The organism is Rheinheimera soli (assembly GCF_031457405.1).
Taxonomy (GTDB): Bacteria; Pseudomonadota; Gammaproteobacteria; order Enterobacterales; family Alteromonadaceae; genus Pararheinheimera; species Pararheinheimera soli_A.
The window spans coordinates 1-57,671 of the sequence record NZ_JAVDWR010000007.1 but is presented as its reverse complement, the minus strand read 5'-3'; the positions used below and the strand labels follow the sequence as shown (position 1 = coordinate 57,671).

Below are 57,671 nucleotides of genomic sequence, written 5' to 3'. Positions count from 1 at the left end.
GGTAGTTACACAGATTTGCCCGGTAGATCTTCTGTTTCAACGTTTAGGGCGTTTACATCGTCACCAAAGATCATCGCGCCCGGTTGGGTTTGTAAAACCTAAAGCGACGGTGTTGCTTCCCCGCGCGGAAGGCTACGGCATCATTGGCAAAATTTATAGCCATACCCGCGTAATGTGGCGCACACAACAAGCTATTGAAGCACTTGGCGAGCAACCACTGGTATTTCCCGAAGCTTACAGAAGTTGGATAGAGCCCATTTACTGTGATGACGTAACAGCACCGGAGCCAGATTGGGTTAGTCAGGGTATGGAAATGTTCGAAAATGAAGATTTCACAAAAAAGATTAAAGCCCGACAAATGCGGCAATGGGCAGAAAATATCAGCCTGTATGACAGTGAAGTAAATGAACGGGCTGTTACCCGTGATGGATCAATGAGTATCCCGCTAATTCCTTTTGTGGGTACAGTTGCTGGCAGGCAGTTACTGGATGGTCATATTCACGAACAACTTGGTGAGTATCAGCAACAAGAAACTCTAGCATTGAATCAGATAAATGTGCCGAATAGCTGGAAAGGTAAAATTAAAGTGCTGCCAGATGAATACGGGCGCTACTGGATAGAAGGTAGGTTACATAACGGGGGGTGGCGTTGTAATTCTGAAACGTTTCAGTATGGCGTTGAGGTGGGGATGGTATATACCAGCCCCACCTAATCCCAAAAGTTTTTGGGAACATCGATGTTTGCCTGCATTCGAATTCAAAATGGAGGTTTATCCCCGTACTCACGGGGAGCAGTGGAGAGTATACAGTCTGATTTGTTTAAATCAAAGTTTTTACGTATTCATAATGGCTTGATCTATTTTATATCCGCCCCTATACTGCCTAACATATGAACGATGTGAGGTTGGTATAATGACGAATTTTGCAAAGTATTTGAGGGTTGTTGTTCGAACGGTGAATGATATTACACCTCAAGGCATTATTTTTATTGCACTTTTAGTCATGTTGGTGCTGGCTTTAAAGATATAAGTTTAAAGGAGATTGTTGTATGGATTTATTGCAGAGTAAATGGATACCTGTTCGCCCGCTAAATGGCGGCGCCCCACAAGCTATTACGCTGGAACAACTGTTATGCAGCAATGAGCACTGGTTACTTAGCCTGCCACGTGACGATATGGAACTGGCGGCATTACAGTTACTGATCTGTCTGGTACAGGTTAGCTGGATACCTGAAGATGAACATGCGCTGCAAGGTTATGTAACCAAACCGCTAACTATAGATGCTTTCAGGCAGGGTATTGCCAATTGGCGAGATACCTTTTGTCTGGATCACCCTGAATACCCGTTTATGCAGGTTAAAGGCGTTGATGCCAAAGAGCCGACAGGTATGGATAAGTTATTAGCGGGATTAACAGGCGCGACCAACTGTACTTTTATCAATGAACCGGGGCAGGGTGATGCGTTATGTGGCGGTTGCACCGCGATAGCGTTATTTAACCAGGCAAACAATGCCCCCAGTTTTGGCGGTGGCTTCAAAAGTGGTCTGCGTGGAGGCTCACCAGTAACAACGCTGGTACAGGCGGTGGATGCGCGTTTTACTGATTTACGTACGACAATTTGGCTGAATGTACTAACACGCCCGAGCCTTGTGACGTTGATGTGCGATGAATTGCAATTGTCGCAACTGCCGACCTGGCAGCAACCTATAGTCGCGGGCGCTTCAATAGCGGCGGCCAATATCGGTTTAGTGCGTGGATTGTTTTGGCAGCCAGACCATATTGAACTGTGTCCGGCTATAGTTGCAGGCCAATGCTCAGGCTGTGGTCAGCATGCAGATAAACGTTATAGCGGCTTTTTTAAAGCCAAGTTTAATTTCACTGTCAATGGCACCTGGCCACACCCGCATTCGCCACGTTTATTTCAGGTTAAAAAAGGCGAGACACAGGAGAAGTTCCTTGCTTTTACCACTTCAGCACCTTCATGGACACAACTCAGCCGCGTATTAGTAAGGTTACAACCGGAAAAAGGCGATGCGCAGTTGCCTGCAGCTGTGGTTACTCAATGCGCCAAAATTTTCCGACATGCAAAAACACAGTTGATTGTAGGTGGATACCGCAATAATCAGGCATCTATTCTGGAGCGCCGCCACGAAGTAATGGCTATAAATCAAGGGTGGCAGAATTCCCCCGAGATTATCGAAGCCGTAGTGCAAATTGGCCTTAACTATAAAACGGCCTTAAGAAAAGCCCTTTATACCTTCGTTGAGGGTATTAAAACCTCTGAAATTAAAGGTGCTGGTATTGCAGTACATGAAGTGGCTGAGCGGCAATATTACCGGCAGAGTGAATTACTTATTCCCGACTTACTGGCAACGCTCAACTTTGCTGAGCCAATAGCGAAAATTGATGCATTACGTATTCAATTACATCAGTTATGTACTGAGCTATTTGAGCAAGTAACTGCGCCTTATCACCACCATCCTAAACTCGTGAGGGCAGTTGCAGTGGCAAGACAAAGTTTGCGCAAACATCTTTCTGATTTAAAACAACTGCAAGGAGGCCAAAATGCCGCTTGATGCATTAGCGCTCTACCACGCCTGGAATGCACTGGACAATGCTGCCAGTGCTCAGCTAAGACGTGTCTCAGAGCCAGATGAGTTAAAAGATATTCCCGCTTTTTATCGTTTGGTACAACCTTTTGGTTGGCCTGAACCAAAAATGCAGCGTGCTTTGTTGCGGATGGTGTTTTGTTTAAGCGCTGGCAAAAACGTTATTCAACATACGGATAAATCTGAAAAGCACCCGAACGGTATTAGCCTGGGCAAAGCATTAGCCGAGAGCGGAAAAATTAATGAGCGGCGTGTTTATCAGTTACTGCGGGCGGAATGGCCGAATGACATGGTTCAGTTACGCAGGTTATTAACACATGCAGAACCTAAATTGTACTGGCCTTTGCTAGCAGAGCAACTGGCATGGTGGAACCAGCAGTCCCGTCGTGAGTTGTTAGAAAATTTTGTACTTGCCTTACCATCAAAGAAAAACACATAAGGATATTTGATTATGAACAACTTTATTAATTTTCATGTGCTTATTTCTCATAGTCCAGCATGTTTAAACCGGGACGATATGAATATGCAAAAGGATGCTGTATTTGGTGGTAAACGCCGGGTGCGTATTTCAAGCCAAAGCCTGAAAAGAGCATTTCGCAAAAGCGACTATTATGCTGCAAACATTGGTGATGCCAGTATTCGAACCATTAATTTATCAGCGTTACGTGAGCAACTGCAGCAAGCATTAGGTAATAAATACAGTGTTGAACTAATGGATCGTACATTGACCCTGCTGACTGGAAAAACGTTAGATAGTAGTGAAAAAACAACAGGAGATGCCGTTACTCCCTGGGTTGTTGGTGAGTTTGACTGGTTTTGCGACAAAGTATCTAAGGCTGATGCTGAGGGAATAGATGAAAAAAAGCTAACGAAAGAACTGAAAAATGATTTGGCAGCTATGCGTGAAAGTTTGCAACAAGGCGTTGATGTAGCGTTAAGTGGTCGAATGGCTACTAGCGGCATGTTGAGTGAGTTAGGGAAAGTAGATGGCGCTATGTCTATTGCACATGCCATCACGACGCATACAGTTGATTCCGATATTGATTGGTTTACAGCAGTAGATGATCTGCAGGAACTTGGATCTGCCCATCTGGGGACGCAAGAATTTTCGGCGGGTGTGTTTTATCGCTATGCCAGTTTAAATTTGGCGCAACTGCAAGAAAATTTGGGGGGAGTTGACCGCAGTAAAGCGCTGGAAGTTGCAGCACACCTGGCGCACCTGTTGGCCACTGAAACACCGAATGCCAAGCAACGTACCTTTGCTGCCTTTAACCCTGCAGATTTAGTGATGGTGAATTTTTCAGATGTGCCGGTATCTTTGGCCAATGCTTTTGAAGCACCGGTAAAAGCAAAACAAGAAGGCTACCTGAAACCTTCCGTTGAAGCATTTACTGCTTATTGGGATCGGGTAGCGAAAGGGTATGGTCTATCAGGTGCAGCAGCTCAATTCTCATTAGTCGACGTTTCGACACCAGACGAAGTGAAAACAAAAGCATCACTAAATGAGTTAAAAAGTTGGATTAAAAATAATGGCGAGGGCTAATAAAAATGAAGCCTTATCTGATATTGCGCTTGTCTGGCCCGATGCAGGCATGGGGCCAACCGACATTTGAAGGCACACGGCCAACGGGAAGTTTTCCTACCCGCAGTGGCTTGCTGGGGTTAATGGGGGCTTGTTTAGGGATACGACGAAACGACAAAACAGCACTGCAAAATCTTGCTGACAGTGTGCGTTTTGCAGTGCGTTGCGATAGCCACGCTGTTGAAGGTCGGGAAATACCTACAGTGAAATTGACCGACTATCACACTGTGCAACATGCTAGGGAGGATTATCGTGGTTTAAAAAGCCACGATACCATTCAAACCTGGCGGGAATATCTGTGCGATGCTCATTTCACAGTAGTGGTTTGGTGTACTGAAAATAGTGTTTATACATTGCAGAAGTTAACTAACGCGGTGCAAAAGCCTTATTTCACGCCTTACCTCGGACGCCGCAGCTGCCCTATTACTTGCCCGCTGTATTTAGCAAACTGTGAAGCTACTGATCCTAAACAAGCGTTAGCTCAGTTTGAAGGTCGGGGAGTCATTTATAGTGAAGAAGCTATCAGTGCGGACAATCGGCGCTACCGGGTACGGGATGAGCCTATTGTTGCATTACCGCGTCAATTTGCTGCCAGAGATTGGTTTGTGCTCCAGGGAGGTGCATGATGTTTTTGAGTAAAGTATGGATTGATTGGAATTGGGTTAAAGATCCTTATCAGTTGCACAGAGCGTTGTGGCAACTTTTTCCTGATAGCCAGTCTGATGAACGGGATTTTCAGTTTCGTGTGGAAGATGTGCAGCGGGGAAAGGGGGCTTTTGCGTTACTTTTATCTGCTAAACAACCCATTACTGCTCCCGTGGCTGAGGTGATTGCAAGCAAATTGATGCCTCAGAGTATACCTGTAGGAGCAAGGTTACGTTTTCGACTGCGGGCAAACCCGATAAAAACTATAAAAGACGATAAACGACTTGATAAAAAGGGCGCGCCAAAGAGCGTCCGGGTGCCATTAATTAATGAACAAGAGCAATTGCTATGGTTAGTAAGAAAACTTGCGGGAGTTGCTGAGCTGGAAACTGCTCTCGTAATGCCTGAGCCTGCTCTATATTTTCACAAACAGGACATGGACGGAAAAATCCAGACTGTATGTTTTGAAGGCGTGTTGAAAGTGCTTGATGAAGCGGCCTTAATTACATTACTCAAGCAAGGGATTGGGCCTGCCAAGGCCATGGGCTGTGGATTATTATCTTTGGCTGCGGCCTGATGTTACTGCGGGGGGTTAGAAAACATTATTTTTGGAGGGTAAGCAATGGCAGCAAAACTGGAGGTTTTGGAACAGCAGATTGCAACTTATGCCAGGGAAGGTATTGAATACATTTGTATTACTGATATGGCTCGTTATAAGAACCCAGAACGAACCGATATAATTATTGGTAACTGGTTACGCAACCGCAATACCATAGAATTTTTAGGCATTTGGGAGCAACTGAATAACCCCAATTTTAACCCCATCGAATTCGATGGGTTTAAAGCCTTGGCTGGCTTAAATAGTTTCACCCTAACAGCCAAGCAGTGGATTGAGAAAACTGGTGCTGTCGGGTTGATTTCCAAAGCCGGGCGTTACGGTGGTACCTACGCGCAAAAGGATATTGCTTTTGAGTTTGCCAGTTGGATTTCGGTCGAATTTAAGTTGTATTTGATCAAAGAGTTTCAACGTTTAAAAGAGCAGGAGTTTCAGCAGCTTGGCTGGGATATTCGACGTAATCTGGCCAAGATGAATTACCTGATCCATACCGATGCAATCAAAGAGCATCTGATCCCAGACTCGCTTACTCCGGCACAAATAAATCATATTTATGCCAGTGAGGCTGATCTACTGAATATGGCTTTGTTTGGGGTAACGGCAGCTCAGTGGCGACTGCAGAATGTCGAAGAAAAAGGCAATATGCGTGATCATGCCAATGTGCATCAACTGGTGTGCTTAGCTAATTTGGAAGCGATGAACGCACACTTTATCCAGAAAGGCATACCGTCGCAGCAACGTTTGGTGAAGCTTAACCAGCTTGCTATTCAGCAAATGACAATTCTGAGCAGGCAACAGACTGCTTTAGCATCGCATTTACCAGCAGACCCAGATTAAAGCATAAGGATATCAGATGTCATTTATCCCGTTAAAACCCATCCCAATTAAAGACCGAAATTCTATGATTTTTATTGGCATGGGCCGAATCGACGTAAAAGATGGCGCTTTTGTTGTTGTGGATGAAGTAAATGGCGAGCGTATGCATATTCCGGTTGGTTCTATTGCTTGCTTAATGCTCGAGCCAGGCACCCGAATTTCTCACGCTGCGGTAAAGCTGGCTGCGGAGGTAGGGACATTAATTACCTGGGTGGGTGAAGGTGGCGTCCGGTTTTATGCGTCAGGTCAGCCAGGTGGTGCTCGTTCAGACAAGTTGTTGTATCAGGCCAAATTGGCGTTAGACGAACAATTAAGGCTGAAAGTTGTGCGAAAAATGTTTGAGTTGCGTTTCGGAGAAGAAGCGCCAGCCCGCCGTAGTGTGGATCAATTGCGGGGCATTGAGGGGGCCAGGGTACGGCAAACTTATAGTTTGTTGGCTAAACAGTATGGTTTGAAATGGAATGGTCGCAAATATGATCCTAAAGACTGGGACGCGGGAGATTTGCCAAACCAGTGTTTGAGTGCTGCAACAGCCTGTTTATACGGGATCACTGAAGCAGCTGTACTGGCTGCAGGTTATGCGCCAGCCATCGGATTTATTCATACGGGAAAACCTTTGAGTTTTGTGTACGATATAGCTGATGTGATCAAGTTTGACACAGTGGTACCGCTGGCCTTTCGGATTGCAGCTAAAGGCCCATTGGCCCCGGACAAAGAAGTGCGATTGGCCTGTCGTGAGTTGTTCAGAACAGACAAAACCTTAAAACGTTTAATTCCACTCATTGAAGAGATCCTGGCGGCAGGAGAAGTTTTGCCACCAGAACCATACCCTGATGCCCAGCCTCCGGCTTTACCTGAACCCGTATCCATAGGTGATAGTGGACACAGGAGCAGCTAAATGAGTTTCTGTATGATTGTTACTGAAGCTGTACCTCCGAGGTTAAGAGGGCGTTTAGCCGTATGGTTGTTGGAAGTGAGGGCAGGGGTTTATGTGGGAGATGTCAGCCAAAGAGTCAGAGAAATGCTATGGCAGCAAGTTGATGCCATGGCAGAAAATGGGAATGTAGTGATGGCGTGGGCAACCAATACAGAGTCGGGTTTTGATTTTGTCACTTTTGGCGATAATCGTCGTCAGCCAATAGATTTTGATGGTTTACGTTTAGTGAAATTTTTACCCGAAAACTTGTAGTTTTTTAATAACCTCAGCTCTTTAAAAATACGGAAAAATTTGGTAGAAAATTGCACAAGCTTTTTTCTTTTAGAAATCAGCTATATACTCTTAGTCTGTTCCCCGTAAGCACGGGGCTAAACCGTAACTGGCCGTCACTCAACTGAGACAATAAATCTGTTCCCCGTAAGCACGGGGCTAAACCGTTTCACGTATGCGTTTGACATAATTTATTGTCCTGTTCCCCGTAAGCACGGGGCTAAACCGTCAGTAATTGACATGATAGAAACCAGAAACTTCTGTTCCCCGTAAGCACGGGGCTAAACCGCGAGTTTGGCACTGAGTTAACCCCCTGCTCTTCTGTTCCCCGTAAGCACGGGGCTAAACCGCCACAGTGGACTCTATAGCCGACTGGTGGCAGCTGTTCCCCGTAAGCACGGGGCTAAACCGTTTGAAATTAGGGGCAACTTGCTCAGGTAGCCCTGTTCCCCGTAAGCACGGGGCTAAACCGCGTATAGTGCAAAAACAGCACTTCTAATACATCTGTTCCCCGTAAGCACGGGGCTAAACCGCATTTTTTGTATTTTAGCCGACTCATCCGAACCTGTTCCCCGTAAGCACGGGGCTAAACCGCCCTGCAGTTGAAATCACCAGTGTGGTTTTGGCTGTTCCCCGTAAGCACGGGGCTAAACCGCGCTCAAGCTGAAGGTAGTGTTTTGGGGCGTCCTGTTCCCCGTAAGCACGGGGCTAAACCGCAGGAAAGGCAAGCCTACCAAATTTCACAGATCTGTTCCCCGTAAGCACGGGGCTAAACCGCGTGATGTTGGCTGTAGCTGTAATTAGTGTCCCTGTTCCCCGTAAGCACGGGGCTAAACCGATATCCCAGCGCTTTTTTCTGGCGTTGCGGCACTGTTCCCCGTAAGCACGGGGCTAAACCGCCAATCAGGCCGGGACCAAAGTTTATGACAGTCTGTTCCCCGTAAGCACGGGGCTAAACCGTGCTGGCAATAATAGGTTCGATTTGCCACTGCCTGTTCCCCGTAAGCACGGGGCTAAACCGGGATGACAGCGCACTTACAATGCTGAAGCCAACTGTTCCCCGTAAGCACGGGGCTAAACCGCAATTAAAACCTGTCAGGAAGTGCGGTTTATACTGTTCCCCGTAAGCACGGGGCTAAACCGCGGACAGGTTGGCAGTTGCCGGAGGCCGGAAACTGTTCCCCGTAAGCACGGGGCTAAACCGTTAAAATTGCAGTTGAACAGTTAAGCAGGAAACTGTTCCCCGTAAGCACGGGGCTAAACCGTGCAATTGGCGCGCTCAAGGGGGTCGCAGATACTGTTCCCCGTAAGCACGGGGCTAAACCGCGAGACAGCTGCAAGCCAAGGGCATCAAGCGACTGTTCCCCGTAAGCACGGGGCTAAACCGTCGGCGGTTCCAATGAGCTTGTCTATCTGCTCCTGTTCCCCGTAAGCACGGGGCTAAACCGGTCAGGAATTAACTATCGGCGCATCTGGTCGACTGTTCCCCGTAAGCACGGGGCTAAACCGCCTCTATTACATCAAAAGATGCGTTTATAGCCCTGTTCCCCGTAAGCACGGGGCTAAACCGACTCGTGATCAGTTACTTGACTTGCGGTTTTTCTGTTCCCCGTAAGCACGGGGCTAAACCGGGGGTTACTGAACTCAGCGGTAAATTTGAAAACTGTTCCCCGTAAGCACGGGGCTAAACCGCGTTCTACTCATGTATTCGTGATAAGGCTGAGCTGTTCCCCGTAAGCACGGGGCTAAACCGAATCCTTAGAGGCATTAATGTTGGCTAATGAGCTGTTCCCCGTAAGCACGGGGCTAAACCGACCTTTATCTGTAGTGACAAACCCTTCCGTTTCTGTTCCCCGTAAGCACGGGGCTAAACCGCATGGCAAATGGTTAAGCGCTGGAATCAACAGCTGTTCCCCGTAAGCACGGGGCTAAACCGTAAACTCTTGTAGCCGGATAACCTAAATTTACCTGTTCCCCGTAAGCACGGGGCTAAACCGGATAAACAGAGCGTTCACTGACAGGCCGCAAACTGTTCCCCGTAAGCACGGGGCTAAACCGCATCCACGCACCAGCAGCAACCATCAAAGTAACTGTTCCCCGTAAGCACGGGGCTAAACCGCACATCGACATCACCAAAAACCACGCTGTCGGCTGTTCCCCGTAAGCACGGGGCTAAACCGCTCGTTTTATTGCAATGCTGCTGTCTATAGGTCTGTTCCCCGTAAGCACGGGGCTAAACCGGCTGTGGGGTGGTTTCTACTGGAATGGATCTACTGTTCCCCGTAAGCACGGGGCTAAACCGAATTTCCCGCTGATGTTGACTATGGGCGTTATCTGTTCCCCGTAAGCACGGGGCTAAACCGGTGATTTCACCATCGGCCAGTGTGACGCCAAACTGTTCCCCGTAAGCACGGGGCTAAACCGAAAATTGAAAACAGAGGTGGCACCTTGGAGGGCTGTTCCCCGTAAGCACGGGGCTAAACCGCAACTACAAAATGCAGTTGATAAAAATGATATCTGTTCCCCGTAAGCACGGGGCTAAACCGACACCATTGATTACTACCAGTCAGTGGTTGATCTGTTCCCCGTAAGCACGGGGCTAAACCGCGCTTCTAGTTCATGCCCAATAACAGCTTCTGCTGTTCCCCGTAAGCACGGGGCTAAACCGTCAATACCCTGTTGCCAACCAGCACTCTTTAACTGTTCCCCGTAAGCACGGGGCTAAACCGCAAGTTAGGTAGACTGTTAACCACAGACTGCTCTGTTCCCCGTAAGCACGGGGCTAAACCGCATAGGCAGTAACCAAGAAATAAACCAGATTACTGTTCCCCGTAAGCACGGGGCTAAACCGCACTTGGAAAGAGGGTGATCCTAAAATAAAAGCTGTTCCCCGTAAGCACGGGGCTAAACCGGATCATAACTCCAAAAGATCTATATTTAGCAGCTGTTCCCCGTAAGCACGGGGCTAAACCGTGTGCCGTGGTAATCAACTACTGGCACATCGCCCTGTTCCCCGTAAGCACGGGGCTAAACCGGGCAAACGGTAGGCGTTAGCCTTAACAATAAACTGTTCCCCGTAAGCACGGGGCTAAACCGCAATACCTATTGCCCGGATCTAGCGGCAACGTCTGTTCCCCGTAAGCACGGGGCTAAACCGGGCACTCCGAATATTAAATTAGCTGAGCGTTTCTGTTCCCCGTAAGCACGGGGCTAAACCGGGCACTCCGAATATTAAATTAGCTGAGCGTTTCTGTTCCCCGTAAGCACGGGGCTAAACCGGCCTGCATCTATACGAGATTTAATTGCCTGCACTGTTCCCCGTAAGCACGGGGCTAAACCGGTCTTTCACAGCAACTCGGCCAGCAACTTAATCTGTTCCCCGTAAGCACGGGGCTAAACCGTTCGCATCAAAAGCGACCTAATTTTACAGCGGCTGTTCCCCGTAAGCACGGGGCTAAACCGCAGGTGTGCCCACACTGCGGTAACTACTAAAACTGTTCCCCGTAAGCACGGGGCTAAACCGATATGCTTCAGCCTCTACCATATCGTCAGGAACTGTTCCCCGTAAGCACGGGGCTAAACCGCATTCAAAGCTAACTTTTTCTACTGAGTTCCACTGTTCCCCGTAAGCACGGGGCTAAACCGTTTGCCAGAAGTAGCTGGGCAGAATTGGGCATCTGTTCCCCGTAAGCACGGGGCTAAACCGTAGAGGCATCTTGTGTTTTACCCTGTTCTTGCCTGTTCCCCGTAAGCACGGGGCTAAACCGGACGGGATTAGCCGCACGGCGAGCATTGGCTTCTGTTCCCCGTAAGCACGGGGCTAAACCGAAATCCTGACGTACATGATCCGCTTTCCAAAGCTGTTCCCCGTAAGCACGGGGCTAAACCGAACTGCTTGATTCCGGCATCAGCTTTGCCGCTCTGTTCCCCGTAAGCACGGGGCTAAACCTGATGCAGCACTGAGCCTGAAAGCAGCAGCTGCCTGTTCCCCGTAAGCACGGGGCTAAACCGGCTGGAGTTAAATACGGCTTGTTCCTGGGCAACTGTTCCCCGTAAGCACGGGGCTAAACCGTCCCGGCTCAGTGACTGAGTTAAGCTGATCCGCTGTTCCCCGTAAGCACGGGGCTAAACCGAAACAGATTTAGCCATTCTGTCCAGTCGATTTCTGTTCCCCGTAAGCACGGGGCTAAACCGCTGACGCGCATCAGTAGCGAGTCTGTGACCGACTGTTCCCCGTAAGCACGGGGCTAAACCGAGCATTAAAACGATACTCATAAGAATTTTGAACTGTTCCCCGTAAGCACGGGGCTAAACCGAACACCTTACGGCCGCAGAAAGTTGATTGAGCCTGTTCCCCGTAAGCACGGGGCTAAACCGCAACACCCTATGGTGGCACGTATAATTTCAATCTGTTCCCCGTAAGCACGGGGCTAAACCGGTTATCGCGACCTGTCACAAGCAGAAATAGACCTGTTCCCCGTAAGCACGGGGGCTAAACCGCGTTACAAGATAAGTTTTACCAAGTACTGGCTATCTTATCCGGTTGTTCCTTGGTTTTTAGTCCAAAGTCAGATGAAGCTTTTAGGTAAACAGTACCATCTCATTTCAGAGTGAGATAACTATGTGATACTGAAATAAATTTAGGCGATGGGCAAACAACATATCGAAATAGATGAGAATACTAAGCAACTGATGGTGGGAGTTGAACCTCACATACACGGCGTTTACGCGACGTCTGCTTTACCAGTTAAGAGTACATCAGTTGCCTGAAAAGCATAGCACAGTAGTTGATAAACAATGAATTCATTGTTTCCTGTCGCCTGTTCACGGCAGTCAGATTCATGTTGCTGTGCCCTTAGATAATTGATGCAATGTATTCGGCCATTGCTCTCTATGTGATGGTGCAGATATTGTTGTAGTGGATAGCAATGACTAAACGCGAATCAGGGCGTTGAAATAAACCTCTTTACGAAGAGTGCCGCGATCGCCGGATTTATTTAAATCCGGCTACTACATTACCTTTCAGTGTTTAAAACACAGCCTGGCCGTAGAAGGTGCCTGTAGCGCAGAGGCTGACATTTTCCCAGGTGTTGTCTGAGTACAGAATTCGGGTGACGCAGGCTGTGGCTTCTGAAAAACCGAAGTTTTCCGGGCCATAAGGATAAGTTACGCTGCAGTGATTCTGGCTGCCACAACTCCAACTGCCCTGAGGTTCAGCGCCGTAACTCCATTTCACTTCAGCTACTGGTTTATCGGCCACTAAACGGAAGTACACGCCAGGTTGTGAATTGATCTGGCTGGAGCAGAAGTGTGCAGTATAAGTTTGTTGAGTAGGCGTACCACTGATCACACATTCCACATGAGCAGCGTAAAGATTGTGACTGACAGACAATGCCAGCAGCGCAAGCATAGCGAAGATCGTTTTCATCTCAATTTTCCTTATTTGAATTGAATAGTCCTGTTTGGACCTTTACAAGGTAACTCGATGTTTAATTTTTGTAAATAGTATCTGTTATAGGTGCGGGGTTAAGTTGTTCCTGGCCGCTATATAAAAAAAACGCGGCCAGGTTATGGATTCAGCTTGCTACATTAGCAGCACTCATAAACACTGTAATCACAGCTCTTGCGTTAGCCAGTTGGAATGGAAAAGCCGCGATGTGCCGCAGCGCTGTCAGGCAATGTCTGCCAGCATAAAACGAAGGGAAAACACCAAGGAGTTGTTGATGAGCTATAGCAATAAATTAAGACTGATGGAGATTCTGGCCAGGCTGCCGTTGTTTAAAGATCTGCAACCCGCTGACCGGGAGCTGGTGTTACAAATGCCAAAAGCTTTTGAAGTCTGCAGTCAGGGTAAGGCGTTGATTAAAGAAGGGGGGTACGAGCCGTTTTTTTATATTATTTTATCGGGACAAGCCCTGGTGTATCACCGGCAGCATAAAATAGGGCAGTTGCTGCCCAGCCAGTTTGTTGGGGAAGTCGGTTTTATTTGCAATGAACCCCGCAGTGCCACTGTGATAGCACAAACCGATATGGTGCTGATGAAAATAGACAGCGATAGTTTTCAGAGTTTGCCTGACAGAGTTCGCTCTGCTATTAAAGACAAAATTATTTTTGGTTTAACCCAAAGAGTAGCGCAGTTAAGTGAACGCCTGATTGAATTGGACGGGGTATTGCCAGCGCCACGATTACCCTCCATTGATGAAGAGATCCAACTAAGCAATGAGAGTTAAACGGCATAAAAAGCCAGTTTAAGCTGTTTGTGTGATGGGAACTGCAAGCGCTATACTGCCGGAAGAGTGAAAAAATGGAGTAATTAGTTATTAATTTTCATGGATTTGAACTGCATTTACCTACCTTGATGCTGCTAACCTTGCTGGTTAATCTGATGATTGGCTGTTATCTGGCTATGGTGTATAAACTGCGGCGCCATGATAAAAGTTTTTTAGTCTGGTCCGTCGCCTGTTTTGTTTTTGTGGCTGGCGGTTGTGCTGCGGGTGCCAGAGCTTATCTAGACCAGCCGCTGCTGACTTATCTGCTGGCAGATTTATTACTTTTATTGTCGCCGGCTTTAGTAGTGACAGGTTTGGTGTTGTTTTTGCGGGGGCAGCTCAGCGCTCGTTCCAGGCAACAAGCGGCTTTGTTGCTCACTTTATACCTGCTGCCGTTAAGCATGTTGTATCAGGTCAATAATGCCTCAACTGCGTTAACCTCTTTAAGCATCGCTGTGGTATTTATTTATGCTGTGGTGCTGCTGAAAAAAGCCCGTTTAACACCGGGTTTTCCGGCCTCTGTGCTGCAATTGTTTTTTGCGTTGCACTCCGGGTTAATGCTGCTGCAGTTCCTGTTGGTGATGCCTTTCATTGGTGAAGAATCCAGAGTGTTAGCTTTACCCAGCCTGCAGTGGGTTTTGCTTGGGCATGTATTGTTAACCACCAGTACTGGTTTTATGTTGCCACTTTTGTCCTTTTCTCATACCGAAAATCAACTGTTGCGGCTGACTGAGCTGGATGATTTAACTCAGTTGCTGAACCGTCGTGAATTTTTAAAAAGAGCCAACCTGACCTTGTTAAACAGCAGACGCCAACAGCACAGTGTAGTGGTGCTGATGATTGATCTGGACCACTTTAAGTTAATCAACGACAGATGGGGTCATGCGATTGGCGATCTGGCGCTGAAAAAAGTAGCAGATTTACTCAAAGTTGGATTGCGGACTTCTGATTTAATAGGCCGGTTGGGTGGTGAAGAATTTGCAGTACTGATGCCCAATACCAGTGCCGGACAAGCGGCTTTTATTGGTCAGCGCTTATGTGAACGTATTGCGCATCACGCCTGGGAAATCGACGCCAGGCCGGTGAAACTGACTGTGAGTGTGGGTGGCGCTACTTGTGTGGATGCACTGCGTGATTTGACCGAATTGCTAAAAGACGCTGATGATGCTTTGTATCAGGCCAAGGCTTCCGGGAGGAATAAAATAATTTTCCAGTCAGGACCTTCCATTACTTCATTGTGATGGAATCTGCCCATCAGCCTTATAAAATACGTTCTAAACAGAATACTTAACAAATTTAATTAGATAAATTTTCGGAGAATAAAAATGAACTATAAGCTGACGTTTCTGGCTTGCCTGTTATCAACAAATGTTTTAGCTGGTGAACTAACCAAAAACGCTACAGTGCTGGAAGTTGCAAATCATGCGACTGGAGGTAATGGTAAAAATTTTGCACTAAAAATTGAAGGTGGAACTGGGCCATGCAGCGGTTGGGTTTATTTTATGGAAGATAAAGCACCTTCGCCAGCGACATACAATCAAGCTTTTTCCATAGCCTTAGCTGCGCTGGCTGCGGATAAAAAAGTTCGGATACACAACTATACTGATGATAACTGCACTGGAGCCACTTTTATTGCTATCAGCAGATAGAGTGGTTTAGTCACTATGTTGGTTTGCCTGGGCACTTCATTTTATATAGTGAGAAAATTTTAAAAACGGCCAGCAGGCCGTTTTTAAAATTAATCATCAAGGACAAGGAAAACAGCGACATTGGCTTACTCAGCCAGGCTGCCCCATAAGTCGTATTCGTCCGCTTCTTCAATCACTACGTCGACCAAATCGCCTGGTTTTAAAGAAGTTTCGCCATTTAAATACACAGCACCGTCAATTTCAGGAGCGTCAGCGAAGCTGCGGCCAATGGCGCCTTCTTCGTCCACTTCGTCAATTAACACTTTAATAGTGCGGCCAATTTTAGCCTGTAAACGAGCGGCGCTGATGCGCTGCTGAGTTTCCATAAAACGATGATAACGCTCATCTTTGACTTCTTCTGCAATTTGATCGGGCAAGTCGTTGGCTTTAGCGCCTTCGACCGGGCTGTATTTAAAGCAGCCTACGCGGTCTAACTGAGCTTCTTCCAGCCAGTTTAATAATTCCTGAAACTCTTCTTCTGTCTCGCCAGGGAAGCCAACGATAAAAGTAGAACGTATCGTCAGTTCAGGGCAGATTTCACGCCATTTTTTGATGCGCTCTAAGACGCGGTCAGACTGACCAGGGCGTTTCATCAGCTTTAAAATACGCGGGCTGGCATGCTGGAATGGAATATCCAGGTATGGCAATAACTTACCTTGCGCCATTAATGGAATTACATCGTCCACATGCGGGTACGGATAGACATAATGCAAGCGAACCCAAATGCCTAAATCGGCTAAGGCTTCACACAAAGACAACATAGAGGTTTTGACCGGCTGACCATTCCAGAAGCCTGTACGGTGTTTTACATCCACACCATAAGCGCTGGTGTCCTGAGAAATAATCAGCAGCTCTTTGACGCCGGCTTTTTGTAAGCGGCCAGCTTCATCCAGCACTTCGCCAATAGGGCGGCTGACTAAATCACCACGCATAGAAGGAATAATGCAGAAAGTACAACGGTGGTTACAGCCTTCAGAAATTTTTAAGTAGGCGTAATGCTTAGGTGTTAATTTAATGCCATGATCCGGTACTAATTGCATAAAAGGGTCGTATTTTGGCTTAGGCACAAATTCATGCACCTGCTTTAATACGTTTTCATAAGCATGTGGGCCTGTGATACCCAATACATTTGGGTGTACTTCACGGATTTCATCTTCACGGGCACCTAAACAGCCTGTGACTATCACTTTGCCGTTTTCAGCCAAAGCTTCGCCTATGGTGTCTAAAGATTCCTGTACTGCGCTGTCGATAAAACCACAGGTGTTGACTATCACCAAAGCTGCATCGTCATAGCTTGGAACTATTTGATAACCTTCAGTTTTTAACTGAGTCAGAATGCGCTCTGAGTCCACCAGGTTTTTTGGGCAACCTAAACTTACAAACCCGATTTTTGCGCCTGCGCCATTGGCTTGCGCCTGTGCTGTCAGACTTTTCACTGGTGTTTCCAGTGTGGTGGTTTGTGATGGGTCAAAGGTTTCGACTGTCATGTAAATCCTGCAAAGTAAAAGGGCCGGAAAAAAAGTGCGCGGATTATACCTGAATCGACCGGAAGAAACAGTGCTTGCTGTATAAAAAACACTCAATAAGAGGGCGTAATCTTCGGCTAAAGCAACAGGATCAGCAGAAAGTGATTAAACAGATGCGTTATGCGGCCAACTGCACTGTAACTTTATTGATCCTGACCAATACTCTTGGCGTAGCTGTTTCACTTCACCTTTCTTTTTACAGGAGTTCCTATGATCAAAGCTTATGCAGCATTAAAACCTCACTCGCCTTTAGCTGTGATGGAGTTCGACCCTGGCTCTTTAGGGCGGCAGGATGTTGAAATTGATGTGGATTATTGTGGTATTTGCCACTCTGATTTATCCATGATCAATAACGAATGGGGCATGTCGTCTTATCCTTTAGTGGCTGGTCATGAAGTAGTGGGGCGCATTGCAGCTGCAGGTGCCGATGTCAGTCATTTAAAAGTTGGGCAGGTGGTTGGGCTGGGCTGGCATTCGGGGTATTGTCAGGTGTGTAGCAGTTGTGGCAGTGGTGATCACAATTTATGCGCTTCAGCACAAGGCACTATAGTGGGTCGTCATGGTGGTTTTGCTGACAAAGTTCGGGCTAATGCAGCCAGTGTGGTGGCATTGCCTGAAGGCATGGATGCAAAAACCGCAGGCCCTTTGTTTTGTGGTGGTATTACTGTGTTTAACCCTATGCTGCAGTTTGATGTCAAAGCGACCGACAAAGTGGCTGTGATAGGCATAGGTGGTTTAGGCCATATAGCGCTGCAATTTTTACGGGCTTTTGGTTGTGAAGTCACAGCTTTTACCTCCAGCGAAAGCAAAACCGCCGAAGCCAAAGAGTTAGGCGCCCATCATTGTATTAATTCCAGAGATGCAGATGCCATAGCTGCAGCAGCAGGGCGTTTTGATTTTATTTTAACCACAGTGAATGTGAAATTAGACTGGAACTTATACCTTTCCACACTCAAACCTAAAGGCCGCTTGCATTTTGTCGGTGCCACTTTAGAGCCTTTGGATCTGAACGTATTCAGCCTGATTATGGCGCAACGTTCAGTGTCTGGTTCACCTGTTGGCAGCCCTGCAACTATTAAAAAGATGTTGGATTTTGCTGTGCAGCATGACATTAAGCCAGTGGTTGAGACTTTTAAGTTTGATCAGATCAACGAGGCTATAGCTCACTTAGAAAGCGGCAAAGCCCGATATCGCATTGTGCTGGAAAGGTAAATGTATCAGGCCAAACACCGGCAGATATACAGAGAGGCATAAAGTCCGGGGTCAGAGTTAAAAAACTCTGACCCCGGCGGCTTAACCCTTGCGGCTACGAACCAGATACACCAAAGCGATCAGCAGCAGGGCAGTTTGTACCAGCACACCCTGAGTATTAGGATAAAAACCTAACCAACTGATGCTAGGTAAGTTCAACTGGCTCACCGCTAAAGTACCAGCTTCCTGCAAAGCTGCTATGCCTTTACCTGCCATCACTATAGCCAGAACCAGCATCAATAGTGCTGTGCTGCCAAAGAAGGTTTTCAGAGGCAACTTCAGTGCGAATTTAAACATAGCCACAGCTACAATTGCTAACAACACCAGAGCCGAAGCTATGCCAGCTATAAAGCTTTGTTGTGCCTGCTCGCCGCCCTGTAACCACAACGCCTGATAAAACAGAATGGTTTCAAAGGCTTCACGGTAGACCGCTAAAAACACCACCAGACCTAAGCCAGCATAAGCACCACCTGATACTGCGTTTTGTACTTTATGCTGAATAAAATGGCTCCATTCTTTGGCGCTGGTTTTGCTGTGCATCCAAAAGCCCATATAAAACAGAATAACGGCTGCGACCAGTGCTGTGTAGCCTTCTGTCAGCTCACGGGATGCGCCAGATATATCAATGACATAGCTTGCAATAAACCAGGTAACAGCCCCTAAAACCAAAGCGCTGATCCAGCCAATATGTACAGTGTGCCGCAGCGCTGCTTTGTCGGTTTTTACCGCGACGCTATAAATAGCGGCTACGACCAACAAGGCTTCTAAACCTTCACGTAGTAAAATCAACAGTGCGGCTAAAAACACATTCACGCCACTTAATTGAGTGTCTGACAGTTCAGTCTGAGCTTGCTTTAATAAGGTTTGGATTTCAGCGATACGAGGTGCAACCACAGCTTTTTGTGTTGGATCTTTCAGTAACTGACGCAGCCCCATCATGCTGTGTTCTATCTGATCACGAAGTGGGGCGTTGATTGTGCCTAAAGGGTTTTCTACCAGTTCAAAACCATCCAGATAAGCTGATACGGCCTGATCGTAAGCAGCTTGTGGGTTTTGGCTGTATAGATCCGCAGATAGTTGTAATTTTTGCTGCGCTATCACTATTGGATTTTTACTTTTCGCCTGAAAAAAACGCTCCGGGTGACTGCGAAACTCGCTCATCAGGGCTGCACCAAAGTCAGGGTAAAGCTGAATCAAATCTTTAGGTGTCGCGGTTAATAAGTCTTTTACCGCTGAGCTTTCAATCAGTGCATCCGGCACTGTGCTGGTATCCAGATCGTTACTGGCTATATGACCAACATAAAAGGCCAGATCCCAGCGGCTTTGTTCATCTAAAAAAGCAAAGGAAGCCATGCCCGTATCAGCGACCCCTAAGCTGATGGTATTAAATAAGCCATAAGCACTGCGGGCCTGATAACGTTCCACTTCATGGAAATTGGTGGGGGCAGGGTCCAGTTGTGCGCCGGCCGGGCCATCGCCTTTAGCTGTAGCGCCATGACAGCTGGCACAATTGGCAGCAAATAAGGCTTCACCTCGTTTGATATCCGGACTTTGTTTTGGCAGCGGAATAGAAGGCATAGCGGCAATAACAGCCTGACGCATAGTTGCGGTTAAGGCCTGAATATCTTTTTCTGCCGCTTTAGTGGCGATCAGTTGTTTTAATTGGGCGGATTGCTGCTGCAAAGCAGTTGATGCTGTGGAGACTTCTTCGGCTATTAACGACGAGAACTCCTGCATTTCGCCATATTCAGCTTCACTGACAATTTTGCCATCGACCACAGCAGCATTGTAATCAGCACCTATGTATTCAATGTATTGGATTAATTTATCTGAAGCAACAGCAGGTAAAGCCAGCAGGCTGACTAAGGCAATAACACTACGAAAGGCCATCATGTATTCACTTAATTTATGTAATAAGAATAGTTCTCATTATATTGATTACCAATAGTGAAACCTAGCGCCTTTAGTCTTTTACACCAAAGTTTGCGATAGAAAAACAGCAAGCCGAAGCTTGCTGTCAGAAATCACCGGAAAAAACAGGGCACTGCATAAGCGCAGGCCCTTAACTCCATCCAGGTAGAAGAAAACTTAGAATTTCACTGAATAACGCAAAGTCCAGTGACGGCCTAACCAGTCGTGTACTGAGCTGGCGTAACCATTAGTGGGCGATGAGGCATAAGGTGGCTCTTTGTCTGTCAGGTTACGGATACTCAGTAATACGCTCTGATTATCTGTAATGTCATAGCCCAGACTGGCGTTATAAGTCAGCCATGAGTCGACAGTTTCATTGTCAAACTTAAAGTCACCATCACCTAAGGAACTGATGTAATGCGCGCCAAGGCTGGCATTCCAGTTCTGTAAGCGCCATTCAGTGCCGGCATCTGCGACAAATTCAGGGCGGGCTATTTCAGCAGCACCACTGAGTTTGCCTAACAAATCTTCAGCCGGACTATCTGCAGTGATTTTACGCTCATAAGATAAAGTGCGGGTACCAGCTACAGTGAACTTAAAATCACCTGCATTGCTGGTGGCCAGTTTGTAGTTCAGTTTAAAGTCGACCCCGTCTGTTTTCTGGCTGCCTACGTTAAAGAAGCCTGTGCGTAAGAAGGTTAAATCGTTACCTGCATCAATCACACAACCAAATTCACCGTTCAGATCGGCTTCGTCATCAACCACAGGCGCAGAACCTGCAATACAGGCGCGTAAGGTGGTGTTGGCGTCTACATCAACTATATCCTCATGGGTGTAACGCCAGTAATCGATAGTCAGCTGTAAATCATCGGTCAGGTTCCAGGATGCGCCAATATTGATGGCTTCTGAACTTTCTGCATCCAGATTTTTATTACCTAAGGTTTCCTGATCAAATTCCAGTTCACCTGCAGTAGCACCAAAGTCGCCGCACAGTGCATCAAATGGCTGACCTGTACCACAATCTATGTAGTTGGCTGTTAACGAAGTACCAGCACCTAATTGTGATAAAGAAGGTGCACGGAACCCTGTACTCCAGGAACTGCGTAAGATCAAATCTTCAGTGGCACGGTAACGTAATGACAGCTTCGGATTGACGGCACCACCAAAATCGCTGTAGTGGTCGTAACGTAAAGCTGCAATAGCATCCAGTTTCTCAGTCAGCGGGATATTAAACTCACTATAAAATGCATACTGAGTGCGATCGGCAGCTGCATCACTGGCACCTAACGCAAATATTCCGCCGCTTTGTGCCACTTCAGCCGGGTTGTCGGAAATTTCTTCACCACGGAATTCACCACCAAATACAGCGCTGATATCGTCAAACAACGTACCCGAGAAGTTGAAATCGACTGAGTAAACATCTGATTCACCTATACGTGGCGCAATTTCACGTAAACCAGCAATCACAGAGGTTGAGTTGTCACGGCCGAGGTTAAAAGGGTTAAAGCTGCCGTTGGCGAGGGCACCAGCAACTTTGTCTCTGCCCATGTAACCTGAAACGTGGGTAATTTCATTGTCTGTTTTGCCGTAGCTTGCCGCGGTCTCCCATGACCAGTCGCCCATCTCGCCGCGTAAGCCTGCCAATAATCTGTAGCTTTGGCTGTCATAGTCCTGAATACGACGCTCTGGAAAACGAGAGCGGATACGGATTTGATTTACTGCGCCATTTTGTGCATCTATATCTCTGGCCCATTGAGGCACAGAAGCTGAGTTTCCTGCGACCCGCACATCAAAAGCTGCGGCTGAGTCGTAGGCTGAACCTGTGTTTTGTTGCAGCATAGCTTCAGCAAAAAACTCGCGGTCATTGCCTAAACGGTAAATGTGATTTAGCGTTGCGCCTACAGCTTTACTGTCCGGCTGGATTGCGCGCTCGTTGACATAATCGTACTGACAGCGAGTACCACCATTGCTGGTTGCAGTGCCACACCAGGGCTCGGCGTAATCTCTGCCGTCTATGGTGACGCGGGTATTGGACTTAAAAGTTACGTCGATAGGGCGGTCTGCGTTAAACAGTGCGTCCTTATCAAAGTAGTCGATGACCACTGTGGTATTGCTGTTGGCGGTGCTGAAACCACCTGTATAGGTCAGGTTGTATTTACGGAAATCGCTGCTTGCTGTGTCATCACCGTAAGAGGCTGTAAGTTCCTGACCTTCATAGTCTTTACGCAGAATAAAGTTAATAACACCAGCGATGGCGTCTGAGCCATACACGGATGAAGCGCCGTCAGTCAGAATTTCAACCCGTTCCAGTGCTGACATTGGAATAGCATTGACGTTCACAAAAGAGTCAAAGCCATTGGTGAATGAATCTACTGCGACACGACGGCCGTTCACCAGAACCAGAGTGGAGCTTGAACCTAAACCCCGTAAACTGACACCTGCAGCACCTGCCGGTGTGCCGTCATTGCCCGCAACACCACCGTTTTCAGTGAAGGTTCCAGCGCTCGAGGCCTGAGGTAAATCCCGCAAAAAGGCGCTGACACTGTCATAGCCTTTTCTCGCTAAATCATCCCGGCTGAATATTTGCAGCGGGTTGGCGCCTTCCATGTCCACACCCTTAAGACGTGAACCCGTAACTTCAATTTTTTCTATGTTTGCTTCTTTATTTTGCTCTGTTGCTTCAGCCTGTTGTGCATTGGCTTGTGATATGCCAAACAGCGCACACAAGGTTGCTAATCCAATTTTGCTGAGCTTCATTTTTTTATGTTGTGACATGTTGCTTCCTCTGGTGTTGATGTTGCCTGATGGCAATCTGTTTTTTTCAAATAAAAAAAGGGCGTGCCAGAGCAAGAAGCGCAGCAAATCAGACAGCGACAGCAGAAAACAGACGGATCAAGGCCTGAAAAATGCTGTCAGCATGCAAATAAGTAGGGTGTTAGTGATGGCTGAAAAACCGGGGCCAAACGAACACACTTCTGGCTATGGCAGAAGTTGTTCTAATTATTGAACCACTCGGAAAGGTAATAGGTAGAGCAGTAGTAGCTGTTTGGGTTAGCAGCACAACGTTGCATTTTACTCTCCTATTGATCAAGTGGCTTTTGGATGCCTCAAAATTGTCTGATCCTGCTATTGATGTCAAGCGCTTTTTTTAACCAATCTGCAAGCAACAGTTTTTGCACCTTTATAGGGCTAAATTTGCGGTTAATATGTTGGACTCTTGTAAAATTTTGGTGATCTTTGCCTCTCATCTGACCAGATTGGTGTTTTTATCTGTTGCTTGCTTGACAGTGTTTTTTTTCAAACGTACATTTCAAACAAGTGTTTTAATTTAGTCAGGGCTATGGTTAATAAAACAACAACTCAGGACAAAATTCTGGATGCCGCAGAGCAGCTTTTTGCTTCTACCGGTTTTGCCGATACCTCACTTCGGCAAATTACCGGTATGGCACAAGTGAATCTGGCGGCTGTGAACTATCATTTTGGTTCAAAAAAAGAGCTGATCCAGTCGGTATTGCAACGCTATTTGTCGGTGTTAATGCCACGATTGGATCAGGAGTTCAGCCAGTTACTGGCCTGTCAGAAACAAAATGATTTAACAGCAGTGCTGTCGGTGTTTATCAAACCTTTGCTGGAATTAAATAAAGTTCAGCATCACGGCACCCGGATGTTTTTACAGCTGCTGGGCCGGGGTTATACCGATGTACAGGGCCACTTGCGCTGGTTTTTTAATCATCACTATGGCCGTACTCTGGATAAATTTGTGTTGCTGGTACAGCAGGCTTGCCCTGATTTACCAGCCAGTGAAATCTTCTGGCGTTTGCATTTTTCCCTCGGCACTGTGGTGTTTACCATGGCATCCAATCAGGCTTTACAGGAAATTGCAGCGGCAGATTTTAATGAAAATGTAGAAATAGAAGGCGTGATCCACAGGCTGATCCCTTATTTAGCCGCTGGTATAGCGTTACCTTTAACTTTATCCGGTCAAACTCACTAATCTTTTTGGAAAGGACCTTTATATGTCAATTTTGATCCTGCTGCTGGTGGTGTTGATTGTTGTGCTCGGTGTAGCCGACATTCGACGTAACCTTATTACCAAACCTGTGTTTGGTATTTTTAAGAAAATTTTACCGCCACTGTCTGACACTGAACGCGAAGCGATGGAAGCGGGCGATGTGTGGTGGGATGGTGACTTATTCCAGGGTAAACCAGACTGGAAAAAGCTGCACGCTATTCCAAAAGCACAATTGTCTGCAGAAGAGCAGGCCTTTATGGACAATGAAGTAGACACCTTGCTGAAGATGCTGGATGACTACAAAATTGTGCAGGAACAACGTGATTTACCGCCTGAAGTCTGGCAGTACATCAAGGACAACGGCTTTTTTGCGATGATTATTCCAAAAAGCTACGGTGGCCGTGAATTCTCAGCTATTGCTAACTCAACTATTGTGTCCCGCATCGCCACCCGCAGCTTAACTGCTGCTGTAACCGTGATGGTGCCTAACTCTTTAGGCCCGGGCGAGCTTTTAATGCATTACGGTACCCAAGAGCAAAAAGACCGCTGGTTACCAGGCTTAGCTGCAGGTAAAGAAGTGCCTTGTTTTGCCTTAACAGGCCCTGAAGCAGGTTCGGATGCCGGTGGTATTCCGGATACTGGTGTGATTTGTAAAGGCCAGTTTGAAGGTCAGGAAGTACTGGGTATCCGCCTGAACTGGGATAAGCGTTATATCACGCTGGCACCAGTGGCGACTGTATTAGGTCTGGCGTTTAAGCTGTATGACCCTGAAAACCTGTTAGGCGAAAGAACTGAACTGGGTATCACTTGTGCTTTGATCCCAACCAGCCATGAAGGTGTTGAAATTGGCGATCGTCATTTCCCAATGAATATGGCCTTTATGAATGGTACAACTTACGGTAAAGACGTATTTATTCCTATTGACTGGATCATCGGTGGCCCGGATTACGCAGGTCGCGGCTGGCGTATGCTGGTGGAATGTTTGTCAGCAGGCCGTGGTATTTCTCTGCCTGCTCTGGCGACAGCCACAGGCCATTTAGCTACCCGTATGACAGGTGCGTACTCTTATGTGCGTCAGCAGTTTGGTATGGCCATTGGCAAGTTTGAAGGGGTGCAGGAAAGTTTAGGCCGTATTGGTGCTTATACCTACAGCTTAGAAGCGATGCGGGTGATGACTGCCGGTGCTATCGACTTAAACCTGAGTCCTTCAGTAGTGACTGCTATTGCCAAGTACCATATGACGGAAATGTCCCGTACTTTGTTAAACGACGCTTTTGATATTCACTCAGGCCGCGCTATTCAGGTCGGTCCAAAAAACTATCTGGCGCACGGTTATATGGGTATTCCTATTTCTATTACTGTAGAAGGTGCCAATATCTTAACCCGTAACCTGATGATTTTTGGTCAGGGTGCAACCCGTTGTCATCCATATGTATTGCAGGAATTAGAAGCTGCAGCTAATCCAAACGCTGAAGAGGGTTTACAGCAATTCGACAGCCTGCTGATCAAACACATTGGTTTTGCCTTAGGTAATACTTTCGGTGCTTTGTGGCAGGGTTTAACTTTAGGTTGCTTTAACTCCAGCCCTGTGTCTGGCGAAACTGCTAAATACTACAAACAGTTAAGCCGTATGAGCCGTGCTTTGGCCTTAAGTGCTGATTTTTCCATGCTGATGTTAGGTGGTGATTTAAAACGTAAAGAAATGCTGTCGGCCCGTTTAGGCGACGTGTTAAGCCACTTGTATATCGCCTCTGCTGTACTTAAGTTTTATGAAGACAATGGCCGTCAGGTGGCAGACTTACCTTTTGTGCGTTACTCCATCGAACGTAACCTGTTTGAAATTGGTAAAGCTTTTTCTGGTTTTTTCCAGAACTTCCCAAGCGCAGTAGTTGCCCGTTTATTAAAAACGCTGGTGTTCCCTTTTGGTATTGGTTACAAAATGCCAGCCGATGCGGTGACTCAGGACATTTCTGATGCTCTGTTAAAACCTGGTGTTATTCGTGACCGTTTAACTCACTTGTGTTTTATTGGTGAAGGCGATGAAGACCCAACAGGCTTAATGGAATCGGCCTTTATTGCAGTGCATCAGGCTCAGCCAATCATGAAGAAGATTTACGCCGCACAAAAACAAGGCACAGTGCCACGTAAAATTCCAATGGAGCAGCTGATTGCCAAAGCCTTGGAAATCAATGTGATTAATGCAGATGAAGCGAAGCAACTGGTACGCATGAACGAATTACGTTTCAGCTCTATCAGTGTCGACAGCTTTAAGCCTGGTGTGTTGTCCAAACACTCTTTATAAGCTGTTGCTTTAGCTAAAAAGCCAGTCGCAAATGACTGGCTTTTTTGTTTTAAAAAAACGTATCCACCTCTTCCAGCAAGTTATAGTTCTCGTCGACCAGCCACAAAGTTCGCCACTTATCAAAAGTTAAGCAGGGATGTGAAGTGCTCAAAAGCAGGATGTCGCCAATCTGTGGCAGAATCGTTTCGTCATAAGACCAGAACGCATGTTGGTCCATCACTTTGATGGTTTCACAGTGCTGTAGTTGATTGGTCAGCAACTCGCCATGCCGATACAAAGCTACGGCTTGAGGCAAACCTGCATCAAAAGCCGCGTCTCTTTTACCAAAACCTAAAACGGCAAGGCCAGGTTCTGGCAAGGACTGCACATAAACCGCCAGTTCCAGCGCATTTTGTAAGTCCTCTCCAAGTGAGCAGGCAAGAGTGCTGCGTGCCAGTACCTGCTTTTGCGCTTGCTGATAAATTCCCTGGTCGTGACTGATATAACAACCCGGCCTTAACACCAGTTTGATTTGTTCTGGCAAAGCCGCTGCGCTAAGCTCTGCGGCCACTACGTCATACCAGACTGAACCTGCACCGCTGATGAGTTGTGTGGCATGTTGCAGCAACTGGTGTTTTATAAAGTGGTGCATCAGCTGTACGGCTTGCCTGACCAAATGCCGGACACCCTGTTCTGGTTCAGGCCCTTTAATGACGCCTTCATAAAATTCGATACCCGCCAGTTGCACTGCAGCTAAGGTGTTGATTTGATGCGCCAACGCCATCACGTCTTTTTCTGTACGGCAACCACAACGACCACCTTGTACACCAAGCTCGATCAGCAGTGCTAAATCCAACTGCAGCGGCTGGAAAAAATCCGACAGCGCTTGCACCTGAGCCGGATGGTCGACACAGACAAAGACATTCGTGCCTTGTTGCAGCAGCTTTGCTACTACCGCCATATTGGCCTTACCCACCAATTGATTGGCAAGAATAATATGGCGGGCTCCTGCATTGGCCGCAATTTGCGCCTGATAGGCGGTCGCCACTGTTAAACCCCACGCACCAGCAGCAAGCTGCTGCTGAAACAACCAGGGCGTCATGCTGGTTTTACCATGAGGGGCCAGTAGTACTTTGCTTTGATTGGCAAAGCTTTGCATCCAGTTCAGGTTATGGCGGATGGCTTGCTGTTTCAGCACTGCAGCAGGCAGACAAATATCCTGTTGCACTAGATTTAGCCCCTTTGATTGAGGCAAGGGATTGGCTGATTTATGCTTGATACTTTGGTACTTCATAACATTCACCTGTAAGTTATGTAATTTTTTCACTATAGCATTGCGGGTAAATTACTGTAATAGCGCCATATTGATATTTACTTTCATTTTAATTTGGTACAAAGTAACTTTATTGATCGGCGTTGTGTTACTTGTAATCTTGTTACATAGTAACTGTTTTTCCAGAACGAAAGCCTCTGAATTAAAGTGGTCAGGATAAAAATATGAGTTATGAAATTGATGTGTTATCGCGGATCTCTGAACGTTTTGTTGAGATGAGTGAGTCTGAGCAGCGGGTGGCTCAGCTGATCCTCGACAATGTAAAAGCTGCCACTGAAATGAGTATTGCAAAATTATCTGAGCAGGCTGGTGTCAGCCAGGCCACAGTCACCCGTTTCGCCCGCACAGTGGATTGCAAGGATGTGCGGCAGCTCAAAGTGAAACTGGCGCAGTCTTTAGCTGTGGGGCAACGTTTCGTCGAAGAAACCCCGGATCTGGATGGTATTCAGGGCGTATACGAAGCTATTAAAAACACTCTGGATTTAAGCCGTAAATTGCTGGTAGAAGCAGACATTAAACTGGCCGTCAGTTACTTACAAAACGCCAGAATGATTTTTTGTATCGGTATGGGCGGTGGCTCGTCCATTGGTTCACAAGAGCTGCAATACCGTTTATTCCGTTTTGGTATGCCGGTCTGCAGTTATCAGGATGGTTTATTAACTCGCATGGTGGCAGCTGCTGTCGAGCCACAGGATGTGATGGTGGCGATTTCACTGACAGGCAACACAGGTGAAATTATTGATTCAGCCGCTATTGCCCGCCAGTACGGTGCCAAGGTGATCGCTATCACTAAACCGGGTTCTGCTTTGGCGAACAACGCCGACATAGTACTGGGCTTGCAGGCGCCGGAAACCGATTTCATCTACAAACCCTCAGCCTCACGTTACGCCATGCTGGCCATTATTGATGTGCTGGCCACTGAAGTCGCCAAGCTGAATAAACGTAAATCACGGGACAAATTACGCCGGGTGAAATTGTCGCTCGACAGCAGCCGTGGTGGTGACGAACGTCAGCCTTTAGGTGATTAACTGCAGGATAAAAGATGAGTATTAAGCGATACGGTATTGATGAAAGCACGGGCACAGGCGGCCAGCGCTTACCTTTTGCCAAAGCGGTAGAAGCAGGTGGCTGGTTGTATGTGTCAGGCCAGACTCCTATGCGTGATGGTGAAGTGGTGGAAGGTGGCATAGTGGAGCAATCAAAACTTGCTATTCAAAACTGCATCGACATTATGCACAGTGCAGGTTATGAGCTTGCTGATGTGGTGCATGTCAAAGTCTATCTGACTGACGCCCGTTATTTCAGCAGCTTTAATCAGGTGTTCCGTCAGGTGTTTGCTGACGCACCACCAGCCAGGGTGTGTGCTGTGACCGACTTAGTGGTCGATTGCAAAGTGGAAGTGGATTTAACCTGCTATCGCAAAGACCGGAGCTAAGATGGACAGCAGATATTTTTTAGCGGGATTTGCGTTATATCTGCTGATTATGATTGGTATCAGTTATCTGGTCTCCCGTCGCCAACAGAGCAGCGAAGATTTTTTACTGGCAGGGCGCAAAGTCTCAGGTGGCCTGACCTTTGGGACCACTGTCGCCACTATGATTGGCACTGGCACCAGTATGGGCGCTGTGGGTTTTGCTTATACCCATGGTTGGAGTGGCATGCTCTATGGCATAGGTGGTGCTGTTGGTATTTTATTAACCGCCTGGTGGTTTGCGCCGCTGCGGCAAATGCGTTTTATGACGATGAGCGAAGAGCTGAGTTATTACGTCGGCGCTAATACCTGGGTGAAAAATGGCAGCGCAGTACTGATTTTCCTCGCTTCTTTAGGCTGGTTGGGCGCTCATATTATTGGTGGTGCTTTGTATTTATCCTGGGCCACCGGTATTGAGATGTTCTATGCCAAATTATTAATTGCAGTGGCTTTTACTTTTTACGTGATGATAGGTGGCTATAAAGCTGTGGTCTGGACTGACAGCCTGATGGCGATAGTGCTGTTCAGCGGTTTTTTGCTGATGAGTTATTTTGCCCTGGAAGCCGTTGGTGGCCTGAGTTCGGTCTGGCAAAGTGTAATTACCGCTCAGCAAAAAGGGCAGATGAAACAAATGGAACTGTTACCTGCCATTTCGTTATCTGCCGTAGTGGCCGTTGGCGTGCTGGCCACGCCTTCATTCCGACAGCGTATTTATTCAGGACGCAGTGTACAAAGTGTGCGGCGCTCATTTGTGTTTGCCGGAGTTTTGTATCTGCTGTTTGCTGCTTTGCCAGCTTTGATCGGTATTTCAGCCCGAATGCTGGCACCTGATTTAGCCAATCATCAGTTTGCGTTTACCACTGTAGCCGTCATGACCTTGCCCGCTGTCTTTGCCATGCTGGTGCTGCTGGCTGGCTTATCTGCCACTTTATCTTCCGCCAGTTCTGACTCTATTGCCGCAGTCTCGGTATTGATCCGTGATTTATATCAGACGGCCACAGGGCGTATGCCAAAAGCGGAGTCCGCGATTTTGTATTCCCGCATCGCTGTGATGATGGTGTCTGTATTGGCCTTGCTGCTGGCGCTGATGTCGAATGATTTAATACGTTATATCACAGGCATGATTGCGACTTTAATGTCTGGCATCTTTGTGATTGCCTTACTGGGACGTTTTTGGTTGCGGCTGAGCTGGCAAGGTGCCTTAGCCGCTTTGTTTGGTGCAGTTGTTACTTCGGTTGTGATGTTAAATCACCCCAACTGGTTAGCGTTTTGGGGTAATCCTTGTTTACCTGCATTGGCCGTGTCTTTAAGCCTGGCTTGTATTGTCAGTCTGCTGAGCCAGCCATCAGCAGTGAGCAGGCAACAAGGGTTGGACAGTATCACCAGACAGCGGGAAGGATTGCCTGAGCTTTCAGGCTCTGCACCTGTGGAAAAAAGCAGCTCATCCCCATTTTCCCGGCAATCTTAAGTCATCATAAGTAACAGAGGCTTTATGCGTATTTTTACGGCGTCGCTGGCGACAGAAACCAATACTTTCTCACCTATGTATACCGACTTAGTGAGCTTTTACCAAAGTTTTTATGCACCGCCCGGCCAGCATCCTGTGACACCCACCTTATGCAGCGCCCCGCTGGTTGCGTGCCGCGAATATGCGCAGCAGCATTCTGCTGTGGAGGTGATTGAAGGTACTTGTGCCTGGGCTGAACCTGGGGGGTTATTAAACCGCTTGTCGTATGAGCATTTACGCGATGAAATTTTGATGCAACTCGAAGCTGCTATGCCTGTGCAGTTGGTTGTATTGGGTCTGCATGGTGCCATGGTGGCGCAGGGTTATGACGACTGCGAAGGCGATTTCCTCAGCAGGGTCAGGGCCATAGTAGGGCCGCAGGCTGTGATTGGTGCAACGCTGGACCCTCATAGTCATCTCACTGACTTACGTTTAGCGTCGGCCGATTTGCTGATCGCCTTTAAAGAGTTTCCTCATCTGGATTTTATGGCCAGAGCCCGCGAACTGGTTTACCTGGCCGTAGCCGCAGCGCGTGGCGACATTAAACCTGTGATGAGCTGTTTTGATTGCCGCATGATTGATGTTCTGCCGACCAATCATGAACCAATGAAATCTTTTATTGAAAAAATTTGCCAGCTTGAACAAGATCACTACGCCTTATCTATTTCGGTGATCCATGGGTTTATGGCCGGAGATGTGCCGGATATGGGATCTAAACTGCTGGTGATCACAAATAACGACGCCACACAGGGCGAGGCTTTGGCCCGGCAGTTAGGTTTAGAGCTGTTTTCCTATCGCGGTCAGACCTTACCGCAATTTTATGATATAGCCACAGCTTTGGATCAAGCAGAACAACTGCAGGGTACTTTGGTGCTGGCTGATGTCTGGGATAACCCGGGCGGCGGAGTGGCGGGGGACGGCACTTTAATTTTGCACCAAATGATCAAACGCCAGTTGCAGCAAGTCGCAGTAGGGACTATTTGGGATCCGATGGCGGTCAAACTCTGCTTTGCAGCTGGAGAAGGGGCCGAAATTGAACTGCGCTTTGGCGGTAAAAGTTGTGCCAATGCGGGAGCGCCTATAGACAAAACTGTCAGAGTACTGCGCTTAAAGGCCGATGCACAGCAGGAGTTTGCCGACAGCCTGGTGCCTATGGGCGATTGTGCTCTGATCAGCTTTGATGGCATTGAGGTGATCCTCAACAGCAACAGATGTCAGTCCTTTGACCCGAGTTTATTCCGGGCTTTAGGCATTGAACCTAGTCATTACAAACTGCTGCTGATCAAATCCACCAACCATTTTTATCAGGGTTTTGCACCTTTGGCGTCGCATATTATTTATGTCGACGCAGGGGCGCCTTATCCCAGCGACCCGACCCGTAATGCCTATAAAAAGTTAAGCCGACCTGTCTGGCCTGTGGTGGCAGCGCCTTTTGATTAAAGCCAGTTGAACTTGCTCTGCTCTGTTTAGCTAATTAAAAGTGCAAGCCTGGTAATTCAATTTTCGTTATTACATATTGGCTAAAACACTAATGTGATCAATAATGCGAACCATTTTTAATAGCATGCGGATCGGGGAATGAAGTTTTCAGTTGTACATTTGTTGGTAATAGGCGCCAGTCTGGGTCTGCCTGTTGCTGAAGCCAATAGTCAGGCAAGAGACAATGCCTCAAGCAAGCTTATGTTTTCAAATGAGTTAAAGACTTTTAATATTAGCCCGGCCTCTTTGGATTTAGTGCTACAGCAGTTTGAACTTGAAACCGGAATACGGATCAGTTATCCACAATCTCTGGTTGACCGTCGCTTTAGTCGTGGCGCTCAGGGTAGCTACAGCACTGAGCAAGCCTTAAAGCGCTTATTGTCTGGCACAGGTATCACTTTTAAGCTCAACGCTGCAGGTGCACTTCAGTTGGAAGCCCTGCCAGAAAACCCCGCCGATGATATTCCACATATCGAAATATTGGGCTTTTATGACGAATCCAGAGAAAGACAGAATCTGGCGTCGGCCAAAATTGTGATTGGTTCTGAAGAATTACAAAGCTTCGCTGACGCAAGTATGGGTGAAGTCATACGCAGAATGCCTTCTGTCAGTTTTGGTGGCCCACCTGGCGAAAATAACGATGCCAGACTAAGGGGGCTGCACAAAGATTACACTCAGATATTAATTGATGGTCGTCCGGTACCAGGGCGCGACTTTGCTATAGATCAAATTCCGGCAAGCCAGGTCGAAAGGGTGGAAATTATTCGCTCTACTACTGCGAATATCGATTCTCAGGGGATAGCTGGTGCCGTCAATATAGTAATGAAAAAAGTACCTGCAGTGTCCAGCACTAAATGGAAGTTAGGTGTAGGCAGCATGCCAAAAGTGCCGGGTACAGATGACACGGGGCAAGTCAGTTTATCGCACAGTGGTAAAACCGTTGGTTTTGGTTACAGCCTCAATGCCAGTGCGCAGCAGCGCCTTGGTTATCGCACAAAAGACCGGAAAGATTACAGCGATGACAGCTTGTCACGATTAACCAACCGGGAACAGGATGAAGAAGTCCGCCAGCATGATGAATTAGCCTTGTCATCAAGGTTGGAATGGCAGTTGTCGGCTGACAGTGTTTTACAGTTTGATCCAAAGTTTATCCGCTCAAATGAAGATAAAGAAAGGCACAGATTTAAAAAAGCAGATCTGACTGACCAGGAGCGAATGGATGCCAGTAACAACAGGGACTATTTGGCAGCGGATTTAATCTGGCAGCGTACTTTGTCCGATAGCCTGCAGATGAAATGGTACGGCAATGTCCAGCAAAAAGAAGAGCATAAACAGCAAACGGACCTGAAAGGTAAAGCCAATGAAACGGCTGATAAGCTGAAATTTGCAACAGGATCTGACACTTTGCTGGACGAAAGCAGTGTAAGTATTGGCAACAATTGGGATTGGATTGCCTCTGAGCGTCATAGCTGGGATTTTGGCCTGGAGTTGCTTCGCTCCCAGTGGGATCAAAATAAACAAAGTTGGAAAAAGGCAGATCAGTCGGACCTCCTTTACCAGTCAGCTAAAGTAGAAGAACAAAAAGTATCAGGTTATTTGCAGCATGAGTTCTATCTGAATGAAAGCCATATAGTCACAACCGGCGGCCGTCTTGAGCATGTGAGCGGTGATGCGGATTATCAGAACAACGCGGCGACGCTGACGGACGACCTGCATTTTAACCCTTCAGTCCATTGGCTCTATAAGTTGGCAAGCAATACCAATCTGCGTACCAGTGTATCGCGAAGCATTAAAAGGCCTAAGTTTGACGATTTGGTTCCTTTAACTGATATGAAAAGCGGTACTTTGTCTGATCCAGATAAAATGGGTAACCCAGATCTTAAACCTGAAAAAGCCTGGGGCGCAGAAAGCAGTGTGGAACATTACTTTGATGAAAAAGGTGGCGTGGTCACTGCTAACTTATTTGTAAGGAAAATGACCGACCTGGTTGAATCTGTAACTTTTTTTGATGAAACAGAGCAACGATGGATCACTATGCCGGTGAACCGGGAAAAAGGTAAGTTCTGGGGGCTGGAGTTAGATGGCTCGAAAAAACTGGATCAGTTTGGACTAACAGGGTTGACGTTACGGGGCAATTATTCATGGCTCAGATCCTCTACATTTGATGAATTTAGCGGCGTAGACAGACCCATTAACGAACAGCCAAATTACATTATGAATGCCGGCTTTGATTACAACCTTGATGCACTGAACAGCCAGTTTGGCATGAGTTACAACAGGGTGGGTTCATCAGAAAAACACGATTTGCGTGGCAATGACAAAAGAGTACAGAAACAGGCACCGTCCCACTACCTTGATACGTTCTGGAACTGGAAAATAACCTCTGATCTGAATTTGAGACTGAGTGCAGTTAATTTGCTGGAAATTGAAAAAAACCGGCCAAGAACGACCACAGATGCAGATGGCAAAGTTGTGATGTTTGAGCAAGAAGACGAAAAATCGGCCCGTAGCTTCCAAGTGACCCTTGAAGGTAAGTTTTAACATCAGGAGAAACACAATATGAAATTTTCTAGCATTACTGCGTCATTCTGTTTAGTTGGTCTGCTGTCAGCCACAACAGTGCAGGCTCATACAGACCATCGGCTTGAGCGAGCTTTACAGCAAGACCCGGTAAAAACCGGCCAGGTATTCCAGCAAGCAAGCGTATTAGCTCAACTTGCTAATTTATATAAAGAAGTTGGTGATGAAGCAAACTACAAGCTATTACTGAAAAAATCTGAGGCCCTTCAGCCAACTGTGGCCGACAGTTATGTTCAGCAGTACCTTAAAGGCCATACTGCCAATGAAATTGCCTCAAGCGGCGATTTTACCCAGGCTCTGGCAGTGTTGGACAGTATCAGCGATACCGAAGTATGGATAAAAACTGCGTGGAAGATATCTGCCAAACTGGCTAAAGCCGATAAGCAGGATCAGACCCGTCAACTGCTTGAACAATGTATCAAAAAGGCCCATGCGGTGCCTGAGCTGGAGTTGCGTTCAGAGTTAATTTCTGGCACTGGCGCCAGCTTTCGTTATCTGGAACCAGAACAGGGTGTTGCTTTAGTTTATGAGGCCTTTGGTATAGCTCAAAGTCTGACTGACCCTTATGAACGTGCACTGCATTTTAATGAAACAGGTGCCCACCTGATGGACATTAAACACAAAGCCCGTGCTTTGGCTGTGTTTGATGAAGTGCTGACCATAGTGCCGCAAATTGAAGACAAGCTGCAAAAAACTCAGGTGCTGGTCATGCTTGGTGGTGAGCAAGCGGAAAAAGGTGAGCGGGTCAGAGCTGCTCAAGCCTTGGATCAAGCCTGGGAAATTGCAGCCAGTTTACCTGCTTCTGAAGAAAGTTATGCGGTACAAAGCGAAATAGCCCGTAATTATGGCCAGAGCTATCAGTATGACAAAGGTATTCGGGTGGCAGAACAGATCAAAGACCCTTATCACGCCGCTGAGGGTTATATCCGTATTGCAAAAAACATGTACAAGCAAAAGGCTGGTGATGCTACTGCGTTACTGCAAAAGGCTGAGTTGTTAGTTGCAGCAATACAAGACCCGTATCAGCAGGCTGTTGTGCTGCGTAAAGTGGCCTCAGAATATATGACGATGAAAGACGAAGCTAAAGTACGGCATTTATTAGCGCAGGCGCTGCAAAGCAGCAATAAACTGAACCTGGCTTCTAAGGTAAACTAAGCAATGCAGCGGCATCATTTCGAACTACATCAGTTTTTTGCTGCCGCTTTTGGTTTTTTGCTGTTGCTGCTGTCTGTTAGCGGCACTATGGCGGTATATAAAACAGAGCTGGCACTTTGGGTTGCCGGACCAGACCGCGCTGCTTGTCCAGTCAACACAATACCGCAAGCTGTGTTGCAGCATGCTGCTGATCCGCAGGTCAGACGACTCACTTTGCCAGGTTATGATTCATCGTATTATCAACTGAAATACCGTGATGGTTCTGTTCTGCAGTTTGATCGCTGCAGCCAGGCTGCAAACCGCAGCGGTCAGGTATTGTCCACCTTTCTGGTTGAACTGCATACCAGATTCTTCTTCGGCCATGAAGGCCGTTGGGTGATTGGTTTTATCGCTGTGGCCATGCTGATGAGTCTGATCAGTGGTTTGTTGAGTCTCAAAAAGCCATGGAGCCAGTATGTACGTGCAGGAGCCTGCAAAAAGCAAGGACGAAGTGCATGGGCTTTGTGGCATAAACGGCTGGGCCTGCTCAGCTTACCAGCATTAGTGTTGTTCGCAGTGACCGGAATTTGGTTGGGCTTGTATGGGCTGATCATTCCGACAGTATCTCTATGGTCCAGCGAGCCTGCGCCTGTAATTTCGGCAAAGGTTACTGTGCCAGCCTTACCTGCTGGTAAGTCAGCACATGAGTATGCACTTGAATTAAGTGCTAGGCATTTTCCTCAGTTAACCCCAGTGTTTATTGAGCAGAAATTTGCAGCTGAAAAACTGGTACAGTTGAGCGTCAGAGGAGATAACCCCGGTTCATTGGTGCAACGCCACCGCAGTGGCGTCGATTACGACATCAAGAAGTCAACTTTGACTCTCATCGATCCGAGCACAGTCAGCCTGCTTAAGCGCAAAGAATTGATGATGATGCCTTTGCATTTTGGCGATTGGGGCTCATCTGGTGCAGTATCTCAGTTGGTGAAACTACTTTATATGCTGCTAGGTTTATCTTGTATTGCCATAATGAGTGCAGGTTTGTGGTTATGGGCATTTCGTCGTCAGCGTTATAGCGGTTGGCTCAGCGCTCCCTCATTTTGGCCCGGCAGACTAGTGTTTGCCAGTAGCGCGGCTTTTGCGCTGACGTTACTTGCCAGCCCTTTTATTGCAAAATGCCTGTTGTTTTTTGCTGTAGACATTCAGCAAACCGCTTTTTACACTGTCATTGGGAGTTGTCAATTGGTGTTAGTTGCAATGATGCTGCTCACCCGAACATCTTTTAGATGTGCCTGTTGGTGTACTGTGATGCTGGCCGTTGCGTCAATACTGCTTGGGATCAGCAGCGCAGAGTGGTGGCACGGATTTCATGTGTTTTTAATGCTTTGCATCCTTAGTGCGGTGATCGCCTTACATCGCTCTTACAGCCATTCAGCAATAGATGATCCTGCAGCAGTGACGATTGACGCTGAGGTAAACTGAATGTTGGTTTACCTGAAACTCTTTTGTACAGCGATACTGACCAGCCATAGTTATTATCTTTTTCTCGCTTCGAGAAGCAGCAAAGATGCTGTTTTACAATCGATATCTTGTGGCGGACTATTATGTGCTCTGACGCTTTGGTTGGCGTTAATGACGTATAGCCATTATAAACATTTTTCTTTTTTATTGAGCCTCGCAGCCACTGCAATGCTGCTGGCGATGTATTGGACCACGGCAGCAACCCACACTTTATTCTGGCTTGTTTTGGCTGGTTTTATCTTCTTAATCCAAAGTACGAACCTGACCCGGAAGCCGTCTGAAAACTGACATTCAGGATTGAATTCGAGCTGAAGCGAAACGCTGTTTGTGTGCTCAGTCTGCGGCCTGAAGCAGAGCCAATATGGCTCTGTGCAGCGCTATCACCATCTCCTGCTGTATCGTCTCTGAGCTATCCAATTGTTGCCTTATTGTTTTGCGTTCTGCCACAGCAAGCGGCTGCCGGGCAGCAATATGCTCCAATAGTGCTAAACCTGACTGACAAAGTTGCCTCACCTGAAAAACAACTGCGGTAGCTGATAGTTCAGGCAGATCTGACAAGCGCTCAGCTGATAATTGCCACAGCTGAAGTTGGTGTTGCAGCTTCCTGAGTTGTTCAGGTTTTTCCTGCACAAGCCACAACGCAAGATCCTGCTCAAACTGGCGCATGGTTTTGTGTTCTGCCGGTAGAAAATCGACCAGTTGATTCAGCTGAGCCTGCTGATGGTAAAGCCCGGCCACAGATTTTTCATGCAAACGGTGGTAATAATGCGCAGGCTCCAGAGTTTCAGCCAGAGTCAGAAAATCGGCCAGATGGGATGCCGGTACCAGCTGTTTAAAGCCCTGAATTTGTTGTTGGCGGGTTTTTAAACCTATAAAGTCTTGCGCCCATAGTTGCACCAGCTCCATACGCTGATAAAAATCCTGCTCATTGTCGCGGCTTTTGGGCGACCAGAGCCGCTCAGCGACTGCAAAACCGTTGGGCCATAAGCGAATATCTATAATTTCAGGCGTGATCAATTCGCCCCATAAGGCGATTTCGCCTCCTAAAATCTGTTGTTGCGCCTGCGGACTCAGTGTTCTGCCAAAGTCGAGCGGTAAAGGGCGCTGCTCTGATCGTGCTACAGCCTGGCCTGTTAGCTGATAAGGCGCATTGCCTGTGACAAACTTGCCCTGAACAGTGTCGGTCAGTTGTAGCTGGGCTTTGACTGGTCCCATCCAGCTATCAAACTGAAAGCTTGTTTGGCGCCCGTTCACTTGCACCGCTTTGGCTTCAATCAGCATTTTGTCCGGAAACTGAATAAAAACACGCTCTGAGCCAGATATGAACTGCAGCAGATACAAAGTGCCAGTGACTGGCGAGCCTCTTTTACGTTCAAACTGGAAATTCCAGCCAGACCAGTGGTTGATATCAGCAGATTGTGGTGCTGAAACAGCATCAGGCAAGGGGTCATTGCGATAATGGAAAGCTGCGGTTTGTGGCTGATCCAGATAAAAGCCTGTTGATAAAATGGCGGCATGACCTTTTTCCGCGGCCTGAAATAAGGACTCTGTGCCACGCCAGGATTGCACCACCACAGAATCAGGCAGCTCATCATCCAGTACTTCGTCCCAGCCAATCATAGTCTTGCCCAGACTCTTTAATATGAGCTCAACACGACGATTAAAATAGGCCTGCAAAGCGCCAACATCAGCCAGCTTTTGCTGTTGCATAAAAGCCTGAACCGCTGAATTTTGTTGCCAGCGGTCCGGTAGCACTTCATCTCCCCCTATATGCAGGTAGGGATCCGGAAATACCTCTGCCACTTCAGAGAGAAGTTGTTGTAATAACACATAGACTTGTTCATTGGATGGATCTAATACCGCCGGATGCACACCCCAATGTATTTCAGCGACAGTGGGAGCCGGAGCTGTCATTAATTCCGGATAAGCCAGGCCCAAAGCCGTGGTATGGCCCGGCACATCTATTTCAGGCACCACTCGAATGCCTCGTTCTTTGGCATACAACACCAGTTCCCTTAATTCATCCTGAGTGTAATAGCCATCTTTGCCGCCCACTTGCTGCAGCTTTGGAAATACTTTGGATTCAAAGCGCCAGCCCTGATCGTCCGTTAAATGCAAATGCAGCACATTGAGTTTTACCGCCGCCATCAGATCCAGCTGACGTTTGATATCCGCAATAGGTAAAAAACGTCTGGCAGGGTCGAGCAATAAACCCCGCCAGCTAAAACGGGGTTCATCTTCAATGCGAAGGGCGGGTAGCACTGTTTTGTCTGAGTGGCGCTGAATAAGCTGCTGCAGAGTGTGCAGGCCATGTTTTATGCCTGTGGCATGACGGGCACTGAGCTGAATTTGCTTGCTGCTTATCTTCAGTTGGTAGGCTTCCGTTTGCTTTGCTGTAGTTGTTTTCGCTAAATCCAGCCGGATCAACAGCTGCGCTCCGTTGTGAGCTGTGAAATCCAGGTGGGTAGCAATAGCGCTTTGCTGAATAAATCGCTTCACTGCAGTTTTAAGCTCCGGCTGCCCGGCGGGGAGCTGCACTCTGAGTTTATCGGTAAACACAAACTCACCCTGGTGCAGCTCCAGCTGTTGTGGATAAGGCAATAAAGCCAATGGCTGTGCCCAGACAGGGCTTAGCCATAAAAACGCAAGGCAGAGGCAATACAAAATACGCATAAGTGCAAAGGGTTCTTGTTACTTGGTAACATATTAATAAGCAATAAAGAGATGCTTGTCTAGAATTAGATACTATATCGAACTGTTTTTTCATCAAATAATGTTTACTTTTTAATCTTGATGGTACAAAGTAACATTCGAGCTCGGGATTCGTGATAGTGATTTCGACTTCGCAGGGACAAAAAGAACAGCTTTGGTGTGAAAAGACAGCCTGCAGTATCTGTCATCATCGACCAAAGGCATAGATACAAAAATAATAGAAGAGACTAAAGCCATGTCTGGATTACTTAGCGGTTGCAACAAGAGCAGGATCAAAAGGGCACAACTGAGTCTGGCCATTTCGGCCGCACTTTTGGGAGCCAGCCCATTATTTGTTTTGGCACAAAATGACAGCGGTGTCATTGAGGAAAAAGAGGTAGAAAGAGATACTTTAGAAGTGATCAATGTGACCGCGACCCGCGATGTCACCAATTTAATGAAAACACCTTTGGCTGTTACAGCACTGGATCCTGAGACTCTGGTCAGAGAAAACGTCAAGTCGTTATCCGATTTAACCGGCATGATGCCCAATATTGAATTTGGTTTATCTGCAGCAGACTCGGGAGTGCAAATAGGTATTCGTGGTGTGACTTCCACCAACTTCACTGAAATTGGTGATCCTGCTGTAGGTGTGCATATTGATGGCATCTATTCACCCCGTCCTCAGGGATCTTTGGCCTTGATGTTCGACTTAGAACAAGTGGAAGTCTTGCGTGGAGCTCAGGGCACTTTATTTGGCCGTAACTCTACTGCTGGTGTGGTCAACGTGATCCCGGCTAAACCTGAGTTTGGTGAAAACTATGGCTGGTCGAATGTGCAGTTGGGGAACTACAGCGCTCAACAATTACGCAGTGTCTATAACTTTGGCGTCAGTGATACTTTTGCCTTTCGTGCGGCCTTGATGGTCGACAAAAGAGACGGTTACATTGATCAGGAACGCGATTTAACAGACCGTGGCATTAAAAGAAGCGACGGCTCCTTTACTCCGGACGGTTTACCTGATGTCGACCAGCGTTTAAATAAAGAAATAGGTCCGGAAGACTATTACACCAACTCGGATCAATGGGGCATGCGTCTGACCGGTTTATGGGCCATTGCCGACAATCAAAGCCTGACCCTGGGTTATGAGCATTACCAGAATAGTAGTGCTGGTGAAGTGGGTATGAAAGATTGTGAAGCAGTAGAGGGCACACGTTTTTCCTGTGGTGATAAAGGCCAGTGGTATGCCCTGGTAAACGTGCCCGGCATGATTGATATGAGCATTGATACGGTACGGCTGAAATATGGCTGGCAGGTGAATGACAATACCAATCTGGAATACCGTTTAGGTTATGCCGTGCAGCAAAGGGCGCAGAATCACGATGACGATGGTGGTATTCATCCACTGGAAGCTGACGTGGGAATTATGCAGGAGTGGGGCAACTGGGGCATGCAGCATGTGGTTGACAGAGCCACTTATACGCTGGATTCCAAATTCCGCTCTTATGTCAACGAGTTACAATTAAAACAGCGTTACGACAGCTTTAACTATGTTGCTGGTTTGTTTTGGTTAAAAGAAAAAAATGCCATTACTTTTGCTCAGGATAATCTGGTCGGCGCAGAGTTTGGTTTACCTGTAGGCCAGTTTTACGAGCAACCGGATCGGCAGATTGACTCTAAAGCTATTTTTACTCAGGCCAACTTTTTACTGACCGACAAACTAACTGCAACCGCAGGTTATCGTTATAGTCAGGATGAACGCTCTGACAATGCCGGCGCTACTTATGGCGGCTGGACAGCGGGTACCTGGTATTACAATGGCGCTTACACTCCGGGGGCTTTAGGTGTGACTACCCCTCATAACGGCACTGACCTGACTTTTGATATGGGTCCATTTGCCGGTAAAGATGCCTACGAAGGCATGACAGTCAATACCTACAAAAATGACTGGTCAGCCAGTACATGGCGTTTAGGTCTGCAGTATGACATTGATGAACGTCGGATGCTGTTTACCTCAGTAGCCACAGGCTACCGCCCTGGTGGTTTTGGTGACCGTTTTGATACCTGTGGTGGCCGTCCTTGTGCTGATCCTGACTTAACAAATTCAGAAGAGCGTTTCAGTTATCTGGATTACAAACCAGAACGCACCAAAAACTTTGAAGTAGGCTACAAAGGCAATCATTTTGATCAGAGGTTAAACTTCAGCGCTGTGTACTTTCTGACGAAATACACGGATATGCATTTCACTGATATGCATGCTGTGGGTATGAATATTCCGGCGCAAGCTTGTCCGGACTGGAATCCTGCCTGTGAAATAGTTAATGCCTGGAAAACAGAAAATATTGGTGAAGCGGATATTCAGGGGCTGGAACTGGAATTTACCGTGATCCCATGGTCTGGTGGTCGTCTCTCAGGTTTTGCGGCCTGGCTGGACAGTGAAATCACCTCGTATAAAACCTACAACGACAACTGGTTTTGTGGTTACAGAGCTGAGTTTGGTGCTGAAGCTTGTGCTCCTGTGTATCTGGGGGATGATCCGGAGATCAAAGGCCGGGCTATCTATGATGTAACAGGCCACAGCTTGCCACGTACCCCCAAATATTCGGTTGGTGTTAATTTGTCCCATGACTTTGAGATGGATGGTTATGTGGTTACACCATGGTTGGGTTTAAGCTGGAAAGACAAGCAGTACTTCACCCCACGTAATCTGGATAACAAAGTGATAGGCGACTATCAGGACGCCTATACCAATGTGAATGCTTCGGTGAAATTTGCGCCAACAGACAGCAGCTGGTACGTCGAGCTGTATGGCACTAATTTAAGTGACAATATAGTGAAAAACTGGATGGGGCAGGGAGCAACGGGTGGTTATACCTTTAACTCTTTTAACCCTCCACGTATGTATGGTGCGCGCTTGAATGTAAGCTATTAACAACCGGCCAATGCAGCTGAAACTTCAGGTTCAACGAGTGTAACCGGGTGATTAGTTTTTAATCCCACCAGAGCAGAGTGCAGCCTGCTCTGGTTCCTGAAATTCTAATCACCCGTCCTTTTCCTGCCTTTTGCTACTTCCCTACGTGTTAACGGCTTTGTTGAAAAAGTTCCGCCAGGGTACAGGAAGCTCCTCTGGTTTTTAGCTGCGCCAGCAATAATTGGGCACAGCCAAAGGCATCGGATAAGGCGTGATGTTCTGTCACTTCAGGCAAATGATAGCGGGCCAGACAGGCTGGCAAACTCAATGAGTTTTGTGCGACAGGCCCACCTTTGAGCTGCATTTTATACAGCTCCAGCTTTAAGGTGTCGACTGCTTTAAAAGCAGGAGCGCGACCAAAGCTGTTCTGGCAGCTGTGCTTTAAAAAATTCAGCTCTAAAGCGCTGTGGTGAGACACCAGTATTGCGCCTTTGAGTTCCTGTAACAGCAAGCTTAATAACTCCTCCAGCTCTATTCCTTGCTGCACCTGATTGTTGTGAAGACCATGTATCACTGCACTTTGCCCTACTGACGTCGGGCTTTTCACCAGTTGATACACAGCCGAATTTAACTGAATTCTGCAGTCTGAAATTTTGACCCAGCCTGCGCTGACGATATGATGTTTTTTTGCGTCCAGGCCTGTGGTTTCAAAATCCAGCACCAGATAACTGGCTTTACTGGCCAGGCATTGTTTATCTATACTGTGCCCGTTTTCATAATCCAGAACCCGCTGATGCACAGCGACTGGTTTTCTCAGCCAGTTCAACATTTAAATTTCCCGGCAAAAACGTTGTCTGAGTACTTGCTGCTCGTCAATGATCACAGCAAAAGCGTCTTTTAATTGATGGCGCTGCAGCAAATTTAATTGAGATGGGTCCAGTAAATTAGATAAATGCCGGCCGCGTTTCAGATCCTCCGCCTGCAATTGCCAGCGTAAATGCGCCAATACATCAAAAGCACCCTGTAAATTTTGGTGCTGGCGCTGAGTCAGTACCGCCTGTTGCTGCAATAAAGCTAAGCGTTCTCTGGTATTGACTGCATGGATGCCTGCAGACAAGGCATACACCCGAACCAAATCGGTGATCAGGCTGATACCGCGTTTTTTTAAATCCAGACCTTTACGTTGTCTGCCATCCTGCTCCAATAAAAAGTGTTTAAAAAAGCCCAGAGGAGGCTGGCGCTCCGTCGCATTTTTCGCCAGATGATATAAAAACAGTTCGTTATTTTTACAGCGCGCTAATACGTCTTGCTGCAGCACATTAAACAAGGCTTTACTGCCATAAATAAGCCGCATATCAAAAAAGATACTGCTGCTTAACAGCGCCTGTGGTGCAGGGGTATTGAGCCATTTGGCAAAACGATTCGACCAGCCTTTGAGACTTAATCGTAATTCTGGATTGGACGCCATAATATGGCCATCACAAAGCGCCTGACCTGAAGAAGCCAGGCCGTTGCAGACTATATCTGCAAGAGCTGAAAAGTAGTCGGCTACAGCGCCGCTGGGCTCTTTTTCCAGCAGCAGCGCATTGTCCTGATCGGCGCTGGGCAACATATCCCGTCTGGCCTGAGAGCCAAAGCCTAACCAACTATAAACACAAGGGGCTGGGCCAAGTTGTTGTTCTGCAATCTGCAACCAGCTTTGTGCTAAGGCATCCATAATGCTGGTTAGCACACTGCTGACTTCATAGGAAGGGATCTGCTGCTCTGCCAGTTGCATGGCCAATTGCTGCACCTGAGGAGTAATGGCATTCAGACCTTCAGCCTGATGCTGACGATGAATATGGCTGATCAGATAAACAGGGTGTTCCTGCTGACTGCGAATTAAATCTGTGGTGGTTAACACCCCTATGGCTTTACCATCCTGTTCCACTGGTAAATGGTGAATATTGTATTGACTCATTTGCTGAATGGCTTCAAAGGCAAAACGGTCTGTTTCGATACTTTGTGGTGTTTTGGTCATGACCTCGCTGACAGTGGTAGAGGCAGGTAAACTTTTGGCCACTACTCTGCTACGTAAGTCGCGGTCGGTCAGAATACCTACCAGCTGTTCGTCCTGCTCAATTAACAGGCAGGACACCCGTTGCTCTGTCATCAGAAGCGCGGCTTGTTGCACTGTATTGCTGCTGGCAATTGACACCTTACGTCGGGTCACTAAGTCTGCAACTTTTAGTGTGGAGGTGCTTTGTTGTTTATTGCTTTGGTACAAATGCAAACGGCGGCTAAATAGGCGCTGGAAAAACAAATCAAAGTTTTTGTATTGATGGCGTAATTTATCAAAACTCTCCTGAGGCAAAAAATACACCAGTCCGTCTTCTTCACAAAGGATAGTGTCGGGGTCGGCGAGGCCTGTCAGCAGTAATTGGTAGCCATAAAAATCGCCACTTTGTAAATGAGTCAGACGTTGTTGTTCGGTGTTTAATGCGAATAAGCCGGAGCGGATCAGAAGCAACTGAGGTTCTGGCAGCAAGTGCTCGCCTGAGGCAAGGTACACCACACTCAGATCCCTGCAGACGCTCTCCAGCACATGAGGGGCTAAATCGTCAAAAGGGGGAGTTTGCTTTAGAAAAGACACTACTTCCTGAACCTGCATACAACCTTCCTGCTTTGTCAAAAAACAAGGCGTGTTGCCACGCCTTGTCAGGGTCTGTTTTTTTCCAGGTTTTTAGTGAGACTGAGCTTCACCTGCACCTTTGGGAAAACGGATTTTCTCAACAATATCCTGCACATCCTGCGGTACTTCTTTGGTGAATTTGCTGACAGCATAGGCCACCACAAAGTTCACCAACATACCCACTGCACCTATGCCTTCCGGAGAGATACCAAACAGCCAGTTTTCAGGTTTGTTTTCAGCAAATGGGGTGATGAAAATACCCTTGAAGTACAGGATATAACCCACAGTGAAAATGATACCTGCCAACATACCAGCGATAGCACCTTCCTTATTCATTTTCTTGTAGAAAATACCAAGAATAATAGCAGGGAAGAAACTCGCCGCAGCTAAGCCGAAGGCAAAAGCCACCACCTCCGCGACAAAACCTGGCGGGTTAATACCCAGGTAACCAGCAATCACTATAGCGACAGCTGCTGCGCCCCGGGCTGCTAACAGTTCTTGCTTGTCGGTGATATTGGGCATCAGATTTCGTTTCAGTAAATCGTGCGAAATCGATGTTGAGATCACCAGTAATAAACCTGCTGCTGTGGATAAAGCTGCAGCTATACCACCAGCGGCGACCAGCGCAATCACCCAATCAGGTAACTGAGCAATTTCCGGGTTTGCCAACACCATGATGTCACGGTCAATCGTCATTTCGTTGCGCTCATCACCTGAGTAGAACATACGACCATCACCGTTTTTATCTTCGTGTTTAATCAGACCGGTTTTTTCCCAGTTTTTGATCCAGGTTGGAGCTTCTGCTATTAACGTACCCTGAGCATCAGGACCATTGATGGTATCAATCATGTTGTAGCGGGCAAATGCACCTATAGCTGGAGCAGTTGTGTACAAAATACTGATAAAAATCAAGGCCCAGCCAGCAGATATACGGGCATCTTTTACCCGTGGTACTGTGAAGAAACGCACAATAACGTGAGGTAAACCTGCAGTACCAACCATTAAGGCTGCGGTAATAGCAAAGATATCTGCTGTGGATTTAGTCCCTTCGGTGTAAGCTGCAAAACCCAGCTCAGCCGATAGCCCATCCAGTCGTTCCAGCAAATGCATGCCTGAGCCGTCCAGCAAAGTTGCACCTAAACCTGTTTGTGGTAATACATGACCTGTGATCATGATAGAGATGAAGACTGCCGGCACCATGTAAGCAAAAATCAGTACACAATACTGAGCAACCTGAGTGTAAGTAATACCTTTCATACCCCCTAATACAGCGTAGAAAAATACCACGGCCATACCGATGATCACACCTGTCGTAATATCAACTTCAAGGAAGCGGGAGAACACCACACCTACACCACGCATCTGACCTGCCACATAAGTGAAGGAGATTAAGATGGCGCAAATTACAGCCACTGTACGAGCTGTCTGAGAGTAATAACGATCACCTATAAAGTCAGGTACTGTAAATTTACCAAACTTACGCAGGTAGGGGGCTAAGCATAAAGCCAGCAGTACATAACCACCTGTCCAGCCCATCAGGTAGACAGAGCCGTCGTAGCCCATGAAAGAAATTAAACCGGCCATAGAGATAAATGACGCGGCAGACATCCAGTCAGCAGCAGTTGCCATACCGTTAGCTAAAGGCGATACACCGCCACCAGCTACGTAGAACTCCTGTGTTGAACCGGCGCGAGCCCAGATGGCGATGCCAATATAGATGGCAAAAGTCACCCCGACCACTAAATAAGTTAAAGTCTGTAAGTCCATCATCTACCCCTTAGTCTTCGTGAACATCGTATTTACGATCAAGTGCATTCATCTTGATGACGTAAATAAAGATCAGCAGAACGAAGGTGTAGAGAGAGCCTTGTTGCGCGAACCAGAATCCGAGCTTAAAGCCAAAAAACTGCACCATATTCAGTTGGTCTACAAATAAAATTCCGGCTGCGAAGGATACTGTAAACCAGACCGCCAGCAGTTTGAGCATCAGCGAGACGTTCTCCCGCCAATAGGCTTTGGCTAATTCATTGCTTTGAAATGCCATCGTTGTCTTCCTCTTGTTGTTTGTTTTTTGTGGTTGTTATAGAAATTCTGTTGACTAGCATGCTTAATCTAGCAGTAGGTGTGGGAAGCGATAGCCCGACTTTAGTCGAACCTCAGACGCCAGATCATTGACTTTCTGCAGCTTTATGCCAAAAGTAACCTCAGAAATCAGAGGGGAGTGCGCTTTGTCAGCCTGGATAGTCGCCTTATTGGCCTTGTTGTATGTAGGTTTGCTGTTTTTTATCGCCAACTGGGGCGAACGCCATGCCGGCGATCAACTACTACGAAAGTATGGTGGGCTGCTGTATAGCCTGGCTTTGGCTGTGTATTGCACCTCCTGGACCTACTATGGCGCTGTAGGTACAGCTGTGACTCAGGGCTGGGACTATATTCCGATTTATCTCGGACCTATACTGGTGTTTCTGTTTGCTCAACCGTTTTTATTTAAGCTGTTGTATGTGGCGAAAAAACAAAACGTGGCCTCTATTACTGACTTTATCAGTGCCCGTTATGGTAAACGTAAGAACATTGCTTTAGTCACTGCCTTGTTATGTCTGGTGGTGGTGATCCCCTATATTGCCTTGCAATTAAAAGCCGTCGCCAGTTCCTATCAGGTGCTGCTGGGGCATGATTTATCTGATCAGTCCTTACCCTGGTGGCAGGACACAGCCTGGTTTAGTGCTATGGCTATGACTGTCTTTGCGATTTTGTTTGGCACCCGCAAAGTGCAACTGACGGAGCAAAACCGTGGTGTGATGGTGGCTATAGCCTTCGAGTCTGTGGTGAAGTTGTTTGCTCTGCTTTGTCTGGCATTCATGGCCTATTGGTTGCTATTGCCTGATCAGGTCGGAGTCCGCCAGTTTGTTGATCATGCCAGCCACCTGCAAAACAGCACACAACATAACAGCTGGTTCTCTTTTGCGATTAAAACATTACTGGCGATGACGGCTATCTTTTTACTTCCCCGTCAGTTTCATGTCGCTTTTGTTGAAAATGTCGATCACCGGCATTTACGCCATGCCAAACGCTGGTACAGCAGCTATTTGTTGTTAGTCACACTGGTGGTTATCCCTATTGCGTTAGCAGGTATGCATTTATTTCCGGGACAGGAGCATCTGGCTGATAGTTTTGTGTTGTTGATCCCGGAAAAATCCGGTTGGCATACCTTAAGTGTACTGGTGTTTATCGGCGGTTTTTCCGCAGCAACTTCAATGATTATTATCTCTACACTGGCATTGAGTACCATGATCAGTAATGACGTGGTGATGCCCGCCATTTTACGTCGTCCTGGCCATGGCCAGCGTATTAAAGACTACAGCGGTCTGATTTTGTTGGTGCGCCGCACCATGATTATTGTGGTGATGGTCCTGGCGTACGGGTACTACGCTTTATTTGCCCGTAATTATGAACTGGCTGAAACAGGGTTATTGGCTTTTGCCCTGGCTATTCAGTTAGCTCCAGCCGTCGTGGGTGGTTTGTATTGGCGTCATGGCAATGCCTTTGGTGTTTATGCCGGTGTGGCTGTTGGTTTTGCTTTGTGGTTTTTCTGCCTGATGGTGCCACAGCTGGCTGCTGTAGGGGTACTTGAACAGACGGTGTTGCAACAGGGTTTATTTGGTATTGAGGCTTTAAAACCAACCTCTTTGTTTGGTATGCAACTGGACACCTTAAGCCATGGTGTGATTTGGTCCTTAGGATTAAATCTGAGCTGTTATTTGTCGTTCTCCCTACTGGTCAAAGTGAATTTAAAAGACCGCCTGCAGGCCGCGGCCTTTGTGAAACCTACCTTGCCACTGGAACACAAAGAAACACCAGTCAGACGAGCACGGGTTCGCAGAACAGATATCACTATGCTGCTGGAACGTTTTATCGGTGCTCAACGATGCAGTGAAGCTATGGCAGAGTTTCAGCGTCGTTTTCCGGACCTTGACCTGACAGACAGTATTGCAGGGCCTGAACTTATTGCTTTTGTTGAGCGGGAGCTGGCAGGGGTTATAGGTGCTGCTTCAGCGCTGGCTGTGGTGAGCGCTGCTACAGAAGGCAGGCAACTGGAGCTGGAAGATGTTGTTACTCTGTTTGACGATACCACTCAGGCGATTCAGTTCTCCCGCAAAATTTTGTTCTCAACCCTGGAGCATTTAAGCCAGGGGGTCAGTGTGGTAGACCGGGATTTGAAACTGGTGGCCTGGAACAAAGCCTATCTGCAAATGTTTGACTACCCGGATGGCATGATCCGTATTGGTCGTCCAGTGGCGGATATAGTGCGCTTTAATGCCGAGCGGGGACTTTTTGGCGAAGGTGCACCCGAAGAGCATGTGGCGAAACGTATTGCTCATATGCAAAATGGCACTTCTCATGTGTTTCAGCGGGTCAGGCCTGATGGCTCTGTGATAGAAATGCGCGGCAATCCTATACCTGGTGGAGGATTTGTGACCAGCTTTACCGACATTACCGAACATGTGCGTGCTGTGCAGCAACTGGCTGAGGCTAAACAACATCTGGAGCAAAGGGTACAGGAACGGACTCAGCGTATCAGTGAAATGAATCAGGAGCTGGTGGAAGAGGTTACACGCCGCAGTGCCACTGAGTTGCAGTTATTGCAGGCGAAGGCCGAGGCAGAAGCGGCCAATGTCTCAAAAACCCGCTTTCTGGCTTTAGCCAGCCACGATATTTTACAGCCGCTCAATGCTGCCCGGCTTTTTACTGCGGCTTTGCAGGGGCAGAGTGCAGAAACAAGCCAGCAAAAAATTATTCATCAGTTAGATAATTCGCTGAAAGCCACTGAAGAGCTCATTGCAACCTTGCTGGATATAGCCCGGCTGGATGATGGCCGATTGCAGCCTAAAACCCAGGTGGTGGCGTTGAACAGCATTTTACAACCGCTGGCAGATGAATTCAGCTGGCTGGCTGATCAGAAACAACTGAAACTTCGCTCTCATTTTGGCGAATGGCAAGTGCAAAGTGATGCGACATATCTGCGACGTATTCTGCAGAACATTTTAAGTAACGCGATTAAATACACGCCATCTGGCCAGGTTCTGGTGTCTTGTCGTAAAAGAGGGGCGCTGCTGTTGCTGCAAATATGGGATACAGGCCCTGGTGTGGCAGAACATGAACTCAAACGTATTTTTGATGATTTTTACAGGGTTGACAGCACGGCCAGAGGGCAGCAGGGTGTAGGCCTTGGTCTTGCCGTAGTGCAACGAATGACAAAATTATTAGGCCACAAACTGGACGTTCGGTCTGTGGTGGGTAAAGGCACTGTCTTTAGTTTGTATTTGCCTCTGGCATCTGATCAGGCAATAGCAGCAGACCAGACTGTGGCAGAGACTCAAAGCTCTGTATTACCGCAATGGCAGGTGTTTTGTGTGGACGATGACAGTTCGAATCTGGCGGCACTGCGGGTATTACTGGAGCAGTGGCAGCTTGGGGAGGTGAAGAGTTATGTCCGTGCAGAGCAGTTGCTAGAGCAAGCTCCTGCCTTAACTAAACCAGACTTATTGATTCTGGACTTTCAGTTGGGGCAGGGACTAAACGGTCTGGAACTGTATCAACAGCTGCAGCAGTACTGGGGCAAAGTGCCCGGCATTTTAGTTTCAGCAGCGCCCGAGCCTGACTTAGCCTTGCGGGCTAAAGCGGCGGGTTTATTATTTTTAGCCAAACCTATTAAACCTGCGGCACTGCGGGCTGGTATTAATCATTTAAAAAATCAACGTTCGTAATACAGTTTCTAGGTGCTTTGCTGTCTTTGTGATTAAATGCGGCAAAGAGAATAAAATACAGCAATGGAGCGCTTTATGCTGGCTAAGTTAGAAGAACGGGTTTTTTTAGTGATGTTGGTCATTGTGACCCTGGTTTTTGGTTTGGTGTTGGAACCATTTTGGGGCAGTATTTTTTGGGCTTGTGCCATGACGGTCATTTTTTATCCGGTTCACATCAAAATTTTACATCTGATTGGCAACAAACCTAACAGGGCCGCTCTGTTAACGCTGCTGCTTTGCATGCTGGTTGTGATCCTGCCTGTGCTGGCTATTGGTGCCGCCTTTATTCAGGAAGGCGTGGCTTTTTACGGCAAAATTGAAAAAGGAGAAATTAATCCGGACGGATTTATCGAAGCTATACGTCAGGCTTTTCCGGTCGTCACCGAGTTTTTGGGGCGTTTTGGTATTCAAACCGATGGTTTGCGTGAAAAAATGTCATCCGGCGCAGTAGAGGCCAGTCGCTTGTTGGCAAAAGAGGCATTGGCGATCGGACAAAATACCTTTGGTTTTATCCTGAGTTTATGTCTGATGTTGTACCTGAGCTTTTTCTTACTGCGTGAAGGTCCTCGTTTAGTCGAGTTATTGGTTAAAGCTCTGCCTTTAGGTGATGAGCGCGAACGCATACTTTTTGCTAAGTTTGCTGAAGTGACCCGTGCCACAGTCAAAGGCAACCTGGTGGTAGCTATAGTACAGGGCGCTTTGGGTGGCTTCATTTTCTGGTTATTAGGTTTGCCTGCACCTATTTTGTGGGGCGTGGTGATGGCATTTTTGTCATTGTTACCAGCAGTCGGGGCTGCATTGGTTTGGTTGCCGGTTTCTTTGTATTGGTATGCCACTGGCGACTGGGTAATTGCTACTATTCTGGTTGCCTATGGGGCTTTAGTCATAGGTCTGGCCGACAATATACTGCGACCTATTCTGGTTGGACGCGATACGAAATTACCTGACTATTTAGTGCTGTTTTCCACTTTAGGCGGTATTACCCTGATGGGTATCAATGGCTTTGTGTTAGGGCCTATGGTGGCAGCGCTATTTTTAGTATTCTGGCAAATTTTTATCGATGAGTTTCAATTGCCGCACCAAAACAACGAGCCTGAATAATCAGGCCTGTTATGTTTTCTTTCTATTGAACTCTGTGTCGCTCAAAAACTATTGAGCGACCAACGTCTTGTCAGCAGGCGCTTCCAGTTGCAGACGCTGGGCCTGGATCACCACCTGAGTTCTGTTGGTGACGCCAAGTTTACGGAATATAGCGGTGATATGGGCTTTTACTGTCGCTTCAGAAATATGTAGATCATAAGCAATCTGTTTGTTCAGCCAGCCTTCGGTTAAATAAAACAATACTTTATATTGTTGAGGGGTGAGTTCCGCTACCTTAGCGGCCAGATCTAAATCGGGCTGATGTTGTTGCTGGTTCATCACCTGACTACGAATGGCAGGTGGAACCCACAGCTCTCCGTCAATCACCGCACTTAAGGCCTTGCCAATTTCTGCAGGATGGGACGATTTTGGAATAAAGGCTGAAGCACCAAAAGCCATCACACGTTTAATCACATCCACATCGTCACTGGCTGAAATGACGACTATAGGCAAGGTTGGGTATTGTTTACGAAGTTGGATCAGCCCCAAAAAACCACAGTTACCAGGCATATGTAAATCCAGCAGTAACAAGTCGGCATCAGGATGCTGTTGCAGGGCTTCGCAGGTGGCCTCAAAGCTATCAGTTTCTATAGTAGCTTTGGTCACAAAGGTATTACTGATCGCATGGATCAGTGCATTTCGAAACAACGGATGGTCATCTGCGACAATTAACTTTGCCATATAAAACTCCTAACCCAGCCTGTGCTAAAAAGCATAGGCTGGGTTCAGCTAAAGTGTTGTTGCTATTAATTAAACATTAGCAACTTATTGTCAACAGATTAGCGGTTTAATCTGTTTTGGATCAAATGTTCCACCACTGACGGATCGGCTAAAGTAGAGATATCGCCTAACTGATCGTATTCGTTGGCAGCAATTTTACGCAGAATCCGGCGCATAATTTTACCAGAACGGGTTTTCGGCAAGCTGGGAGTCCATTGAATAATATCTGGTGCTGCAATAGGGGAGATCTCACGACGTACCCAATCGCGTACTGCTTTGGTGAGCTCATCACTGGGTTCTACCCCAACACGAGGGGCGACAAAAACATAAATACCCTGACCTTTGATGTCATGTGGATAACCAACGACAGCGGCTTCAGCTATTGCATCATGAGCAACCAGACAACTTTCTATTTCAGCTGTGCCTAAACGGTGGCCTGAAATATTCAGTACGTCATCGACACGGCCAGTCAGCCAGTAATAACCGTCTTCGTCACGTTTAGCGCCATCGCCGGTAAAGTACATACCTTTATAGGTGCTGAAGTACGTCTGTTCAAAACGTTCATGATCACCAAACACAGTGCGCATTTGACCAGGCCAACTGTCCAGGATCACCAGGTTACCTTCAGCCACACCTTCAACTAATTCACCTTCGTTGGTCACAATGGCAGGTTTGACACCAAAAAATGGTCGTGTCGCAGAACCAGGTTTTAAATCTGTGGCTCCTGGCAGAGGGGTAATTAAAATGCCGCCCGTTTCGGTTTGCCACCAGGTGTCGACAATAGGGCAGTTACCTTTGCCGTAACTGGCGTGATACCAGCTCCAGGCTTCCGGATTAATAGGTTCACCCACACTGCCTAATATAGAAAGTGAAGATAAATCAGCTCCGTCCACAGCCACACTGCCGTGCGCCATTAAAGCGCGAATAGCGGTTGGTGCCGTATAAAGGATGTTCACTTTGTATTTATCAACCACCTGAGCAATACGTTTCACGCTAGGGTAAGTGGGTACGCCTTCAAATAAAACACTGGTCGCGCCATTGGCCAGAGGGCCATAGACTATATAAGTGTGTCCTGTGACCCAGCCAATATCAGCGGCACACCAATAAATATCACCTTCTTTATAGTCGAACACATATTGATGTGTCATCGAAGCCCAGACCATATAACCACCTGTAGTGTGCAGAACACCTTTAGGTTTGCCGGTTGAGCCTGAGGTATAAAGGATAAACAGTGGATCTTCAGCGTTCATGACTTCAGGTTCACAGTGCTTCGGCTCTTTTGCCAGAATTTCGTGATACCACAAGTCGCGGCCCTGATGGAAATCGATATTTTCACCAACATGCTTGACGACTATCACATGCTTAGCCGGGTTAGCGTCGCCTAAATGTGCTAACGCCTGATCGGTGTTGTCTTTTAAATAAGTTAAACGGCTGCCACGAGCGGCCTGATCGGACGTGATGACTAATTTTGAATCACAGTCCTGAATACGACTACCTAAAGCGTCAGGTGAAAATCCTGCAAAAACGACAGAGTGAATAGCACCAATTCGGGCGCAAGCCAACAACGAGGCCACTGCAGCCGGGATCATCGGCAAGTAAATAGTAACCCGATCGCCTTTGCCCACACCTAAAGTGCGCATTGCATTGGCCAACTGACAAACTTCGTCGTATAGCTCCTGATAAGTCACGGCTTTTTGCACGCCGGGTTCGTCCCCTTCCCAATAATAAGCAACCTGATTGGCTTTTTCTGGCAGATGACGATCCAGACAGTTGTAGCTTGCATTCAGGCTGCCATCGCTAAACCAGTTCACATGCACATTGCCTAAATCAAAGCTGGTCTCTTTTACCTTGGTAAAAGGAGTAAACCAACTGATCCGTTTGCCATGTGTAGCCCAAAATTGGTCTGGTTGATTCACCGACTCTTCGTACATCGCCAGATACTGCTCATTAGTCACCAAAGTCTTTGCTTTGGTGTGATCTGGTACCGGATAAAGCTGGGCGTGACTCATTTTAATATTCCCCTGTCTTGTAGGCTCGGTGGCTTAGTCCAATAGCGACAACCACCTGTTATGGCTGTGCTTGTTCTACCTTTTTTAAGTTGCTAACAACATTAGACCTTAGTCTAGCCAAGTCAACCTCAGACGTCTGTGATGCAACTGAATAAAAAACAATCTGCGACTAAAGGCTAATTGTCGCTTTGGCAAAAGCAAACCAAAGTTGAACGGTGGTACAGACAATAACAACATTTTAACTTGGACCAGGAGAAAACAATGCTGACGAAAAAACCTCTTGCCAGCTTAGTGGCATTATCTTTCAGCGCACTTAGTAGTCAGGCCTTTGCAGCGGTGACCTTTGGGGATACTGAGCTGACCTATGGCGGTTACATTAAATTAGATACGATGTGGACAGACACATCAGATGGACAAATTCCTACAGGTGTAGGACGTGATTTCTACGTGCCAGGTGTTACTCCTGTAGGTGGTACAGGAGAATCTGCGACCTTCGACGCCCATGCCCGCCAGTCCCGTTTCTTCTTAAAAACAGCAACAACCCTTGATAACGGTAAGAAGATTAACGGCACCCTCGAGTTCGATATGATGTCGACTTACCCTATTGGCGATGAACGGATCAGTAATGGTTATGCTCCTGAACTTCGACATGCGTTCTTAACTTATGACAACTGGCTGATGGGCCAAACCTGGTCCACCTTTATGGACCTTGCTTCCTTACCTGACAGTCTGGATTTTATCGGTAATACAGATGGTGTGATCTTTGCCCGCCAGGCTCAGGTGCGTTACACCAACGGCGGCTGGCAGGTTGCTTTGGAAAACCCTGAAACAACTGTGACACCAAACGGCGGTGGCGCCCGTATAGTGACGGACGATAACTCAGTGCCAGACGTAGTCGTTAAATACCACCATGCAGCGAATTGGGGTTCTGTTGCGCTGGCTGTGATGGCTCGCCAGCTGTCTATTGAATCTGCTGGTCTGGATGACAGCACCAATGGTTATGCAGTGTCTTTGTCAGGCAAATACAATATCTCAGCCACGGACGATATTCGTTTCACTATTAATAGTGGCGAAGGTCTGGGCCGTTATATAGGGTTAAACACCAGCAACGATGCAGTACTTGATGCCGCAGGCAAACTCGATGCGATTAAAGTCACTGGTTATGCGTTGGCTTATAAACATGCCTGGGCCGATAAATGGCGTTCAAGCCTGATCTATTCAGCTCAGCACATTGATAATGACGCACAGTTAACTGGTTTAGCTGTAACAGACAATACCAGCAGTTATGCAGTCAACCTTATTTATCAGGCAGCCAGTAAGCTGATGTTTGGCGTCGAGCTGCGTCACGCTACCCGCGAAATCCTGTCAGGAGACGAAGGTGATTTAAATCGCGTGCAGTTCAGTGCTAAATACGACTTCTGATTGCCTCTTCACAGAAAGGACGACTTTAGTCGTCCTTTCTACTTCTAAATAAATCCAGACTGAATCCTGCCTCGTAGAGTAATAAACTTACTTGAATGAGGATTGTATTATGCACAGACTGGAACACCTTAACCGCCAGGATGTGGTGATTAACGAGTTGGTGATCTATTCAGTTGAAATGGGCATCTATTTGGCTCAGGTAGACTATGATGACAGAGTAGCCTTTCTGGTAGACGCAGAGAACAGACCTCAACGTTTTTTGAGTGTGGAGCAGGTGAAGCAATCTTTGGCAGATGCAACGATCAAAAAAGCATGGTTACAACATCAATCTGCGTACGATGAAATGATTGGTGGCCCAGAAAAAGTCGATAATAGTCTGCGTATCCCTGTTTAGGAGAAGAAAAAGTCTCTTTTTTGGCCGTTTTGCTTTTTTTCTGAGCGAACGATCTCGAATATCATCAAATTGTCATTTTAGGGGTTGTGCAGGATTAAAAACTCCCTATAATGCGCGCCATGCCAACGGGGTAGTGCGAAAGCAGCTCTGGGGTGGTTTTGAAATGAAGTGAAAAATGATGGAAAACATCGCTTGACACGGAGTTGAAAATCACTAAAATGGCCGCCTCGAAGCGCGACCGAGTCGAAAGGCTCAAAAGTGAAGCGAAGTAGTTTAAGTGGTGTGTTTGATAAATAAATTCAAAACGCTGGCTTGACCCAAATTCTGGGAAGTGTAAGATACGCCTCCCGCTGAACGTCCCTGACGCATCAGCACTGCTCTTTAACAATAAGCAATCAATCATCTGTGTGGGC

The 57,671-nt window shown here is 47.2% G+C and carries 41 protein-coding genes and 1 CRISPR repeat array (1 of these 42 running past the window's edge); of the genes, 28 read left to right on the top strand and 13 right to left on the bottom strand.

Features of this window, described 5'->3' with window-relative positions:
- The 9 genes from cas3 to cas2e all read left to right on the top strand — a co-directional run.
- Positions 1 to 712 carry the final stretch of a CRISPR-associated helicase/endonuclease Cas3 gene (cas3, locus tag J2W69_RS11760; protein ID WP_310278541.1) on the top strand. The gene continues 1,952 nt to the left of window position 1, outside the view, so the window shows 712 of its 2,664 coding nt (coding positions 1,953-2,664); the start codon falls outside the window, past its left edge; it ends in the stop codon at positions 710 to 712.
- A gap of 335 nt (positions 713 to 1,047) precedes the next feature.
- On the top strand, positions 1,048 to 2,574 hold the full coding sequence (gene casA, locus J2W69_RS11755) for a type I-E CRISPR-associated protein Cse1/CasA (protein WP_310278538.1): 1,527 nt from the start codon (positions 1,048 to 1,050) through the stop codon (positions 2,572 to 2,574).
- The gene (gene casB, locus J2W69_RS11750; protein WP_310278535.1) at positions 2,564 to 3,046 is read left to right on the top strand and encodes a type I-E CRISPR-associated protein Cse2/CasB; all 483 of its coding nucleotides are present in this window, start codon (positions 2,564 to 2,566) and stop codon (positions 3,044 to 3,046) included. Before casA ends, casB begins: the two co-directional genes overlap by 11 nt.
- Positions 3,047 to 3,058: 12 nt before the next feature.
- Complete coding sequence (gene cas7e, locus J2W69_RS11745; RefSeq protein ID WP_310278532.1) at positions 3,059 to 4,150, top strand: type I-E CRISPR-associated protein Cas7/Cse4/CasC; 1,092 nt, start codon at positions 3,059 to 3,061, stop codon at positions 4,148 to 4,150.
- A gap of 5 nt (positions 4,151 to 4,155) precedes the next feature.
- On the top strand, positions 4,156 to 4,815 hold the full coding sequence (cas5e, locus tag J2W69_RS11740; RefSeq protein ID WP_310278530.1) for a type I-E CRISPR-associated protein Cas5/CasD: 660 nt from the start codon (positions 4,156 to 4,158) through the stop codon (positions 4,813 to 4,815).
- Positions 4,812 to 5,411 carry a type I-E CRISPR-associated protein Cas6/Cse3/CasE gene (cas6e, locus tag J2W69_RS11735; RefSeq protein WP_310278528.1) on the top strand — a complete coding sequence of 200 codons (600 nt, stop codon included), beginning with the start codon at positions 4,812 to 4,814 and terminating at the stop codon, positions 5,409 to 5,411. Before cas5e ends, cas6e begins: the two co-directional genes overlap by 4 nt.
- A 45-nt stretch (positions 5,412 to 5,456) precedes the next feature.
- Positions 5,457 to 6,287 carry a KilA-N domain-containing protein gene (locus J2W69_RS11730; protein WP_310278526.1) on the top strand — a complete coding sequence of 277 codons (831 nt, stop codon included), beginning with the start codon at positions 5,457 to 5,459 and terminating at the stop codon, positions 6,285 to 6,287.
- A gap of 16 nt (positions 6,288 to 6,303) precedes the next feature.
- Positions 6,304 to 7,224, top strand: coding sequence for a type I-E CRISPR-associated endonuclease Cas1e (cas1e, locus tag J2W69_RS11725; protein ID WP_310278524.1), 921 nt, complete (start codon positions 6,304 to 6,306; stop codon positions 7,222 to 7,224).
- Positions 7,225 to 7,515, top strand: a complete 291-nt coding sequence (gene cas2e, locus J2W69_RS11720; protein ID WP_310278522.1) for a type I-E CRISPR-associated endoribonuclease Cas2e — start codon at positions 7,225 to 7,227, stop codon at positions 7,513 to 7,515.
- Between the two features lie 95 nt (positions 7,516 to 7,610).
- Positions 7,611 to 12,032: a CRISPR direct-repeat array (repeat unit 29 nt; unit sequence CTGTTCCCCGTAAGCACGGGGCTAAACCG).
- Between the two features lie 530 nt (positions 12,033 to 12,562).
- Here the strand turns inward: cas2e and J2W69_RS11715 are convergent.
- Positions 12,563 to 12,961, bottom strand: coding sequence for a hypothetical protein (locus J2W69_RS11715; protein WP_310278520.1), 399 nt, complete (start codon positions 12,959 to 12,961; stop codon positions 12,563 to 12,565).
- A 295-nt stretch (positions 12,962 to 13,256) separates the two neighbouring features.
- Between J2W69_RS11715 and J2W69_RS11710 the strand changes: the two genes are divergently transcribed.
- The 3 genes from J2W69_RS11710 to J2W69_RS11700 all read left to right on the top strand — a co-directional run bounded on the left by J2W69_RS11710 (position 13,257) and on the right by J2W69_RS11700 (position 15,451).
- The gene (locus J2W69_RS11710) at positions 13,257 to 13,763 is read left to right on the top strand and encodes a cyclic nucleotide-binding domain-containing protein (protein ID WP_310278518.1); all 507 of its coding nucleotides are present in this window, start codon (positions 13,257 to 13,259) and stop codon (positions 13,761 to 13,763) included.
- 128 nt (positions 13,764 to 13,891) lie between these two features.
- Positions 13,892 to 15,043, top strand: coding sequence for a GGDEF domain-containing protein (locus J2W69_RS11705; RefSeq protein WP_310278516.1), 1,152 nt, complete (start codon positions 13,892 to 13,894; stop codon positions 15,041 to 15,043).
- 84 nt (positions 15,044 to 15,127) lie between these two features.
- Complete coding sequence (locus J2W69_RS11700) at positions 15,128 to 15,451, top strand: DUF5992 family protein (protein WP_310278513.1); 324 nt, start codon at positions 15,128 to 15,130, stop codon at positions 15,449 to 15,451.
- A 125-nt stretch (positions 15,452 to 15,576) separates the two neighbouring features.
- On the opposite strand, the gene rimO is transcribed toward J2W69_RS11700, so the two are convergent.
- Positions 15,577 to 16,977 carry a 30S ribosomal protein S12 methylthiotransferase RimO gene (gene rimO, locus J2W69_RS11695; RefSeq protein WP_310278510.1) on the bottom strand — a complete coding sequence of 467 codons (1,401 nt, stop codon included), beginning with the start codon at positions 16,975 to 16,977 and terminating at the stop codon, positions 15,577 to 15,579.
- Between the two features lie 249 nt (positions 16,978 to 17,226).
- On the opposite strand from rimO, the gene ahr reads away from it, so the two are divergent.
- On the top strand, positions 17,227 to 18,228 hold the full coding sequence (ahr, locus tag J2W69_RS11690; protein WP_310278507.1) for an NADPH-dependent aldehyde reductase Ahr: 1,002 nt from the start codon (positions 17,227 to 17,229) through the stop codon (positions 18,226 to 18,228).
- Between the two features lie 81 nt (positions 18,229 to 18,309).
- Here the strand turns inward: ahr and J2W69_RS11685 are convergent, their stop codons facing one another.
- A complete protein-coding gene (locus J2W69_RS11685) occupies positions 18,310 to 20,160 on the bottom strand; it encodes an FTR1 family protein (protein WP_310278504.1) in 1,851 nt (616 codons plus the stop codon).
- Between the two features lie 195 nt (positions 20,161 to 20,355).
- Positions 20,356 to 22,953, bottom strand: a complete 2,598-nt coding sequence (locus J2W69_RS11680; protein ID WP_310278501.1) for a TonB-dependent receptor plug domain-containing protein — start codon at positions 22,951 to 22,953, stop codon at positions 20,356 to 20,358.
- Positions 22,954 to 23,518: 565 nt separating this feature from the next.
- Between J2W69_RS11680 and psrA the strand changes: the two genes are divergently transcribed.
- Positions 23,519 to 24,172 (top strand): TetR family transcriptional repressor PsrA, encoded by a 654-nt coding sequence (psrA, locus tag J2W69_RS11675; protein WP_310278498.1) that lies wholly within the window; start codon positions 23,519 to 23,521, stop codon positions 24,170 to 24,172.
- 22 nt (positions 24,173 to 24,194) lie between these two features.
- Positions 24,195 to 26,492, top strand: coding sequence for an acyl-CoA dehydrogenase (locus tag J2W69_RS11670; protein WP_310278495.1), 2,298 nt, complete (start codon positions 24,195 to 24,197; stop codon positions 26,490 to 26,492).
- A 49-nt stretch (positions 26,493 to 26,541) separates the two neighbouring features.
- On the opposite strand, the gene J2W69_RS11665 is transcribed toward J2W69_RS11670, so the two are convergent.
- Positions 26,542 to 27,765, bottom strand: a complete 1,224-nt coding sequence (locus J2W69_RS11665) for an amino acid deaminase (protein ID WP_310278493.1) — start codon at positions 27,763 to 27,765, stop codon at positions 26,542 to 26,544.
- A 203-nt stretch (positions 27,766 to 27,968) separates the two neighbouring features.
- On the opposite strand from J2W69_RS11665, the gene J2W69_RS11660 reads away from it, so the two are divergent.
- The 8 genes from J2W69_RS11660 (at position 27,969) to J2W69_RS11625 (ending at position 37,784) form a co-directional block, all read left to right on the top strand.
- Entirely contained in the window at positions 27,969 to 28,832 is an 864-nt protein-coding gene (locus J2W69_RS11660) for a MurR/RpiR family transcriptional regulator (RefSeq protein ID WP_008898767.1), read from the top strand.
- Between the two features lie 14 nt (positions 28,833 to 28,846).
- Positions 28,847 to 29,239: a RidA family protein gene (locus J2W69_RS11655; protein ID WP_310278490.1), complete on the top strand. Its 393-nt coding sequence runs from the start codon at positions 28,847 to 28,849 to the stop codon at positions 29,237 to 29,239.
- Between the two features lies 1 nt (position 29,240).
- Positions 29,241 to 30,743, top strand: coding sequence for a sodium:solute symporter family protein (locus tag J2W69_RS11650; RefSeq protein ID WP_310278488.1), 1,503 nt, complete (start codon positions 29,241 to 29,243; stop codon positions 30,741 to 30,743).
- Positions 30,744 to 30,767: 24 nt separating this feature from the next.
- Positions 30,768 to 32,222, top strand: a complete 1,455-nt coding sequence (locus J2W69_RS11645) for a M81 family metallopeptidase (protein ID WP_310278485.1) — start codon at positions 30,768 to 30,770, stop codon at positions 32,220 to 32,222.
- Between the two features lie 138 nt (positions 32,223 to 32,360).
- Positions 32,361 to 34,802, top strand: coding sequence for a TonB-dependent receptor domain-containing protein (locus J2W69_RS11640; RefSeq protein ID WP_310278482.1), 2,442 nt, complete (start codon positions 32,361 to 32,363; stop codon positions 34,800 to 34,802).
- A gap of 18 nt (positions 34,803 to 34,820) precedes the next feature.
- Positions 34,821 to 35,996 (top strand): hypothetical protein, encoded by a 1,176-nt coding sequence (locus tag J2W69_RS11635; protein WP_310278479.1) that lies wholly within the window; start codon positions 34,821 to 34,823, stop codon positions 35,994 to 35,996.
- Between the two features lie 3 nt (positions 35,997 to 35,999).
- The gene (locus J2W69_RS11630; RefSeq protein WP_310278476.1) at positions 36,000 to 37,457 is read left to right on the top strand and encodes a PepSY-associated TM helix domain-containing protein; all 1,458 of its coding nucleotides are present in this window, start codon (positions 36,000 to 36,002) and stop codon (positions 37,455 to 37,457) included.
- Entirely contained in the window at positions 37,458 to 37,784 is a 327-nt protein-coding gene (locus J2W69_RS11625; protein WP_310278473.1) for a hypothetical protein, read from the top strand.
- Between the two features lie 45 nt (positions 37,785 to 37,829).
- Here J2W69_RS11625 and J2W69_RS11620 read toward each other — a convergent pair whose 3' ends face one another.
- Entirely contained in the window at positions 37,830 to 40,169 is a 2,340-nt protein-coding gene (locus tag J2W69_RS11620; RefSeq protein WP_310278471.1) for a beta-N-acetylhexosaminidase, read from the bottom strand.
- 274 nt (positions 40,170 to 40,443) lie between these two features.
- On the opposite strand from J2W69_RS11620, the gene J2W69_RS11615 reads away from it, so the two are divergent.
- The gene (locus tag J2W69_RS11615; RefSeq protein WP_310278468.1) at positions 40,444 to 43,119 is read left to right on the top strand and encodes a TonB-dependent receptor; all 2,676 of its coding nucleotides are present in this window, start codon (positions 40,444 to 40,446) and stop codon (positions 43,117 to 43,119) included.
- A 148-nt stretch (positions 43,120 to 43,267) separates the two neighbouring features.
- Here the strand turns inward: J2W69_RS11615 and J2W69_RS11610 are convergent, their stop codons facing one another.
- The 4 genes from J2W69_RS11610 to J2W69_RS11595 all read right to left on the bottom strand — a co-directional run bounded on the left by J2W69_RS11610 (position 43,268) and on the right by J2W69_RS11595 (position 47,813).
- Entirely contained in the window at positions 43,268 to 43,927 is a 660-nt protein-coding gene (locus J2W69_RS11610) for a 3'-5' exonuclease (RefSeq protein ID WP_310278465.1), read from the bottom strand.
- A complete protein-coding gene (locus J2W69_RS11605) occupies positions 43,928 to 45,748 on the bottom strand; it encodes a putative nucleotidyltransferase substrate binding domain-containing protein (protein WP_310278462.1) in 1,821 nt (606 codons plus the stop codon).
- A gap of 72 nt (positions 45,749 to 45,820) precedes the next feature.
- Positions 45,821 to 47,536, bottom strand: coding sequence for a sodium:solute symporter family protein (locus tag J2W69_RS11600; protein ID WP_310278857.1), 1,716 nt, complete (start codon positions 47,534 to 47,536; stop codon positions 45,821 to 45,823).
- Between the two features lie 10 nt (positions 47,537 to 47,546).
- Positions 47,547 to 47,813 (bottom strand): DUF4212 domain-containing protein, encoded by a 267-nt coding sequence (locus J2W69_RS11595; protein ID WP_310278459.1) that lies wholly within the window; start codon positions 47,811 to 47,813, stop codon positions 47,547 to 47,549.
- 184 nt (positions 47,814 to 47,997) lie between these two features.
- Between J2W69_RS11595 and J2W69_RS11590 the strand changes: the two genes are divergently transcribed.
- Positions 47,998 to 51,534 carry a hybrid sensor histidine kinase/response regulator gene (locus J2W69_RS11590; protein WP_310278456.1) on the top strand — a complete coding sequence of 1,179 codons (3,537 nt, stop codon included), beginning with the start codon at positions 47,998 to 48,000 and terminating at the stop codon, positions 51,532 to 51,534.
- A 75-nt stretch (positions 51,535 to 51,609) separates the two neighbouring features.
- Positions 51,610 to 52,674 (top strand): AI-2E family transporter, encoded by a 1,065-nt coding sequence (locus tag J2W69_RS11585; RefSeq protein WP_310278453.1) that lies wholly within the window; start codon positions 51,610 to 51,612, stop codon positions 52,672 to 52,674.
- Positions 52,675 to 52,722: 48 nt separating this feature from the next.
- Here the strand turns inward: J2W69_RS11585 and J2W69_RS11580 are convergent, their stop codons facing one another.
- Positions 52,723 to 53,394, bottom strand: coding sequence for a response regulator transcription factor (locus J2W69_RS11580; RefSeq protein WP_008898755.1), 672 nt, complete (start codon positions 53,392 to 53,394; stop codon positions 52,723 to 52,725).
- A gap of 98 nt (positions 53,395 to 53,492) precedes the next feature.
- Positions 53,493 to 55,442 (bottom strand): acetate--CoA ligase, encoded by a 1,950-nt coding sequence (gene acs, locus J2W69_RS11575; protein WP_310278448.1) that lies wholly within the window; start codon positions 55,440 to 55,442, stop codon positions 53,493 to 53,495.
- Positions 55,443 to 55,703: 261 nt separating this feature from the next.
- Here acs and J2W69_RS11570 point away from each other — a divergent pair, with 261 nt between their 5' ends.
- Both J2W69_RS11570 and J2W69_RS11565 read left to right on the top strand, forming a co-directional pair.
- A complete protein-coding gene (locus J2W69_RS11570; RefSeq protein WP_310278444.1) occupies positions 55,704 to 56,864 on the top strand; it encodes a DcaP family trimeric outer membrane transporter in 1,161 nt (386 codons plus the stop codon).
- A gap of 109 nt (positions 56,865 to 56,973) precedes the next feature.
- Positions 56,974 to 57,258: a DUF6482 family protein gene (locus J2W69_RS11565; protein ID WP_310278442.1), complete on the top strand. Its 285-nt coding sequence runs from the start codon at positions 56,974 to 56,976 to the stop codon at positions 57,256 to 57,258.
- Positions 57,259 to 57,352: 94 nt separating this feature from the next.
- Here J2W69_RS11565 and J2W69_RS11560 read toward each other — a convergent pair.
- Positions 57,353 to 57,671, bottom strand: a 319-nt coding sequence (locus J2W69_RS11560; protein ID WP_310278438.1) for a hypothetical protein, incomplete at its 5' end; no start/stop codon positions are given.

Excerpts from the sequence above, each read along its gene's own strand:
- J2W69_RS11630 (WP_310278476.1), top strand. The coding sequence starts at position 36,000 with ATGCAGCGGCATCATTTCGAACTACATCAGTTTTTTGCTGCCGCTTTT.
- J2W69_RS11710 (WP_310278518.1), top strand. The coding sequence starts at position 13,257 with ATGAGCTATAGCAATAAATTAAGACTGATGGAGATTCTGGCCAGGCTG.
- psrA (WP_310278498.1), top strand. The coding sequence starts at position 23,519 with ATGGTTAATAAAACAACAACTCAGGACAAAATTCTGGATGCCGCAGAG.
- J2W69_RS11580 (WP_008898755.1), bottom strand. The coding sequence starts at position 53,394 with ATGGCAAAGTTAATTGTCGCAGATGACCATCCGTTGTTTCGAAATGCA.
- J2W69_RS11610 (WP_310278465.1), bottom strand. The coding sequence starts at position 43,927 with ATGTTGAACTGGCTGAGAAAACCAGTCGCTGTGCATCAGCGGGTTCTG.
- J2W69_RS11705 (WP_310278516.1), top strand. The coding sequence starts at position 13,892 with ATGCTGCTAACCTTGCTGGTTAATCTGATGATTGGCTGTTATCTGGCT.
- J2W69_RS11655 (WP_310278490.1), top strand. The coding sequence starts at position 28,847 with ATGAGTATTAAGCGATACGGTATTGATGAAAGCACGGGCACAGGCGGC.
- J2W69_RS11625 (WP_310278473.1), top strand. The coding sequence starts at position 37,458 with ATGTTGGTTTACCTGAAACTCTTTTGTACAGCGATACTGACCAGCCAT.
- J2W69_RS11680 (WP_310278501.1), bottom strand. The coding sequence starts at position 22,953 with ATGTCACAACATAAAAAAATGAAGCTCAGCAAAATTGGATTAGCAACC.
- casA (WP_310278538.1), top strand. The coding sequence starts at position 1,048 with ATGGATTTATTGCAGAGTAAATGGATACCTGTTCGCCCGCTAAATGGC.
- J2W69_RS11730 (WP_310278526.1), top strand. The coding sequence starts at position 5,457 with ATGGCAGCAAAACTGGAGGTTTTGGAACAGCAGATTGCAACTTATGCC.
- J2W69_RS11645 (WP_310278485.1), top strand. The coding sequence starts at position 30,768 with ATGCGTATTTTTACGGCGTCGCTGGCGACAGAAACCAATACTTTCTCA.
- J2W69_RS11615 (WP_310278468.1), top strand. The coding sequence starts at position 40,444 with ATGTCTGGATTACTTAGCGGTTGCAACAAGAGCAGGATCAAAAGGGCA.
- J2W69_RS11585 (WP_310278453.1), top strand. The coding sequence starts at position 51,610 with ATGCTGGCTAAGTTAGAAGAACGGGTTTTTTTAGTGATGTTGGTCATT.
- cas2e (WP_310278522.1), top strand. The coding sequence starts at position 7,225 with ATGAGTTTCTGTATGATTGTTACTGAAGCTGTACCTCCGAGGTTAAGA.
- cas5e (WP_310278530.1), top strand. The coding sequence starts at position 4,156 with ATGAAGCCTTATCTGATATTGCGCTTGTCTGGCCCGATGCAGGCATGG.
- rimO (WP_310278510.1), bottom strand. The coding sequence starts at position 16,977 with ATGACAGTCGAAACCTTTGACCCATCACAAACCACCACACTGGAAACA.
- J2W69_RS11600 (WP_310278857.1), bottom strand. The coding sequence starts at position 47,536 with ATGGACTTACAGACTTTAACTTATTTAGTGGTCGGGGTGACTTTTGCC.
- cas7e (WP_310278532.1), top strand. The coding sequence starts at position 3,059 with ATGAACAACTTTATTAATTTTCATGTGCTTATTTCTCATAGTCCAGCA.
- cas6e (WP_310278528.1), top strand. The coding sequence starts at position 4,812 with ATGATGTTTTTGAGTAAAGTATGGATTGATTGGAATTGGGTTAAAGAT.
- J2W69_RS11635 (WP_310278479.1), top strand. The coding sequence starts at position 34,821 with ATGAAATTTTCTAGCATTACTGCGTCATTCTGTTTAGTTGGTCTGCTG.
- J2W69_RS11640 (WP_310278482.1), top strand. The coding sequence starts at position 32,361 with ATGAAGTTTTCAGTTGTACATTTGTTGGTAATAGGCGCCAGTCTGGGT.
- acs (WP_310278448.1), bottom strand. The coding sequence starts at position 55,442 with ATGAGTCACGCCCAGCTTTATCCGGTACCAGATCACACCAAAGCAAAG.
- ahr (WP_310278507.1), top strand. The coding sequence starts at position 17,227 with ATGATCAAAGCTTATGCAGCATTAAAACCTCACTCGCCTTTAGCTGTG.
- J2W69_RS11715 (WP_310278520.1), bottom strand. The coding sequence starts at position 12,961 with ATGAAAACGATCTTCGCTATGCTTGCGCTGCTGGCATTGTCTGTCAGT.
- J2W69_RS11620 (WP_310278471.1), bottom strand. The coding sequence starts at position 40,169 with ATGCGTATTTTGTATTGCCTCTGCCTTGCGTTTTTATGGCTAAGCCCT.
- J2W69_RS11605 (WP_310278462.1), bottom strand. The coding sequence starts at position 45,748 with ATGCAGGTTCAGGAAGTAGTGTCTTTTCTAAAGCAAACTCCCCCTTTT.
- J2W69_RS11665 (WP_310278493.1), bottom strand. The coding sequence starts at position 27,765 with ATGAAGTACCAAAGTATCAAGCATAAATCAGCCAATCCCTTGCCTCAA.
- J2W69_RS11685 (WP_310278504.1), bottom strand. The coding sequence starts at position 20,160 with ATGATGGCCTTTCGTAGTGTTATTGCCTTAGTCAGCCTGCTGGCTTTA.
- J2W69_RS11700 (WP_310278513.1), top strand. The coding sequence starts at position 15,128 with ATGAACTATAAGCTGACGTTTCTGGCTTGCCTGTTATCAACAAATGTT.
- J2W69_RS11570 (WP_310278444.1), top strand. The coding sequence starts at position 55,704 with ATGCTGACGAAAAAACCTCTTGCCAGCTTAGTGGCATTATCTTTCAGC.
- J2W69_RS11670 (WP_310278495.1), top strand. The coding sequence starts at position 24,195 with ATGTCAATTTTGATCCTGCTGCTGGTGGTGTTGATTGTTGTGCTCGGT.
- casB (WP_310278535.1), top strand. The coding sequence starts at position 2,564 with ATGCCGCTTGATGCATTAGCGCTCTACCACGCCTGGAATGCACTGGAC.
- J2W69_RS11660 (WP_008898767.1), top strand. The coding sequence starts at position 27,969 with ATGAGTTATGAAATTGATGTGTTATCGCGGATCTCTGAACGTTTTGTT.
- J2W69_RS11650 (WP_310278488.1), top strand. The coding sequence starts at position 29,241 with ATGGACAGCAGATATTTTTTAGCGGGATTTGCGTTATATCTGCTGATT.
- J2W69_RS11565 (WP_310278442.1), top strand. The coding sequence starts at position 56,974 with ATGCACAGACTGGAACACCTTAACCGCCAGGATGTGGTGATTAACGAG.
- cas1e (WP_310278524.1), top strand. The coding sequence starts at position 6,304 with ATGTCATTTATCCCGTTAAAACCCATCCCAATTAAAGACCGAAATTCT.
- J2W69_RS11595 (WP_310278459.1), bottom strand. The coding sequence starts at position 47,813 with ATGGCATTTCAAAGCAATGAATTAGCCAAAGCCTATTGGCGGGAGAAC.